Source organism: Streptomyces sp. NPDC056222, from assembly GCF_042264065.1.
GTDB lineage: Bacteria > Actinomycetota > Actinomycetes > Streptomycetales > Streptomycetaceae > Streptomyces.
In genome coordinates this window covers 1-46,086 of record NZ_JBHJTL010000067.1, presented here as the reverse complement: position 1 = coordinate 46,086, position 46,086 = coordinate 1, and the positions used below count along the sequence as shown (strand labels likewise).

Genomic DNA, 46,086 nt, shown 5'->3' with positions numbered 1-46,086 from the left:
ATTGTGGGGCTGGTGGTGGCCGTGCCGGACCCGGATCTGCCCGCGGGTCCCCGGGGGCGTTGGGCCGGGCCGGTGACCCCGCCCGGGGTGGCTGGCTGCGCGCGCAGCCGGCCACCGAGGGCGGTGACGCGTTCGCGCATGCCGAGCAGCCCCAGGCCGGGCTTCGGCACTGTGGCCGGCGTGGCCTTGCCGTCGTCATCGACCTGGATGGCCAGTGAGTCGGCCCGGTAGACGATGCGGACCGACGCGGTCGCCGCGGAGGCGTGACGGGCGATGTTGGTCAGTGATTCCTGAACGATCCGGTAAGCAGTCCGGCCCACCGCCGCCGGCACGTCGGTCCGCTGTCCCTCGATCGTCAGCGTCGCCTCGAGGCCTGCCCTGCTCGCCTGTTCCACCAGCTCCGGAATGTGGTCGAGGCCTCGGGGCGGGGTGATGTCGTCATCGCGCAGCGCCTCTAGGGTCGCGCGCAGCTCCCGGGTCGCCTCACGTCCGGCCTCCTGGATCGCGAGCAGGGCCTCGGGTACCTGTTCACCCCGCCTGCGGGCCACGTGGACGGCGACTTCCGACTGCACCTTGATGATCGAGATCTGGTGGGTGAGCGAATCATGCAGCTCGCGCGCGATGTGCAGCCGCTCCTCATCCGCACGGCGCCGCGCGGTCTCCTCCCGTGTGCGCTCGGCTTCGTCCGCCCGTTGCTCGGCCTGCCGCAGCGCCTCACCCGCGGCGAACGCGGCGATCAGCCAGGCAATCTCGAGGACGTGTCGGGCCTGCGTCAACGCCTCGCCCGCGGGCCCGTCGTGGAAGAACAGGGCAGTGAGGGGAAGAACGATCAGCATGCTCACGGACGCCGCCACCGTGACGGCGCGGTGCCCGGCCCGAACCGCGCCGTACACCGCGACCAGGTACGAGACGGCGAGCACATCGAAACCCGCCGCCTGATACCCCACCGCACACAGTCCGGTGACGGCCAGGACGGTCAGCGGAGTGCGGCGACGCGCGGCCAGTGCGAGGCCACCGGCCGTCAGTAGCGCGTAGCCGAGCACATTGGGGTCCGTGCCGGGGTGGTCGCCGGACAGCCCGGTGCCCAGCAGCAGTGCCGCCACACTGAGTGCGATCGCCCAGTCTCCGACAACGGCCGGGACGCCGAACCGTCCTTTCTCCATGCGTGCACCTTAACCGGGGTGCCGGTGCGGGCACGTCCCGCTCGTGGACGAGCGGCTGTCTACTGCGGCCGCAGTATCCGTGCGGCTTCTGCCGCACCCGCAGCAGGTGTCTGCGGCAGCGGCGGCAGCGCAAAGTGCCTGCGTCTGCGGGACGCCCGGCCGTGCGGTCGGCAGACATGCTGAAGGCAGAGCGAAATCTTGGAAGGCCTGCGAGAAGAAGGTGAGAGGCATGAACGCATCAGACGTTTGGATGGCGGCTGCCGAGGGCGGGGTCATCGGCGACGGGCGGACCGGGGCCAACCTGGCCCTTGGGGTGGGGGCGGTCGGCGTGGCCATCGGCTGGCTGGCGTTGGCCCGCGCCGCCGGCCGTATCCACACCGGCAATGCGCGCACCGGCGCCATTACGTCCATGACGGTGGGGCTGCTCGGCACGCTCCTCGGGGTGCTGCACCTGGCCACGTCCAGCGGGGGTCCCGGAACCGGCAACGGGCTCGTCGGAGCCATCGCGGCCATCCCGTTGGGGGTGGCCGCCATCGTCCTCGGGCGCCGGGCGCTGGTCCGCTCCCGCGACACCGTGCCGGTTGGCTGACCGCAGCAGATTCGTGCACGGACGGGCACGGACAACCGCGGGCCGCGAGACCGCGCCTGGTGGCGGAGGCAACGTGTCGCTTCCACCGTGCCGGCGGATGTTGTGCGGAAGCTGTGTGCTGAGGTACCCGTGCCGACGAATACGACGACGCCGTTCTGCGCGACCGTCGTGGAGTGGTCACCGGTCTACGCGACAGGATTGGGTCCAGATTGGAGTGCTTGGGGCCGTTGGCGAGATCGGCACGGAGTTGGGGAGTCGGGATGCCGTGGATCAGGTCGTGCACGTCGGACGTTTGGACCCCACTCGCCAGGTCATTCGTGAGCCAGTCCTGCCACGGCAGGGGCTGCGTGCGGCGGGGACCGGTAGCGGCCACAACTGAGAACGCGAGGGGCTCCGTCGGCCGGCCGGGTGTGGCCTGGCTTTGTTCACGGGTTGTGAAGTCAGTTGTTCACGGGTTTGAGAGGCGCCCAGATACACCGTCGGGTGGTGTTCACGAGCTTTGAAGTCAGCAGGGTTCGTGCCAGGGCAGCATCGGGATGCTTCTCCTGGTCCGCTGCACCAGAGGGCAGCGGACCAGCCCAAGCTTCATGACCCGGTGCGTTCTCCGAGTGCGAACGACGCTCGTTCTTGCCACTTCACGCCGTCGTGCACGATGAGTTCAACCGACGTGACGTGAGACGTGAACGGGAGCTTGCCTGCAACGTCGGCCTCGATCTCCTCCAGGACGGCGTCGTCCTGGCCTTGAGCGATGGTCAGGTGCGGCACGATATCGGCAAACCGGCCACCATACGGCGGAGCCTCAGGCCAACGATCAGCGATCGCCTCCGTGAGCTTCCGCAACTGCGTGTCAGGCCCGGGGACGAGATACAGCACTTCCGGGAGCCGTCCACACCGCTCGAACCGCAGGTCAAAGGCCTGGTGGCCGCCCAGCACGTCCGCGAGAGCGGAGTGGACGAGCGCATCTATTCGGCTCTCGTCAAGGAACGGGAAGAGCACCGTGACGTGGGCTGGAACCCCGGCACGCGCCGAGGGATCGAGCCGTTCACGCCACCCGCGGACGGCCGGCTCCGCCTCGGGGATCCGGACGATGAGCCCCGTCTGGCCCGCCTGAAACGTACTGGTGCTCTCATCTGCCATGACACCGCATGGTGTCACCTCTGCCGCCGACAGCACGGCTCTTTTTCCCTGAACGATCACGCCGATCTGCAAAGCAGGCCGACGAGCGGGACGACCAAGAAGCTGTCGCCATTCCCGTGACCGTCCAGAGTGTGACCTGCGATTCGACGACGTCTTCGGCAGCCCCGTCCAGGGCACCTTGCCGGCTGCGGCGTAGCCGGCAACCTCCGGCTTTGGAGTGCATGTTGTCCCACCCCTGAAGAGGATGGCGGAGGGCGGGCCGCATTGCGCTTGACCTGGAATGACGTCCAGCAGATGGGGCACTCCCGGAATTCAACCAGCACGTCCGATCACCCTTCGCGGAGGTTGTCGGCGTGGGACTGGTGCGAGCGGAGACGGCAGGACGGTCCGTCGATGCCGACCACGGCAGCACGGTGCAGGAGCCGTTCGATCATCGCAGCGGCAACGGTCGGGGCGCTGAAAGCGCCTGCCCAGGCAGTACCGACATGAGGTCGTGAAGATCGTGCTCGACTTCGGATACCTCTGTTTGATCACCTGGAAGAGGGCTGAAGCGCCCCCGCACGACGACGAGGGCACCCCGCTCGGCCCACTCCCCCGGTGGGGGTGGAGCTAGCTCCACCCCCAAGCCGGAAGCCAGCCCCCTACCGCCCTGACCTGCGCCTTTCTAGCGTTGTCGGCATGACTACGACCACAGTGACGGAGAGCGGTGCCACTCATGCCCTGGATGCCGCCCTCACCCTTGACCAGGTGAGCCGGACGTACGGACGCGGGGCCACTGCGCTGGACGGGGTGACTCTGGTCGTGCCGCGCGGCCGGTTCGTGGCGGTGATGGGGCAGTCGGGTTCTGGCAAGTCCACCCTGCTGCGGTGCGCGGCGGGACTCGAGCGGCCGACGACCGGAACAGTACGGATCGGGGGCACCGACCTCGCCACGCTGAAGGCGGCCGGTCTCACCCGGCTCCGGAGGGACCGGATCGGCTTTGTCTTCCAGTCGCTGAACCTCGTCTCGGCCCTCAACGTGCGGGAGAACGTAACCCTTCCGCTGCTCCTCGCCGGCGCCCGCGAAGGTCGGGATCTCGACGCCCGCGCGCTCGCCGGTCTCGGGGCTGTCGGGCTCGCCGACCGGTCCGAGGACAGGCCGGAGAACCTGTCGGGTGGTCAGCGCCAGCGGGTGGCGATCGCTCGCGCCCTGGTCAACGAACCGGAGGTCGTCTTCGCCGACGAGCCGACCGCCGCGCTCGACCCGGTCACGGCGGCCGGAGTCCTCGCCCTGCTGCGGCGCGCGGTCGACGAGCGGGGGACCACGGTCGTCCTCGTGACCCACGACCCGGTGGCCGCCGCCTGGACGGACGAGGCTGTGTTCCTCGACCGGGGCCGGCTCGTCGGGCGGCTTGACGCTCCGGACGAGTCCGAGATTCGGGAAGTGCTTGGCGGTCACGTCGACGCCGGGCAGCGCCGTGTGGCGGTGGCTCGATGAAGCCGCTGGTGAACCCCGCGGTCCGGTTGCTCTCGGCCCGGTCCCTGCGGACGCACCGGAAGGCGTGGGTGGCGGTGTTCGCCGCCGTCGCCGTCACCTCCGCGCTGCTCGGCGCCCTCGCCCTCGCCCTCGGCTCGGCCGGGCTCGGCCACGCGCGCGTGGAGCGGTACGCGGCGGCGCCCGTCGTCGTCGCCGGCGACCAGGAGGTCCGCTGGACGAAGAAGCCGTGGGGAAGCGAGCCGGAGACGAAGACAGCGGGTCTGACCGAGCGGGTACGGATTCCGAGCGCAGCTGCCGACGTGGTGCGGGCCGTCCCGGGGGTGCGGGCCGCGGTGCCGGACCCCGCCTTCGTCGTACGGGAGCCGGCGGCGGGCGCTGATGCGGGTGCGGAGGCCCAGACCTACATCGGGCGGTCCTGGGAGGCGGCCCAGCTCGCCCCGTACCGGCTGATTGACGGGCGGGAGCCCGTCCAGGCCGGAGAGGTGGTCATGGGGTCCGGTGCCGAGGCGCGGGTCGGGGACACGGTCGCTGGGCGCAAGGTTGTCGGCGTCGCCGACGGGCCCGCCACGCTGTACGTCACGGCGGTGGAGGCACGGAAACTCGCCGGGCATCCGGGTGCCGTCGACGCCATCGGGGTGCTCGCCCAGCCCGGTGTACCCGTGGACACCCTCCACGCACGCGTACAGGCTGCTCTGGACGATGCCGGGCTCAAGGACACCGCATCGGGGCAGCCGCTCCGGGCTCTCACCGGCGACGACCGCGGCGGTGCCGAGCACCTTGCCGCGGCGCCCGCGCGCGCGGAGCTCCTCCAGCTCCTCGCCGCCGTATCCGGGACGGTCGTTCTGGTCGCCGTCCTGGTCCTCGCCTCGCTCGTCGCGCAGGCGCTCCAGCAGCGCGCCGCCGAGCGGGACCTGCTGCTCTCGGTGGGTGCGTCGCCCCGTCAGGTGCGGGGTGCGGCCGGCCGTGAGGTGACCCGGGTGGCGGGTGCGGCGGCGCTGCTCGGCGCGGGCACGGCCGTACCGGCGTTCCCGATGCTGTGGTCGGCGCTGCGGGCCCGTGTCGGAGTCGTCCCTGAGGGTCTCGAACTCCCGGCTCCACCCTGGCTGTTCGCCTCCCTTCTCCTCGTCGCCGCCGTCGTGGTGGGACTGACCCGGCTCGTCGTCCTCTTCGCGACCCGTCGGCCCGGGCGTCGGGGGAAGGGAGGCGCGCGGCGCGTCAGCGGGATCGTGCTGGTCCTGCTGGGTGTCGCGTCGGCCGGTGCGGCCACCTTCCAGGGCGGTGACGCGGCCGCCGCCGCTGCCGGGGCGGCCACGGTGACGCTGGTCGCCGGGTGCGCGGTGCTCGGGCCGTGGATCGCGGGGGCCGCGATGAAGGTCTTCGACCGGCCGTTCCGCCGGTTCGGCGGCGCGCCCGGACGGCTCACGGCCGCCGGTGCGAGCGCGCACTCGCGCCGCCTGGGGGCGGCACTCGTGCCGGTCGTCCTCGTCACCGCCTTCGCGCTCGTGCAGCTCTCTGCGGGCACGACGATGGAGCGGGCCGCCGTCGCGCAGGCGCAGGCCGCGACGACAGCGGATCTCTCGGTATCCGGCATGACGGCGGAGCAGGTACGGAAGCTGCCGGGGGTCGGCACGGCCACGGACGTGCTGCGTTCGACGGTCGTCCTGGCCCGGACGGAGGCCGGTTCACCGCGCCTCGACCGGCTTCCGGTCCTCGGCGTGGACGCTGCGGGCCTGGCGGGCACGCTCGACCCGGGCGTCGTCGCCGGCGACCTGGCCGGACTCACGACGGGCACGGTCGCGGTCGGCGCGGACATGGCCAAGTCCCTGGGCGTGAAGCCCGGTTCCACGGTGGAGCTGCGCCTCGGGGACGGCGTGCAGAAGCGGCTGAGGGTCGTGGCCGTGTACGAACGCTCACTCGCCCTCGGTGAGTTCCTCCTGCCAAAGGCCGAACTGACCCCGCACATGAGCGATCCGTACCCTGTGCGCGTACTCGCCGCCATGGAGGAGGGTCGCTCCGGCCCTCCCGTCGGCAGTCCCGTCGCGCCCGAGCAGGTGACGCCGCCTGGGGCCGAGCTGAACGGGATCGTGTCCGGTGGGATCGTCGCCGCGATCGGGGGGCTCACCCTCCTCTCCGTCCTCAGCACCCTCACCATGATCGGGGCCGGGCGGCGCGGCGAACTCCACCTCCTGGGCCAGGTGGGCGCCTCGGCCGGTCAGCTGCGCCGGATGCTCGGCCTGGAGGCGGGTTTCCTGACCGCCACGGGCCTGATCGTCGGAGTCGTGGTGGCCGCTCTGCCGCTGACCGCCTTCACCTGGTCGCTGACAGGCGGGCTTCCGTACCTGCCGCCCGCGCTGGGCGGGCTGATCGCCGGGGCGGTGGTGGTCACGGTGGTCGCGGGCGTGTTCCTGCCGGCCCCGGGACGGCGGCTGAGGGCCTGAGCCCATCCGAGCGGCGGCTCAGGCCTTGAGGTAGGCGAGGACGGCGAGGACCCGCCGGTGGCCGCCGCTGTCGCTCGGCGGCAGGCCGAGCTTCAGGAAGACATTGCCGATGTGCTTATGAACGGCCCGCTCGGTGATCACCATCGAGCGGGCGATCGTGGCGTTGTCGTGGCCCTGAGCCATGAGTTCAAGGACCTCGCGTTCCCGGGGCGTGAGGGAGTCCAGCGGGTCGTCGCGGCGGCGTGCGAGTAGTTCGGTCACGACCTCCGGGTCCAGGGCCGTACCACCGGAGGCGACCCGCTCCAGGGCGTCCAGGAATTCGTCGACCCGTCCGACCCGGTCCTTCAGGAGATAGCCGACGCCCCGGGCTCCGCCGCCGAGGAGCTCGACGGCGTACGTCTCCTCCACGTACTGGGAGAGGACGAGCACCGGCAGCTCCGGGAGCTGTTCGCGGGCCGCGAGCGCCGCCCGCAGCCCTTCGTCGCGGAAGCCCGGAGGCAGCCGCACGTCGAGCACGGCCACGTCCGGGCGGTGCTCCAGAAGCAGCGGTAGAATCTCAGGGCCGGTGGCCGCGACCCCGGCGACCTCATGGCCGGAGGAGGTCAGCAGCAGCACCAACCCCTCCCGTAGGAGGGCGTTGTCCTCGGCGATCACCACACGCACGGAAGCTCCACTTCGATCACGGTCGGGCCCCCTGCGGGGCTGGTCAGTCGTACGGTTCCGTCGAGCGCGGCAACTCGGCGGCGTATGCCCGCCAGGCCGGAGCCGCTGTTCTCGCCCGCCTCTGCCCCGCCGCGGCCCTCGTCCCGCACGCGCACGCTTAGGGCGCGCGGTTCGCGCGTGAGGGAGACGGAGGCGCGGGCGGCGCCACTGTGCTTGACGGCATTGGTGAGCGCCTCGGCGACCACGAAGTACGCGGCAGCCTCGACGGCGGCAGGGGCGCGGGGGCCTTCCCCTGCGCGGTCCCCCAGACCGGTCACCGACACCGCCACCTCCAGGCCGCTGCTCGCGGCCAGGGCCCGTACGGCTCCGGTCAGGCCGCGGTCGGTGAGGATCGGCGGGTGGATGCCCCTCACCACGTGCCGCAGCTCGGCCAGCGCATCCTCGGCCTGCGTCTGAGCGTCGTCGAGGAGTTTGCGCGCGGTCGCGGGATCGGAGTCGTATGCCCGCCTGGCCAGCCCAATCCGCATGGAGAGCGCCACCAGGTGGGCCTGCGCGCCATCATGGAGGTCGCGCTCGATCCGGCGCAGCTCGGCGCCGTGCGCGGCGATCGCGCCCGCCCGCGTGGCGGTGAGCTGCTCGATGCGGGCGGCGAGGGCCGCGTCCCGGGCCGCCGACGGGGTCGGCGTCAGCAGCGCGCGCGACCAGTCGGCCGCCAGGCCGGTGAGCCGGCCGAACAGCGGCAGGACCACCGGCCGCCGCCCCGCCAGCCCCGTCCACACGCCGTCGACCAGCAGCGCGGGCACCCACAGCACGAGCGAGACGAACCAGAGCAGCAAGCCGTAGAGAAATTGCGCGACGGCCCAGATCAGGTCCCGCAGGGTGCCCGGGTCGGTGACCGCGGTCCGCACACGCGCGGGGAGGGGACCTTCGAGCGGCAGGTACCCCTCGGGAACGGGCGTCCCGGTCCACTCGGCCGTACGGCGCCGCTCCCAGCCGGCGAGACGGCGCAGTAGCAACACGCTCTCGGGAAGCGCACCGGCGCCGACGACCGTGAGGGCCAGGAAGATGCTGAAAGGGGCGACGACGGCCACCATCAGGAGGCAGAGGAGGGAGATCGCGGCCCCGATCGTGAGGTGGAGCCACGCCCGGACTGCTTCCTTGATCGCCTCGCGCATGATGCCAGGGTAGGCGGCGGCCCCGCGGAAGGACGGTGTAGCGGGCTACACCATCGCCTCGGGGGTGGGCCCCGCTGTGCGCATGCCCTGCAGAGTCGAGGATCGAAGAGTCCTCGGGACCACCCGATGACCGCTCGAGAACCCACCCCACGGAGGCATCCCATGCGCGCCCTTCTCTGGCTACTGCTCGCCGCGAGCGTTCTGGCCAACGTCTTCATCAGCACCTTCGCAGGCTGGACCGGCGGCCTCCAGGTCGCCGGGAGCGTCTGTACCGGAGTGCTCCTCTTCGGCTCCGCAGTCGGTCTGTGGCTGACCCGGCCCCGCAACGAGGCTTGAACCACGACGTGCCCCCTGTGGAGGTTGCCCGGGGGCTGCCCCACAGCGGTGAACGTACCTGAGGAAGGGCAGAACGCCCTGGTCGGACGACCCGGGGTCGAGAAGCAGCTCGCCGCCATCCGCGACGCCGACGCGCTCGTGACCGTCCGCTCCGCCGGCGCGCCCGACCTCCAAGGCTTCGACTGGAATGCACCTTCTCGTGGCACACCGCCCACCGTCGTCTGGCCGCGGCCACGAAGCCGGCTCGGCTCACTCGGAAATCGTGATCCGTTGGGCAATTGTCGGCATCATGGTGCGGAGACTCACGCGCACCGGTCCCGCTGCACGGCCAGGCCCCCGGCTGCTCTCCCGGGTCCCAGCGGCGGGACAGACGGCCGGGACCGCACCCCGGTCGCCCGGGGTGCGGAGGCGCCTCAGACGAGACTCGTCAGGAGCTCCGCGAAGACCCGCGGCCGGCTGAAGTAGCCGACGTGCGAGGCCGCGAGGGTGTGCACGTCGAAGGGATGGTGCGGGGTCAGCGCGTCCGCCGTGCGGATCATGTGGTCCTGGACCGCCAGGGGAAGGCTTCGATCGGCGGAAAGCCGGACGTACGTGTGCGGCACCCGCCCCCACGCGTCGGCCCGGACCAACGCACCCGGCTCCATCGCCGAGTAGGTCTCGTCCGGGTCAAGGGAGTCGAGCAGCAGCCGGAACTGGTGGTCCGTCGAGTCGGCCATGACAGCGGCCTTCAACTCGGCGAACACGTCCGGATCGGCGTGGGCGGCCCGCCAGTTCAGCCGAACCACGCCAGGATCGCGTACGCCCGGCACGGCGATCCGGGCCACTGCGGCGTCCAGCAGGTTGTCGTCGACCACGTCCCACGCATCGGTGAGCATGGCCGGATCGCTGACGCAGAGCGCGGAAAGGTAGACCACCCGGTCGAGCAGCTCCGGTGCGGCGTTGGCGACGGCACTGATCGTAAGACCGCCGAGGCTGTTGCCGACCAGGACGATCGGCCCCGACGCGGCGAGCCGCCGCAGAGTGTCCAGCACGTGGCCCACGTTGTCCTTCAACGTGACACCGCGCAGCGCGGAAGGCGCGGCGGCGAGTGCCGTGACGTCCTGGGGCTGCCGGTAGTAGGCGGCAGGGCTATCGGCGAGGTCGCCGTGACCGGGCAGGTCGACGGCGTGCGAACGGTACCCGAGCAAGGCCAGCTCGTTCTGCAACGGGCCCCAGGCCCGGGCGTTGCTGGAGCCGCCGTGAACGAATACGAAAGTGGGGCGCGAGTCTGCGCGCATGGTGAAGATCCTCGTCATCCTGAGGTGAACGGTGGACGTGAGACCTGGTGTCGGCGACGGCCGACACCACGGTCAGCGCGTCGACCGGGTGCGCAGGGCCTGCCAGTTGTGGATGACGGAACACATGCGGACGACCGTAGCAGTCGCCTCCGCACCACGCACGACCGTTTCACGTCTCTCGTCAGCCCGCGGCCCTGACGTTCTTCCGGGGGGTCACCGCCGGCAACCGCGACGACTGCACCCAGGCCGAGACCGTCATCGGTCTCATCCGCGTCGCCGGGCCGGGCTGGGGAAGGTCCCGACCCCGGCCCGAGCACGCGGTCGTGGTCGGGGTCGCGGTCGGGGTCGGGGTCGTGGTCGCGGTCTACTCAGCCCCCACCTTCGTGACCCACACAAAGAACACCATTTGGCCAGTAGGTGTCCGGGCCCCTCCCGCTCCGAAGCAAGGCCCGGCCGACGGATCGCCGGCATCTCATCGTGGGTACGACGCATCGGGCGGGGGTCGCGGTAGCCTCCGCCCGGTCGCTAACCATGCCACTCCGCGTGCCGGTGGCGAGAGTCCGGCCCAACTTGGCGAACAGACTTGATGCCTTCAATTCAACAGGCTTCCGACCTGGGGACGTCTGAAGGCCTCCCCTGTTCCATCCTCGACGACTTCACGATGCGCCAGCTGAATGCCACCCAGGCCGACGACGTCTACGAACTCGTCTACGAGCGGCAGGGACGCTCGCTGATCATCACCAGCAACCGGGCGCCCAGTGATTGGTATCCCCTCTTCCCCAACCCTGTCGTCGCGGAGTCCCTCCTGGACCAGGACATCAACACCAGCCACCAGGTCTTCATGAACGGCCCCAGCTAACGCCCCAACAAGCGACCCAAGAGCCCTGCAGGCACTGCCGGGGCGGTCAAAGCCGGCTGATCTTCGCGGCAGTAGGCTGCGATGGCCATGAGCATGCACACCACCCCTGATCGGAACGATCTGCCGGGCGACACGCCCAACGCCGATCTCCGCGAGGCTTGGAGGACTGGTCGTGTCTTCGGGCCGCCGATCCGGCGGATCTTCCGGGACGTCATTTCCGACCGCTTGAAAGGCCCGCACCCTCCACAAGCAGCGATGCTGTTCGAGCTGACGGCCGACCCGTGGTGGAAGGACGACAAACGCTTCCTCGGCGACTTCTACAACGAGATCCTTCATCAGGACACCTGTCGGCAGGGCACCGCTGACGGCGTCGCCCTGCTCGCGGCCCTGGCTGTCGACGACCGAGTGCCCGCCCGGCAGCGGTTCGACGCGGTGGGCCTCCTGTTCAGCGCCGCCACCGTCGCGGACCGGAAGCTGGCCGGCTGCTGGCCGACAACTCCGCCGCATGCAGATCCAGACAATGAGAACCAGGCTCGAAAGGCCGTGCAGTCCTGCACCCCAGACCTACTGGCACGGTGGTCAGCCGAGTGCCAGGCGGTCCGTCTGGCACTCGCGGGCCTCACCGTGGTGTTCCCTACGGCCCGCACGTTGCCCGCCCTGACGTCACGGCTTCGAAACCTCATCGAGGAGCATCCGCAGGGCACCGACGTCGGCGACTACGTGCGATTCGTGCTGGTTCTGGCAGCCCAGGACGACAACAAAACCCTCCCTGCCGTTGAGGCCTTCACAGATACCCACTGGAAGGGAACCTCCCGCAGAGCACCCACACGCGCGCGAGCCCTGCATCTCCTTGGCCAGATGCTGGACAAGGTGGGAATGAACCTCGCACGGGCACAACCTGGGCAATAACGTGACCGCGGACGCGGGGAACATCGTGACCGTCCACAGCCCCTACGACTGTGGGATCGGCAGGCTCTCGGCCACCTCTCCTACGGCCAGGCGTCAAGGCGCGACGTGGCTACGGCGTCGTCAAACGCCCCTGACATAACGACTCGAAGCGGCCCCGTGCCAGCATGGCCCGGTCTCTGCCGAAGACAGCGAAAGCCTCTGTTGCACGGGTGACGCCAAATCGAGCCGGGCGGGGCCGAACAACATCGCAGCCCATGACGTGTACGCAGGTGAGGGCCAGTTGCGTCTGGGCTGAGTACCTTGTCCCACCGTGATTCGGCGGGGATCATGACCGCGTGCAACACGGTGAGAAAGTCCACGAACTACTCCCATGCGCCGGACTCACGGTCGTCGAGGACATGCGCCCGGGCAGCCTGTTCCCGCCGGAGGTCGGCTGGCGGATCGCGCGGGGCATCACAGCGCCGGACGGCGCGGTCCGGGAAGCGCTCGACGCCGCGTGGTGGCGCCTCCTTGCAGATGACACCGGAGAGTTCCTGGTGGCTGTCCTCGGATATCGGATCGGCGGCAACGACTCCTGGTGGACCCGGGTCCGCTACGCCGGCGACGGTGTGCCGGGGCTGACCGGCGGCCCCGGGTTCGTGGCGCTCTCCCTCGACGGGCAGGTGCTGCTGGCGGAGGTGCCCGGCGCGGACGGGCCTCGGGTGACGGCCCTCGACCGACTGCCGGAGCGGCTGGAGGAGGCCGCCGCGGCCGCCGGGCGCGAGACGGAGGTCGAGCGCGCCGAGGTGTGGGCGTCGGTGCCCGGCCGGCCGGCATGGCCCTTGCACTGGGCGGAGGGGATCGGGTCGAATCCGGCCGCGCCGGACGAGCTGCTGATCCGGCTGCTGGATGTGGAGGTGGACTTCCTGCACGGCTGCGACCGGTCCGCCGTACTCGACGCCGCCGTTGCACACTCCGATCCGCAGGTGCGCTCAAGGCCCGCGGACACCTTCCGGCCCAAGCTCACGTCCGATCAGTGGGTACGCCTGGTCCGCGCCGAACCGTCGCCGAGCCGACGCGTGCTCTGGGCCGAGCATGCCTGCGCCTGGGGCATCGCACTCCCCGGGGACCTGTACGACGACCTCCTCGCCGGCCCGTCCCGCGCTCAGGCCGCCGAACTCCCGGGGCTCCCCGCACACCACCTCCCCAACCTCGTGGCCGATACCGATCCCCGGGTGCGGGCGACTGCCTGCGCCCGGTGGGAAGACCTCGCCGCGCCGCTGCGGGAGCGACTGCTGGCCGACACCGACGACGCAGTGCGTACGGGAGCGCTGCTCGCCCACCACACCGGGGTCCCCATGCCGCAGGAAGTCTTTGCCGCGCTGCCCCAGCCCCGGCGCGCGCTCGAACAGTGCAGTCTCGCGCCCGAGCTGGAGGCGGAGCTGGTCCGGGACGGGGACGCGGAGGTACGTCGAGCGCTGGCCGCCAACCCGCAGCTCAGTGCACGAAGCGTCGCCGTCCTGGCGGAGGACCCATACGCCGAAATCCGCTCGGCGGTGGCGCTGCGGCCCGACCTCAACGAGGAGCAGCGTGCCGCGGTGCGCTACGACTTCGACCCGACGTCGATGTCGCGCACTCTGCCCTGGGTCGAGGGCCTGCACGGCGACGCCGACGCGATGCGCCGCCTCGCCGTATCGTCCCATCCACTCATCCGCCGAAGCGTGGCCCGTGCCCGGCATCTTCCACCGGACGTCGTGGAGCGTCTGGCGCGGGACGAGGACCGGACGGTCCGTCTGTTCCTCGCCGAATCGTGCAATGACGCGCCGGCCGAGATGCTGCTGGAGGTCTGGCGCTGGTGGGACGGCAGCTTCACTCACCCCGACCGCCCGCGCAGCCACCCCAACTTCCCCCGTACGCGCCTACTGCGCTACGCAGGCGACCCCAGTGGGCGGATGCGCCGCCTTGCCCTGGACGATCCGCAGTCCACGCCTGCCGACGTCGCACGTCTCGCCCGCGACCCGGAAGCCGAGGTACGCCGCCGCGCGGCCGAGGACACCCGGCTGTCACCGGCCGACGCGGTGCGGCTGCTCAACGACCCAGCCGCCCACGTCCGCGGGACCGCGATGCGCAATCCACGGCTGCCGGCCCGTGTCCTCGCCGGGCTGCTGCACGACCGCGACACGGCATGCGCGGCGGTCACCAATCCGGCGATCCCGGTCCCCGTCCTGCACCGCATCCTGGCCGCGGCCGCAGCAGCCCGGCGCTGAACACCGGACCTGACGCCCCAGGTCAGCAAAGGATGGGAAGGCTGCGATGCGGGTCGAATACGACGCCTCGGCAGACATGACGTACATCTACCTTGTCGACAGGATTGCCCCAGGAGAGGCGGTCCGGCAGGTACCGGCCGAGGACAACACGGCAGTACTGGACTACGACTTCGATGGACGACTGCCGGGCATCGAAGTGTTCAGCGCCGGACGCCGGTTGCACCCCGATCTGCTGGGTGCTGCCGAAAGGATCGACCGTGTACCGAGTCCGCCGAACGGTGAGTCGCTGGGCGCGTCATGGGGAGCAGAGGTGATCTGGCAGATGCCCAGTGGGAGCGGCTTGAGCCGCCGCTGCCCGTGAGTAATCGCCGTTGTGGCAGGCGGCGCGATCATCAGCAGGTAATCAACGGGGTGTTGTACCGAATCCGGACCGGTGTGCAGTGACGGGATCTTCCGGCCCGGTACGGGCTGTTAGACGACTCTCAGCGTGGTGATGAAGCGGGGTGACGGCGACACTCCCGTTGCACACGGGATGTAGTTGTGTCCGGTGCCGAACTGTCCCTTCGTGTGCGACGACACGGTGAACACGAGCGAGTCGTAGAGGTTGCTCGCTCAGAATGTCTCGACGTGAGGCCGTACCGACGGCAACTGCCACAGTTCCAAGACTCCGCTGATCAGGTCCGCGAGGAACTGAACCGCGCCTCCCGTGTAGTGCCACCAGCCGCCATTGCGTGAAGCCACGGTGACAGTCCACTCGTCGGGACCAGACCCTGTGGTGTTCCAGAGGAAGTAGTCGCCCTGGTTCGACGTGGCCCAGGGCAGCAGGCCTCCAGGGGCAGGAAAGGGGAACAGAGGAATGGACATCTCTGCATCCGCACACCACTCAGCGAGGATCTCAAGGTCTTCGGAGTCCTCTGACCAGGCCCTCTCCTGCCCGGGGTTCGGGAAACCGACGCCGAGGAAATCGCCGAAGGCCAAGGACGGGTAGCTGTTGGCAAGCAGCTTGTAGTCGGAGGGCAGCCTCGTGTTCAGGCATTCCTCGACCAGTGCCCAGTCGATGCCGGCTGGAGCCGTCCGTCGGAGGAGGGCAAGGCCGGGGACCGCCTGCTCCAAAGCTGCGACCGCGGAGGCCGGATCAGTCAGTCGCTGACGAGGTACTTGAGTGCCGATGAGATCGTCCACCGGGACAGCGTGCCAGAGCACGGATCACGAGCGTTCACTGACCTCCTGCGTTCACGACCAGCAACGCCTTGAGCACATGATCCTTTGGCGTTTGGGCAGGCTGGCGGTACTTCGTCGTGCTCGGAGCGGGAGCACATCGTGGTCTGCGGAGGCTGCCGGGTGCTGATCGTCGACAACGACATCCTGCTGGTGGAACGGCAGCTGCGGCAAGGTCGGCTGAGCTGCCCGTCATGCGGGGCGGCCCTGGCGCCGTGGGGCCATGGCCGACCCCGGGAGATCCGGGGTGATCTCGGGGCCCGGTTGTTTCTGCGGCCACGTCGTACTCGTTGCCCGGGCTGCATGGTCACGCACATGCTGCTGGCGGAGGCGTCTTGGCCGTGGCGGGCGGATGCGGCCGAGGTGATCGGGGCCGGGCTGGAGATAGCCGCGTTGGGCATGGGGCACCGCCAGGTCGCCGCCCGTCTGGGCCTGGCCGAGGGCACGGTCCGTGGCTGGCTGCGGGCGTTCGCCGGGCGGGCCGATGACATCCGGCGGTACTTCACCGTCGCCCTGGTCGCGCTCGCCGATGACCCGGTGATGCCGGATGCGACGCCGTCGACGCTCGCCGATGCCGTCTCGGCGGTCGCGGCCGCCCATCGGGCCGCCTCGGCCAGGTGGCCGCAGATGCTCACGGTGTCGCGGTGGGAGTTCGCCGGAAGGGCGATAGGCGGCAGGGTCCTGACCTCGCCTTCTATCGCTATTTGATCAACACGGACCGCCCCTGGGCGGGATCGGGAGGTGTCGGGAGTCTTGATCGTGTCCGCCGGCTGAGCGGCGGGCTCTGTTCGAGACGCGAGGTGGGTTGCCTATGTCAGCGAGTGAGGACGAGGACCGTCGGCGGGCGGAGCGGGCCCGGCAGGTGGGCCTGTTCCGCTACGGCCTGATCCAGGACTTGATCGACACGAAGCTCACGACACGCCAGCGCGGGAAACTCGCCCGCGAACTGGCCGCGAAGGAGCACACCGACCCGTTCGGCCGGCAGGTGAAGGTCGCCCGCGGCACCCTGGACCGCTGGGTTCGCCACTACCGCGCGGGCGGTTTCCCCGCGCTGGTGCCGGCTCAGCGGCAGGTCACCCCGCGGACGCCGGTGGAGGTGCTGGACCTGGCGGCCGCGCTGAAGAAGGAGAACCCCGCCCGCACGGCCGCGCAGATCCAGCGGATCTTGCGGACCACGCAGGGCTGGTCGCCGACCGACCGGACGCTGCAGCGGCACTTCGCTGACGCCGGCTTGACCGGCGCCGGCGGCGAGAAGAGCGTGTTCGGCCGGTTCGAGGCCACCCGGGGCAACGAGCTGTGGACCGGGGACGCCCTCCACGGACCGAGGATCGGCGGGCGCAAGACGTACTTGTTCGCGTTCATCGACGACCACAGCCGGGCGATCGTGGGCCACCGGTTCGGGTTCGCCGAGGACACCGTCCGCCTGGCTGCAGCCCTGCGGCCGGCACTGTCTTCCCGCGGGGTCCCGGAGTCGATCTACGTCGACAACGGGTCAGCGTTCGTGGACACGTGGCTCTTGCGGGCGTGCGCGTCCCTGGCCGTCAGGCTCACGCACTCCAAGCCCGGACGGCCTCAGGGCAGGGGAAAGATCGAACGGTTTTTCCGCACCGTCCGTGACCAGTTCCTGGTCGAACTCGACGACCAACGTGTCGGCCAGATTGAGCATCTCACCGAGTTGAACAGGCTTTTCACCGCGTGGGTGGAGACGGTCTATCACCGCACGGTGCACTCGGAGACGGGGCAGCCTCCGATCGAACGGTGGCTGGGTTCGATTCCCCGGCCGCTGCCGCTGCCCAGCCCCGCTGATCTTCGGGAGGCGTTTCTGTGGTCGGAGTTCCGGACCGTGACGAAGACCGCGACGGTCAGCCTGCACGGCAACACCTACGAGGTCGAACCGATGCTGGTCGGGACGAGGGTCGAGCTGGTCTTCGACCCGTTCGACCTGACCGAAATCGAGGTGAGGGCCTCGGGGAAGACAGCGGGCAAAGCCCTCCCGCACCGGGTGGGCCGTCACACCCATCCGAAGGCGAGGCCGGAGACACCATCGGAGCCGGCCCCGCCGACTGGAATCGACTACCTGAAGATCCTCGACGAGACGCACAGGGCGAACACCGCCAAGGGCATCAACTACTCGTCCCTGATGGACGACGGGCGGGGACCGCGATGATCGACCGCGTTCAGGGGTATTTCGGGTTCACCCGAGCCCCCTTCGGCCGCAACCTGGCCCCCTCGATGCTTCATCAGCACCACTCCCACCGGGAAGCCGCCGCCCGCATCGCGTGGTGCATCAACAACCGGGCGATCGGCGTGGTCACCGGCGAGGTCGGATCCGGGAAAACGGTCGCACTCAAGGGCGCCGTCGCGTCGCTCGACCCGGCCCGGTTCACGGTGATCTACCAGCCCAACCCCGAGGTCGGCATGCGCGGCCTCTATGACCGCATCGTCACCAGCCTGGGCGGGACCCCCAAGTTCCACCTGGCCGCTCTCGCCACCCAGGCATCCGCCGCGCTGGCCGCCGAGGTCGACGAACGGGGAAGGACGCCGGCCGTCGTCATCGATGAGTCGCACCTGCTGGACCACCAAGAGCTCGACGCGATCCGCATGCTCACCAACTACGACATGGACTCCACGACGCCGTTCGCGGTGTTGCTGATCGGACAGCCCACTCTGCGCAAACGGATGAAGCACGGCGTCCTGGCGGCCCTGGACCAGCGGATTTCGATCAGCTATCAGATGCCCACCATGAGCAAGGAGGAGACCGCCAGCTACATCAAGCACCACCTCACGATCGCCGGACGGCAGGACACCCTGTTCTCCGACGACGCCGTCGAACTCATCCACCTCACCAGCCGCGGCCTGCCCCGCTCGGTCAACAACATCGCCTGGCAGTCCCTCATCGCCGCCTTCACCGAGGAGAAGGGCATCGTCGACGAGTCCTCCACCCGGACCGCCATCACCGAGACCCACGCGACAGAGTGAGCACGAAGCCGACACCGTGTTCACGACGACCCCGGCGGCCTGACGGCCGCCGGGGTCGTTTCATCCCATACCGTCGACAACCAGCATGTCGCTTTCATGCTCATCTTCAGCGTCGCTCAACACTCTGCAGGCGGCGGCCCGGCCGGTCAAGCAGGCCACGCCCGCGAAACCTTGCCGGTCCGAGCGACGGAAAGGCCCGTAGACCGTTTACCGCGGCCCGTGTCCCGACAGCAGTTCCCACGGAACACCGGTCCGCATCCGCCACGGATCCCATCGGCCAGCCTCCACCGACCAACTGACAGTCTCACCAGCATCGCGAAACCGGCAGCAACAGCTCCAGCACTGACCACTGTTCGTCAGATTGGCCCCCCTCGGTCCCATAGCGAGATCAGCACGACGCGAAGCCGCCTTGCCTCGCCCACGGCAACGAGGCCCACCCTCACCGCTCCGAAGCCGTGATCCGCGCCGCAATGATCAACCTCATAAACCGCAGGCTGACCCGAGAATCCACCCCGAACTGGAAAGACGCACCGTCGCCCCCGTGAGACCAGCCCCAGCCAGACAGGGAACCCCAGCCAGTGATACGAGAGGATGAATGTCGGAGCAGCACGAGAGAGCGAGGCCGGCAGTGACCGAACCGGACACGGTGGACCTGATCAACCTGCAAGACATGGACGGCAACCGCTGCGTCGTCCGAGTGACCGGCCGCTTCCAGCCGGGGGTGCTCACCGGCCACGACATCCTGCGGGCCGATGTCCTTGCCTCCGCCGACTTCGTCGACGCCCGGCTTGAGCTCTTCCTGTTCCCACAGGACCTCGACACCTGGGAACGCGACCTGACCCGACTCGCACCGGGCAAGGACGCGAGCATCGGGGGAGACCGTGGACTGAGCCTTGTCTTCCACATGCACGAGGACCGCTCTTTGTCCGTGACCGTTGAGGACCCGGACCGCCTCACCGCAATGCTTTGGCTCCAGCCGCAAGGCAACTGGATACACGAGCACCAGCTGCGACTTGAGCACGTTCGAGAAACCTGGCCGAGTGAAGTCGTGGAGACGGCTCCCATGGCTTACGAGTGGAGTCCCAGCCGCAAGCGTTGAGTCGCGACGCCCGCCCACACCCTCACTGCCCAAACACCCCCGACGAGACAGGAAGGCGACTCGGCCCTCCAGACGAGCGGCAAGTTCGACAGCCTGCCCTGAGACGCACCCACATGAGGCGCATCGACCTGAGTCGTGCCTTCGTGCGGCCACGGGCCGGCTAGCCCGTGGCCACTGCCAGGGACCGCACATGTCCGGGGCGGGTGGTCTTATCTGATCATTGGAGAATGAGGTTCGGCGGCGGAGGCAAATGAGGCTGCAGTCCAGTGCGAGCAAGAACTGATGGAGATCGGCGCATCGCTCGCACCGGATACGAAGCCGTTTGAGTTGGTGCAGCCAGGCGACGGAGTGCTCAACCACCCACCGCACCTAGCCCAGTCCGGAACCAAGGGCGACCCCGCGCCGCAGCGTCCGACCAGGTCGGTCACCGTCTGCGGCGACGCCGCGCCGGCGGTCGCCCACCGGCGTTCGACGCGAGGCGTGCAGGCAGCGCAACGCGGTGGAGCGATGCATCAACCGGCTCAAGCAGTGGCGCGTGGCCATGCGAACGGACCAGCTCGCCATCGCCCATCAGACTGCACTCCACCTCGTCGCCCCCTCATCTGGGCCCAGCGACCGCCCGCTCAGCGATCGACCACGCAGCGCCCGTCCGCAGGCCAGGATCCCGTGCTGACGATGTGCTCCACGACCCTGAAAGCCTCGCCGATCGGCACGGCGTCCTCGTCCGGGTACTCGTCGTCCTGCCCGTTGGAGAGGACGAACCCCTCGCTCGATCCGCCCGCTCCTGGATCTACGGCATGCTGCTCGCCGTACTCCCCATCGAACAACACCACCATTGCGCGCTCGGTGTTCGTTACGAAGGCCAGCAATCGTCGGGACGAACTGGTCAGCCACGTCTCAAGCTGCCCGCTGTCGATCCTCGCCCGAAGGGTCTCCGGCACCACTTCGGACGACACAGGGGCAGTCCTGTCGTCATCGATCACCCAGGACTCGATCATGACCACCACGATCTCACGGACAGATCCAAGAGACAGTCCCTATAGCTCGGCTCCGGTCAGCGGACGGATGGGTGAATCCGCGAGCAATAGTCAAGAGTTGTGGGTGAGGCCCTCCGACTCGACGGCGGTGATCTCGGCTGCTGCGAGCTGAGCCTCCTCGCGCACCTCTGAGTCGAGGTGATGGAGGAAGGACTCGATCAGCGGCCGGGCCTGCGGGGCGTGGGTGGCCCCGAGGATGTAGAGCGTGTGGACGAGGAGTTCGCGTTCCATCGTCGGCATGGCTGCCACCAGCGGTTCGACGAGGGGCAGAGGCAAGTCGTAGTGGTTGAACGCCTCGCTGATCGAGTTCAGAGCGGACTCGCGCACCTTGGTTACCGGTTCGTTGACGGCCACGCTGACCAAACGTCCGACGACCAGGCGAGCGGAGTCAGCATCGAGTGCGGCACCGCGCAGGAGGTCCCCGAGGACGGCAGCGGCGACGTCCCGACGGTCCGGATCGCGGTCGGTCAGTGCTTCAAGTGCCTTGAACATGGTGTTCATGCTGCCACCTCGGACCGCTCGACGAGGACGCCGTTTTTCGAAGTGCGCGCCGACACGGACCAGCGGCACCAGGTGGGCGCCGGTGATCGCGCACCGGGCCTGGGCGGATTTTGACGAGCTTGAACACCATCGTCAGGGCCGCAGCCGGACTCCCTGCGCCTCGTGTGACCTTGGTGCAGAGTTGACCGTGGAGAAGGTCGACTCGATGCGGATCGGCCGCGTGGTACGCCCGGCCGTCCGGCGTCGTCCCTCGCACCCGCTCGTGGACCCACGGACGCGCTCCACCGCGCACCGCGCGTCATCGGCCGTACCGAACGTCGTGACCCACACTGCTCCGACCGGGCCGGTCTCGTTGGTGCTTCTCAACGCACCGAGCACAACAGGAGCAGGCGGGCGCACTCGCACATGTCATGACGCCTGGCCACGGGACCCAGTTCCTCATCGGAATTCAGTCCTCGGGCGTGGAAGGGGTCATGTCGTACTCATCGACGTCAAGAAACGCATCGGTGGCGGCAAGAAAGGCGATTGCTTCACGGTCCAGACACCAGCCAAAGAGGTTGGGCTCCTCCCTCTCCTCCGACTGCCTGGCCTCGGCTTGCTGCTCGTCGTCGTTGAAGTAGCGCACGACCTCCAGCACGGCTTGGAGACCCTGCTCTTCTTCGTCCTCTCCTTTGTTGAAGCGCTTCATGAGCTCGGCTATACGATCGGTTCGTGGCCGGAGGCGGTCCAAACCGTGGGTGATCTGTTCGTCCACCCGAAGGCCCGGTTCCCTGCACACGACTTTCCAGCTTTGGAAGAACGGTCTCGCCGGGTCTACGGGCAAGCGGCGCGGGTTGTGCACTCGCGTCTCATCAGGCTCGATACCCAGCGCCTCAGTTATCTCCTGCGGGGTGATGCATCGGCTCCTCAGAGCGAAGTAGACGTACTGGTTGAGAGGTATCCCCGAACAGTACGCGTGCAGCTTAGTGACTGAGCACGACAGGTGGCACCTGAGCATGTACGGCAATCAGCGCCTGTTCCGCTCCGCCGGTCGCGTCGACGCCTTGATGCGCAAGGCGGGCCGAGAGCGCGGCTACGTCATGGATCTGGCCACCGTGTGGCGCTTCGTCGGCAACTGAAACACCGGACGCGTGCACCGGAGCCACACCCGCCGCGATCTGGCCGCCACCTACTTCGCCGACGCCGGCCTGCTCGCCTCCTTCTGGGGGCTGCCCCACCGAGATCTCCATCCGCTTGCCACCCCCTGAGAGGGGAGCGATTGGGCAAGACACGGTCCGCGTCGTGCATGGCCAACCATCAGTCCGCAAAGTGGCGCAACCCGGCGGACCTTCCCGGTCGCAGCACCAGGGCGTCTCGCCGGTCACGCCAGCCGGAAGACCGGCCCCCTGGGCGTGAAGGGCAGGGACGCGCCCTGGGGGATCAGGAAGGCGTGTTCGCGGCGGATGCGCAGGGCGTCGCACCAGCCGTCGGTGATCACCAGCAGCGGCGCCGCGGGCGGGAAGTCCTCGGCCCGCTGAAGCAGGTCGATGCCCGGCTGGAGCACGGTGCCGCCCCGGCCGTGTACCCGTACCCGGCCCGCGATCTCCGTCGGCGGGACATAGCCCGCGTCGTACGGCGCCGCGTCGCAGAACACGACCCGCGCCGCCGGTACGTCGCGGGCCTCGGCGTACGAGGCGATCGCGCCCAGCGCCTTGCCGAGCAGGGCGGCGTTCATCGACCCGGAGGTGTCGAGGACCACGCCGAAGGTGCAGCGGGCGGTCTCCTCGGGCGGGAAGTAGCGGCCCGCGCGCGGGATGTCCGGGGTGGAGGCCTGGCGGCGGGCCGGGCGGGCGTAGGACCGTACGGCCTCCGGCCTCGGCACGTACTCGTCGAACCAGCAGGCGAGCCGGGCGTCCCAGGGCACCGGCGGGTGGGCGAGGGCCCGAATCTCCTGGACGAGCCCGGCGGGCAGCAGGCCGCGCCCGCCGCGGACGTGCAGATCGAAGCCCTGGACGAGGCCGCGCCGGTAGAACTCGTCGAGGTCCGCATACGAACGCCCCGCACCGTGCGCGAGGGGCTCGCCCAGGATGTCCCCGGCTCCCTTGCCGCGCAGGGTGGCGAGGCGCCGCATCCGGCGCAGGTCGGTGGCGATCCGGTCATACACCTCCTCGACGGAGAGCCCCCGCAGCGCCGGGTCGTGCAGCAACCCCTCGGGCATGGTGCCGATCCGCATCTCCACCAGCCAGTCGTTGACCACGTAGTCGGCGGCGACGTTGTGCAGGTACGGGTCGCGGCCGCCGCGGCGCTCGCCGTGGCGCAGGGCGGCGTGCAGCATCTCGTGGGCCAGGATGAACCGCCACTCGTCGTCCTCGAAGGTCCGCAGCGGGTTGATGTAGATCTCCCCGGCGGTGGCGCTGACGGCGGCGATGGAGATGTCCTGGGCGCGGGCCAGCTCGGCGTCGGCGACGACGGTCAGGCCGGCGGCGAGCCCGCCGAGCAGCGGGTACGAGGACACGAACCAGTTCAAGGCCTGGTCCCAGGGGCGCTGTGCCACGCGTTCGCCGGTGGTCCGGTCACGGCGGCCGCCGGCCACGTCCATGGCGGCGGAGACGCTGCGGGTCAGGGCGGCGGCGAAGGCGGTCTGCCAGTCGGGGACGGTTGTGTTCCAGGTCCGCCACGTGGTCAGGATCTGGTCGGGGGCGCGCCCGGCGGTGCCGCAGTGCTCGTAGGTGGCCGGGATGCCGTCGCGGCGCCAGCGGGCGGCGAGCTCGTCCTCGTCGCCGCCGGGGTACTCGGCGGGCAGGTGCTCGGGGGCGCGGCCGACCGGGAAGGTCAGCAGGAATCGGTTGACGACCGTGCAGCGGGCGGCGAGGTCGAAGGGGTCCGGCTGGGACCGGTTCTCGTCCTTGGCTGCCGGGACGTGGCCGAAGCCGAGGTGGAGCAGGGCGTGGGCGATCGTCCAGGCCCACTCGCGGGGTTCGGCCCGCCGGGTGGGGTGGACGTGGACGACGCCGTTGGAGGTGACGGTGGCCAGCCCCTCGGCCGGGGACTGCGGGCATCCGGCATCGCGGCAGATCTTGCCGTCGAGGGCGCCGAGGGCCGGGTTCTGCTTGACCAGGGCCAGGCCTTCGGCGAAGGCCTGGGTGGCCGGGTCGGGCTTGGCGGCGGCCTTCGCCCGGGCCTTTCCGCTCCGGCTCACCGGCGGGCCTCGACCAGCCGGGGCATGTCGCGGGCGGCCTCGATCAGGAACCATCCGGGCAGCACGGGCTGGCCGTCGGCGTCGTCGGCGATGACGGTCTGGGCCACCTCGACGGAGATCTCGGCGAGTTGGACGAGGAGCGACTTGAAGCGGTACGTGTGCTGCCGCAGCGCGGGCGAGACGTGTTCCTTCTGCGCCGGGAGATCCTTGAGCAGGCGGCCGCGGAAGGCCTCCGCGAGGTAGTAGAGCAGGTCGCGGTCCTGGAGCCGGGCGGGCCAGGAGGCGTCGCCCTTGAGGATGGCCTCGATGCCGAAGGTGTGACGGACGATCTTGGCGTAGCCGCAGAAGGAGACGGCGTGCGCGGGGGTGAGCGTGCCGTGGGCGACCACCTTGAGGGTCTGCTCGTCCAGCTCCGCGCCGAAGGAGTGCAGGGCGTCGGAGAGCATGTGCCAGGAGCGCGGGGTGGAGAACGGCTCCTCGGTCTTGGGCGGCTGCGACCAGAGGTGGTCGGGTCGGTCGGTGAGGTAGTCGGTGACCCAGGAGTGGATGCCGTGCTCGCCGGCCCACACCAGCCAGTCCTGTGCGGACGCCTGGAGGTGGACGTGGGTGAGGCGGTTGACAAGGGCGGAGGCGATGGGCCGGGCCAGCGCGTTGTCCGTGGCGCGGTTGCCGGCTCCGATGACGATGGAGCCCGCGGGCAGTTCGTAGGAGCCGATCCGGCGGTCGAGGATCAGCGAGTAGAAGGCCTTCTGGACGTCCGGGCTCGCGGCGTTGAGCTCGTCGAGGAAGAGGCAGTACGGCTCGTCGCGGGCGATGGCCTCGGGCGGGCAGAAGACGGAGCGGCCGTCGCGGATCTGCGGTACGCCGATCAGGTCCTCGGGGGCGAGCTGCGTGCCGAGGAGGCTGACGCACTCCAGGCCCAGTGAGTCTGCGAACTTCCGCACGAGCGAGGACTTCCCGATGCCGGGCGCCCCCCAGAGGAACACGGGCCGCACGGTGGCGAGGCCGAGCAGCAGTTCGGGGATCTGGGCGGGGGTGACGGTGACTGCAGCCTGCACGGGCGGGGTTGTCCTTCGAGGGTGGGACGGTGTGTGGTGCGGCCAGTCTGGTCGCACCACACACCGTCCGGCATCCGGTTTTAGGGGCCTCGAAGGTGCCCCGGACGTCGCCCCGGGCCGGGCCGTCGATGACGTGCGGGTGCCGGCCCCTGGGCGGGCACGACTCAGTGACCTCCAAGGACCCCAAGTGGCTCTACGTACTGCCTCCGTGGCGGCCGGCCACGGAGTCTCCGTAAAGAATCTGCTTGGCGGACCACGGCGGCACTTGCTACGTTTCCGGAGGCCGTGCGAGAGAACGAGGAGGTGGTACCCGTGAACGCAGTATCGACATGGGTGCTCCCCTCCGGGGTCACGGTCGGACGATAGGGCAAGTCGTCCGGGAGCGCCGTTCACGAGCACTCCCGAAAGGCACGACCATGCACTTCACTTCCGAGCAGCGCCTCGACGACGGTGTCCTCGAACGCGAATTCACCCTCGACGAGATCCCCGGCACCCTGTGGACGCCTGAATCCGCCGCACCGGTCCCGCTGATCCTGATGGCCCACAACAACGGCCTGCCCAAGGGGGCAGCCCGGCTGGTGGCCCGGGCGCGGCACTCTGCGGCGTACGGCTACGCGGTGGCCACCATCGACGCCTCCGGGTGCGGCGACCGGCCCCGTTCCGCCGCCGACGAGCGGGCTCGTGCCGAGCTCCGCCGGGCGATGCAGGCCGGCGAACCGGTCGACGAGATCTTCGAGTCCTTCATCGGCCCGCTGGTCGAAAAGGCGGTCCCGGAATGGCGGACTACCCTGGACGCCCTCCTTTCGCTGCCCGAGATCAGTGGCCCGGTCGGGTACTCGGGGTGGACCGCCGTCGGCATCCGCCTCGCGGCGGTCGAGCCGCGCATCGCGGCCGCCGGATTCTTCGCTGGGGGCTACGTGCCCCGCGCCCAGCGCGAGGAGGCTCGACAGGTCACCATTCCGCTGCTGTTCCTGCTGCAGTGGGACGACGAAGGGAACCCCCGGCAGCGCGCCTTGGACCTGTTCGACGCTTTCGGCACCACGGAGAAGACCCTGCACGCCAATCTGGGCGGACACACCGGTACCCCGTGGTTCGAGGTCGAGGACGGCAACCGGTTCTTCGGCCGACACCTGAAGTGAGGCCGGCCCGTCAGGCGGACAGCAGACGGTAAGCAGGCCCGGCCAGGACCGCCGTCTCGTGCCCCGAGACCCCGTCATTCCGGCCCCAGCAGCGGCCAATGCACGTGGGACTACGGGAACAGCGTGTGCTCAGGGCTGCGTTTCGCAATGCGGGCGAGGTGGCGCACGATGCGCGCGACGAGCTTGTCGCCTTCGGGCAGTGCTTGTAGGTGGCGAGGACCCCGCGCAGGGCCGACCTCAGCCAGCCGGGGCCAGCCGTACGCCCACCTACACCCCTTCGAGCCGTGCCAGAAGCAAGGCCAGTGGAAGTGTGATGAAGGCGAGCACGAGACCCGCTGCGGCCAGCCCGCTGCGAATCTCCCGCTTGCCACGAATCCCCAGGTACGCGGCGACCAACGGAAGCACGCAGCCCAGAAGCAGGCTGAAGCGCCAGCCCTCCTCCCTGAGGAAGAAGACCATCGCGCCCACACAGGCCGGGACAGACACAACCGTCAACACTCGGCTGCGCGAAAGGAAGAGTTCGAGGTCCTCGACTCCACTGAAGAAACTCAAGTCCGGTCCCTGTCCTCTTCGCCGTCTGTCGTCAGGTGATCGTAGCGGCCGGTCCCACCCGGAACGTTCCGTCCACCGGCGAGTACCACTCGGCGCTCTGCAGCCTCCCGAGGTGCCGAGGCGTCGGGCAGGCCGAGCGGGAGGAGCAGTCATGCGCTCCTGCGTATCACTCAAGCCTGGCTCTGACGCTGCACCAACTTGCGAGGCCGGCTCGGGACTATGGCGTCGACCACGGGCACCCAACGCGGTCCTGGATCTGCGACGCAGTGACCCGGCTTGCGGGAATATCCGGTGGCGACGAGGACCTCCACGATGCCAAGCTCACCTCACCGAAGGGGCGTAGCTCAGCTGGCCAGAGCAGCGGACTCCAAACCCGTACGCCGCAGGTTCAAATCCTGCCGCCCCTGCCAAATCGCCGAGGACGCCCGCTCACCGCGCAGTTGAGCAGCGCCTGAGCGAGACTCCGCTCACCGACGGCTCGGCGCGACCGGCCCTCTGCCGCTACCGCCGCCGACATCACGGCTGCCCAGGCACACGGAGATGCAAGTGGCGCACCAACACCGCCTCCGTATGATCCCCGCATGTCCTGGATACGCCGCCGCCCACGCGCCACCGAGCCACCCAAAAGCCGATTGCCCGATCTCGAGTTCCTCTCCCTGGTCCGCGACGCCCTGGAGGAGGTCGCCCCCGGCTGCACGGCGAGGGCCGAACTCAAGGGCAACTCACTGCTCAGCCCGCAGGGTTGGGCCGTCGGTGTCGGGCCGGCGGGGCACGAAGACGACCGGCACTACGACCTGATCGCCTTCCCGAACGTGAGCATCCAGCCCGACGTGCCCTGCTTCGTGGACTGCGTCGTGGTGGTCACCACACCACGCGATGCGGCCGGCCTCTGGGCCCGTTCCGCCGGTGCCTGCATGCTCGAACTGCTCGACGGGCACGAGCAGCTCGCCCAGCACTGGGGCCCCGACGAGGGGCGCGGCGTACCGGGGTGGCGATCCATCACCTCGGGCGTGCTGGCGTACGGAATCTCCGACCGGGAGAACCTCCGTCTCCAGAACGCACTACTGGAGACGGACGTGCTCCACGAGATCGCGCACACCTTCACTGCCGACCTGGAGTCGCCCTGGTTCAACGGTGTCCGGGTCTTCTACGGCGGTGCCCCAGGCGCAGTGGAGGCCGAGGTGCGGGTCAACGGTGAGCGGCACGAGGCCGCATCCGCCGCGCTGGCCGCGCTCGGCCTGCCCGAGCCGACGGTCTTCACCGTCGCCCGGTCCTTCACTCTGGTGCTGCCCGTCGACTCCGGCCAGGAGCGGCACGAACACGCGGCCGGCGGGTGCGGGTGCGACTGCGGCGGCACCTTGGACCCGGAGCACCCCGGCTTCGCCCACACTCTCCCCCACCTGATCGCCGAACTCTCCCCGGCCGAGCGGGCGGAGCGGGTCGCCACCGATACCGGCGCGGTGATGGTCGCCCGAGGTGTCGGCAACTTCCTCAAGGTCCGGCTGCCGATCCGCCTCGACGACGGCCGCACTGTGGTCCACCTGGCCTGGGTGTGCCTGCCCGCCGAGGTGATCGAGGACTACACCCGCCGGGTGCACGACGGCACCCTGGAGGGTCACCGTTTCGAGGGCCTGTTCTGCAACGCCATCGAGCCGTGGGGTGAGGAGCTGCTCAAGGCGCATGTCCTACTCGGCGGGCAGCGGGTCGAGGCGGACGGCTCCATCCGATTCAGCGAGGTTCTCGACTCCGAGCACCCGCTGCTGGCCCGGATCCTGCGCGAGAGCTGGCCGGCCGCGTTCGTGCTCGGCGCCCCCGACGCCGCCCCCGGGCCGTACCACTCCTGACCATTCGCCATGTGCGTGACGTGGACCGGGCTGAGGTCGATGCGGGTGCTGGTTCGACGACTCTTCGAGCCGGGTGGGCGGCCGGGGTACGGAGGGCTGGTCTCGGTGCAGGGCAGGACAGCCGGTCTTCACGCGCAGTCTCCGGGCAGCGGCGATTCTGTTCGGTTCCGCCGACTGATCCCACGGTCGGAGCTGTCACACACCAGGGCCGTCGCCGGCCACCTGGGCGGTCGGGCTGGGCAGGCACAGCCCGACCGCGATCCAGGCGCGCGCCTGAGAGAGACGGGCGACCTAACGGTGCCCGCCTCCGGGCGAAGGTTCAGCCGGTCGGCAGGCCCAGCCCGTAGTAGGTGACGTGGTAGCCCTCGACGTAGCCAGCCTCGCCGCCGACGATCAGATCGGTGGGGTCGTTCGCCCCGGCCGCCCTGGCCGTCGCCACGAGCATCTCCGCGAGTACCCGGCCCTTCGGCTCGCCGGGGCCACCCGCGTCCACGCGCCATACGGGATCGCCGTCGCCGAAGACCGACGCCGTGTGCGGGTGCTCGGCGACGGTGCCCCAGCCGAGAGCGGCCAGATCGACGTCGTCCGGGGCGAAGCAGCCGATCGAGAGCCGGTCGCCGCACGCCACATCGAAAAGGAGGGGCGCGCTGTGGCCGTTGCGCCCGTAGAACGGCATCCCGATCCGGATGCCCAGGGCTGTGGTCTCGGCGGGCAGCGCGCCCAGGAAGTCGCCCAGCGACCGAGTGACCGTCTCCCAGCTACGGGCAGTCCAACCGCCCGGGAAGCCGAGCCCGACGTTGGCCTGGTCACGGTTGCTGCCGAAGAAGCCGCTGATCGAGTGCTCCTCGCCGACACCTTGACGCCAGAACCAGTTCTCCGCCGGGTCAGTGGGCTGCAGGACCAGCTCGGGCCCCGCCTTCCCAGCGCGCAGTTCAAGAGTGTCCGGCATGCCACGCCAGCGTAGAAAGGGTGCGCCCCAGTGCGGTTCGCTGTCGTAGAAAGGGCCCATGTCGCCGTGCGAGCCCATGATGGACGGCTTACCCAGAGCCGAGGTCACTTCCTCTTTCGCGGCGCGGAAGGCAACTGCCTGTGCTGCGGCGTCCGGCGCGGGAGCCGACACCGGGACCGCGATCTCCACGTACGACTCGCCGTTGGCATAGCGCTTCTCGTATTCGCCGACTGGGCGCAGGCGAGCATCGCCCGAGGACCGACCGGTGATCAACACAGGAGCGTCCGACGTGCCGCCCCAAGCCCAGCCGAGCTCGGCCGCCACAGCCCTCACCCCCTCCGGCGTCCAGCCGTCGGTGTCTACCGCGACGAGTCGCCGGGCGAGCTCTCCGATGGATTCCTCTGCTGTGCTTCCCCGTTGTGCGTTCATCCGGCCATCGTGCCGCATTGCATGCCGGACACCTTCCAGGGGGTTCACAGTGGCAGTCGGCGGACGATCTCGCCCGACGGCAACGTTGTGCGGCCCGGCCACCGAGGCACGGAGAAGCCAGCGGCGATGGCGGTGCAGCACTCGTGGGGTGCCGCAGTAAGGCCGCGTCAGCAGGACGCCGACCAAAGCGTGTTACAGAAGGTGCGCCCAGCACGCGCTCGGGTCATCTGCCCGTACCCCCGGGCCTGTTCAGCGGCCGGCCGTCGGCGGGGGTCGCTGTCGGCCCGGCGTCGCAGGCACTCAACTTCTCGGTTCCAGGCGGCCACCCCACGACGGCAAGGGAAGAAGTCCGACAGAGGGCTCCCACTGGAAGCTGGTCAGAACCAGACGCCGACGTGGGTGACTGCGGGTGATCGGCTCACCGCAGCGGCACGAGCACGTGTCCTGTCCGGAATCGCGTGTCTGATAATTGATCACGTGGCGGTGCTGGGAAGCACGGCTGTGCGACAACCGGTAAGGGGCTGGTTCGCTGCCATGTCGAGGCGTAGGGGATTGCATGGGATTGCTGGTTGCGTCGGAGGCTGTCAGAGCGCGCGCGGACAGGTTCGACTGGTTCTGCGAGACAGTGTCCACCGATGTCATGCCCGTCATGCTCAGCACCCGGCATACGGCCGACTTCCGGGCAGGCATCACGGACCTGGACCTCGGCGTGGTGCGGCTGTCCGCCTTGGCTTGCTCACCAGTACTCTCCCGCCGCACCTTGGCTCATGTCCGGCGTGGCGATCCCGAGCATCTGCAGCTGGCGCTCGTCACACAAGGTGCTGTCAGAATCTCCCAGAGGGGCAACGATTCGGTGGTCGCGGGGGGACTCGTGCTCACGGACACGTCGCGGCCGAGTGAGGGAGCATGCATCGGCGGACAGGTCGAGTCGGTGGTCCTGCAAATTCCCCGTACGGCCCTGGCGCTGAGCTCAGACCGGGTGGACCGCCTTCTCGCACGGGGCATGGCCGCAGACGTGGGGTCCGGAGCGGTCTTCGCCGACTTCCTGAAGTCGCTGCTCACGCGCGGCCCGCGCTGTCGCCCCGAGGAGCTGCGCGGGCTCGGGTCAGTCGCCCTCGACCTGGCCATCGCGTTTCTCGCGCGGCACATCGGTGACCCTGGGGAGGCACCCGCGGAGGCCCGTGCGCAGGAGACATTGCAGCGGATCCACCGTTTCATCGAGAACAACCTTGGCGACCCTGGCCTGACTCCCCAGGTCGTCGCCGATCGGCACAACATGTCCCTACGCCGGCTCTACACGCTCTTCGGCGACCAACCCCTGACCATCTCGGCATGTATCCGCCAGAGCCGCCTGGAGCGCGCGCACGCCGACCTCGCGTGCGGGGAACTGAGCGGTCAGCCCGTTCAAGTGATCGCGACTCGCTGGGGTTTCTCCAGCGCCACGGCGTTCAGTCGGGCATTCCGCGAAGCCTACGGGATGACCCCTACCGAACACCGTTCGTTGTCCCTGAGCTCCCCACGGCACGCAGAGCACAGAAACCCTGCACGTCACGCACACCACCGCGCGTCGCTCGGGCCTAGATTCACCGTTGCTGGGAACACCGCCTCAACGTGAGCGCAGCCGCGGTGGCGTGTTTCCAGCCTGATGACGTGTGTCGTGGACCGGTTGTTGCCGGCTGTATGAAGGGGGGCTTCCTCGTGGCACTAAGTATTGCCAAGCTTGGGGGCCGTGCTGTTGGGGTGGTTACGGCGAGTGTGCTTGTGTCGCCCCGCCTTCCGGCGCCGCCCGCTGCTGCGATGCCCTGGGAGCTCTCGGCGAACGCCCATAGCGGCAAGTGTCTTGAGGTTGCGGACTGGCGCAACGACAACGGCACGCCGGCCCGGCAGTGGGACTGCCAATTGGCGGGGACGACATGTAATGGACCTCCTCTCACGTCAGCGAGGTGGGCTAGGCCATCTACAACGAAATCAGTGGTAGGTGCCTAGTGGTTGCGGGACTGGAGTACGGACAACGGTGCTCCAGTCCGGCCGTGGGCTGCACCGGAGGGACTCATCAGCGGTTGGGCATCCAATCCGGCGGATCCGGCGACTCGATGGCCCTGATCAGCGTGCCCAGCGGCCAGTGCCTTGAGATCGCGGACTGGCGCTCGAAGCCGTCGCCCCTGCCCCGCTCCTCGCGGCGGGTGATGCCCTGCAGCACCGGTGCCTTGGTGAACTCCCCCGTGGAGAAAGTGTCCTGGGGTGTGGGAGACAGCAGGGTGCCGCCGTAGACGGGCCCGTATTCGGGTCCCGTTCCGAAGTCGGCCCAACAGAGCCGCCTGTGCTCTCGGCTTCGGCAGCGAGTACAGCCTACGCAGTTCGTGCGCAGCCGAGTGCGTAGCAGTGACCTCGTATCCCATCGTGATCAGGCGTCTGATGCCGCCGCTGGACCGCGGGACGGTGAGGTAGCCGACCGAATCGGCTTCGCTCATCGGCTCGAAGCGGCAGCCGCTGGTGTCGCGGATGAGGAGAGTCAGGGCCGCAGTTGGCGACTTCCGCCGACTGTGGCACTCGTCGTTCGGCTCGAAAGCGTCGATGCCGTCGCCGTCGTTCTCTCAGATTCTCGCATCGAGCCACATGGGCGGAACCGGGCGCGGAAGGTCAGCGGATCACTTCTGCCGGTGGTGCGGCTCTGTGCTCACTCGCGCCACGCACCGACAGACGCTTTCACGTAGTCGGTGAAGTCACGCGGTTGTCGGCCGAGAGCGCGCGCTACTCCGTCGGACAAGTGGCTGTCCATTCCGCGTCGGATCGGGCTCACCGCCTCCGCATAGTCCTCCGCCTCGGCGGCCGCCCATCCCCGCCCGGTGAGTTCCGCGACGAAATCTTCGGGGGACAGCGGGACGTACCGGATGTCCCGGCCAGTGGCCCCGGAGATCTCAGCGACGGCTTGCGCAATGGTCAGGGCCTGGGTCCCGGAGAGTTCGTAGGTCTGCCCGTCGTGTCCTTCCTCGGTGAGCGCCGCGACCGCGACCCTGGCGATGTCGCCGGCATCGACGAAGGAGACCGCACCGTCCCCAGCCGGCAGCCTCAACTCACCGGCGAGGATCGCGTCCAGGAAGATGCCCTCGCTGAAGTTCTGTGCGAACCAGGCAGGTCGCAGGATCGTCCACGCGACGCCGCTGTCGCGCACCGCGCTCTCCCCGTCAATGTGTGTGGCACCGGCGATGCTGGCTTCGCCGGAGTATCCCGGCACTTCCACGCCGCGCCCCGACAACAGCACGATGCGTTCGATGCCGAGCTCGACGGCACGCTCGACGAAGGGGCGTGTGAGGAGTTCCCCGTCGACCGGCACGAGGTACACGGCCTTCACGCCGTCCAGCGCGGAATCCCAGGTGGCACGGTCCAGCCAGTCGAATCGCGGTTCGCCGGCGCGCGATGCCACCCGGACAGGAGCCCCCTGCGTTCGCAGCAGGGTCAGGACCCGGCTCCCGGTCTTTCCCGTGGCGCCGGTCACCAGAATTGGTTGCTTGGTCATGAGGTCATTGAAGTCATCTCCCGCGAGATGATCCATGGCTCGGAAACTCACTTCGATGTCTGTGCGTCTCGCTAGCGCCGTGGATGTGCTCTCCGAACTGCTCGACGGAGTGAGGGCCCGCGGCGCCCTGTTCCGTCGGACCGTCATGGACCAGCCATGGTCCCTGTGTTTCGCCAGCGGATCACCGCTGACGCTGGCCACGATGCTGCGCGGCCAGGCATGGATCGTGCCTGCCGATGTCGAACCGGTGTCGGTCGGGGCCGGGGACATCACGGTCATCCGCGGCCGGGCGCGCCCTATACGGTCACGGACGACCCGGCCACCCCACCACAGATCGTGGTCGAGAGCGCCGACTACTGTCTTCGCGGCCCCGACGCCGGTGAGGCCGACGACGGCCGGGAGGGCTCAGCCCTCCTTCTCAGCGGCGCCTACACCGGCCAGGGTGAGATCAGCGAGCGGCTGCTGCACGCGCTACCCGAAGTCCTGGTGGTCCGCAGCACCGACGTTCACCCGCCACTGCTGGAACTGATGGTCGAGGAGATCATCAGGGACGGCCCCGGCCAGCAGGTGATGCGTGACCGGCTGCTCGACCTGATGCTCCTTTCCACATTGCGGACCTGGTTCGATCAGTCCGAGGCGCATGCGCCCGCGTGGTACCGGGCGATGGATGACCCGGCGGTGGGCCATGCTGTGCGACTGCTCCACTCCGATCCGGCCCACCCATGGACGGTGGCCAACCTGGCGGCCGAATCGGGACTGTCTCGCGCCGCGTTCGCCCGCCGGTTCACCGCACAGGTCGGCGAGCCACCGATGACCTACCTCACCTCTTGGCGCATCGACTTGGCCGCCGAACTGCTACGCGGGACCGACGCCACGGTCGGCTCGATCGCACGGAAGGTGGGCTATGCCAACACCTTCGCGCTTAGCGTCGCCTTCAAACGCCTTCGCGGCATATCTCCTACCGAGCACCGTGCCGCGGCGGCGGCGCCAGTCTTGAGGCTCGGTTGAGCGCTCAGGGTCGACAACTCGATCAGTCGCCCAACTCAAGCAGTCACCCCGCCAAGTGGGGCACTCAGTCACACGCGGTGCGGACCTGACCCGTGCCCAAGAGGCTCCGCCCCTGTCCCCAATCCGGATCCTTTGACGAAGGCAGTACCGCGGCAGGCCCACCGGACCTGGGCGACTCGCACCGGTCACCGGCTGATCGAGGGCCCCGGGTCGGGGCGCCGGAGGCGCCCACGCGCTGGGGCAGCTCTTCCTGGAGGGTGGTCCCTTCCGCGGGCGGACCCGGGTGTTGCTGGTGGCCGTCGCACCCCGCTCGGCCCGTCCCGGGCCGAGGTCCCCCGCTGGGTGCGGTTGTTCGTCGAGCGCTGGGCAGCGTCCGGCGCGACCGACACAGGTGTCCACGGTGCGAGGCGGGGCCGCCCTGGACGAAGCGCTACAGGGCGAGGGCCGGCAAGCAAATGCGACAGCCAGTGACGGCGCTGGCGACGTCACCGGCTGTGTGGCGCCGAGGGGCCTCGAGGCGCTCGGCGGGCCGGGAAGGGTGGATCAGTAGGCGGAGTCGACGTTGTCGATGGAGCCGTACTTGTCGGCCGCGTAGTTGGCGGCCGCAGTGATGTTGGCGACCGGGTCGGTCAGGTCATGCGGGGTTCCGGGGACGTGGTAGGCGTCGAACGTCGGCTGGATGACCTGGAGCAGGCCCTTCGACGGCGTGCCGTTCTGCGCGTTCACGTCCCAGTTGTTCTGGGCGTTCGGGTTGCCGGAGGACTCACGCATGATGTTGCGGTGCAGGCCCTCGTAGCTGCCGGGGATGTCCTCGGCCTTCATGATGTCCAGGGCTTCCTTGATCCAGCCGTCGAGGTTGTCGGCGTACTGCTTCTTCGCCTTCTTCGCCGCCGGAGCAGCCACCGCCGACACCTGGGACGCCGAGACATTCGCCGATACCGGGGCTGCCTGAGCGGGCGACGGGGCCAGCGTGAGCGCCGCCGCTGCGGCACCTGCGGTGACTATGCCTGCGACGGACAGCTTGCGGAATCGGGCGATGCGGCTGGTGGTGTTCTGCGTGGTGGCGGTCATACGCGAGTAACTCTCCATCTGAAGACGACGTGGGGATGCCGACCGAATGCGGTGCGGCGGAAGCGGAGCAGCTCTCCGCGAGGCGGCGGGGCGGTCGAGCGATGCTCTGCTGTCCGGCCCGCACCGGGATCCCCGGAACGACAGCCATGGTTAGGGGCGCTCCGAGCCCAGCGCAAGGATGTGACGTACTACCCCACCGCATAGCAAATGTCCGAAATGATCTGCCGCGAGCCACCCGGGCGCGGGATCACGGGACCCCCGCGTACTACCTCCCTTAGGACGTGACGTAGGTCCTGTGCGGGGCATCACAGCTACGGCGACTGTCCAGGCAGCCTCATTACTCACCGGCCTGGGCCGCTCACGCTCCGTGTATCGCCAGAGCGTCGGCTTCACGCAGGGTCCCTTCGGGGCCAGTGTCCCGACCTACCCGACCTACCTGCTTCGCGAACCGTTCCCCCTGCCACCGGCCTCCAGCCAGACCTCGCCATGGGACTCGCTGGGCCACAACGCCGAGCTCACGGTCTTCGTACGGAGCACCAGCGTGAGCCGGAGGCTTGAACCTCACACGCGGCTCCTGCCGATAGCCCTGAAATCCGCATCGCCGTGCCCTGCGGGGCCGTGCCTGAGATCCGTACGACGGCGACCTGCGGCGGGCGGGCACTGCCAGCCCTGGACCGCTCTTTGCAGGCTGGGACCCGAGGGCCTGTGCCGGTGGGTCTGAGCCGGTGAGTCTGAGATCGGGCTCCCCTCATTCGGGGGCGGCTGCCGTGCGAATGTGACCGATTGGCAACAGGATGACCGGATGAGCAACTTTCCGACCACCTCGATTCTCTAGGTGCTCGACATGGTCAGACGCGGGTAAGAGGCCGAACGATGAATGCAGTACCGGTGAACGGGACGTCCCCCAGCGGGTCGGAGAGCGGGCAGACGCCGGGCGGCGAGGACGTTGCGCCGGTGGAGAGTACGGGCGCCGTCGAGGGCGGACGGGCGCGTTCCGCCGTCCTGGAGGAACCGACGCCTGAAGCGGAGGTGGATACCGGTCCCGGCACGGCGCCGGAGGCCGAGCCGGAACAGGCACCGGAGCACGCGTCGCAGCCCGGCCTCGCGGTCGACCGCGTGGCCGACGCGGGCCCGGGCGACACCGCGGACCAGTACGAAGCCGCCCCCGAGCCCAAGCCGCAGCCGCAGCCGCAGCACGAATCGACACAACCACTCACGCCCCCTACTGCACCCGTACCCGACCTCGCCTTCTCACAAGACGCCCTCCGTCGCGGTCCGGAACCGAGGCAGGAGGCCCCGCTGACCGCGCTCGATCTGCTGGCGCAGCTCACCGATACTCCCCCGCCGCCCACGGCTCCGAAGCGGACCCTCATCCGGCGGATCAGACTCTGGACTCCGTTGGTCCTGCTGCCGGCCGTGGTCTTCATGGTCGTGCAGGCGCTACGGCCGCTGCCGGAACCCACACTCGGCGGAGCCGAGGCCTCGTACGCGCTGCCGGGCCGGTTCGAGATCCCGTGGCCCGACCACGGGCAGGGAGCGGTCCGAATTCCCGGGACCGGCGAGGTCGCCGTGTTCGGTGCGCAGAATCCGGTGCCGACGGCCAGCGTCGCGAAGATCATGACGGCGTACGTCATCCTCAAGGGGCATCCGCTGCAGCGGGGCGAGGAGGGGCCGCAGATCACGGTGGACGCCAAGGCCGTCGCGGACGGGACGGCCAAGCACGAGTCCAGGATCCAGGGCCTGAGGGTGGGGGCCACCTTCAGCCAGCAGGACATGCTGAAGATGCTGATGATCCCGTCAGGCAACAACGTCGCTCGGCTGCTGGCCCGGTGGGACGGCGGGAGCGACTCCACCGAGGCCTTCGTGGCGAAGATGAACGCGGCGGCCAAGGACCTCGGGATGCACGACACCACCTACACCGACCCCAGCGGGCTGGACCGCAAGACCGTGAGCACGGCCGTCGACCAGCTGAAGCTGGCAGAGGCGGTCATGAAGTTCGACGTCTTCCGGGCGATCGTCGCCATGCCGACCGCCACGATCAAGGGGCTGCCCGAACCCTTGCACAACAACAACGGCAGCCTGCTGATCGCCGGGCTGAGCATCAGGGGCATCAAGACCGGATCCAGCACGCCGGCGGGCGGAACGCTGGTGTGGGCCGCGTACAAGACGGTCGGCTCGCGAACGCCGCTGATCCTCGGCTCGATGATGGGCCAGCGGGTCGAGGGGGCCGACCCGGATGCCATCAGGAGCCTGGCCCTGGTGAAGTCCAACAGTGAGAAGGTCGTCGCGGCCGTCCGCGCGGGTCTCACGTCCGTGACCGTCATCTCGAAGGGGCAGGTCGTCGGGCACGTGGAGGACGGTCTGGGCCGGCGCACACCTGTGGTCGCTGCGAAAGACCTGCAGGTCGTCGGCGTACCCGGCCAGAAGCTGGACGCCGTCCTGAGCGGCAACGGCAATGCGCTCCCCCGCTCGGCCGCGGCGGGCACCGAGGTCGCCACGCTGACCGTGGGCAGCGGGCCGGGTGCCCCATCGGTCCCGGTGACAGTGCAGACGGATCTGACGGAGCCTGCCTTCACCGACAAACTCACCCGCCTCGGCTGACGGGCACAGCCGCCACGACTGGTCCACCCGCGGGCCATGCGCAGGTACCTCGGCGATGTAGCGGTGCTGAGCACCGCTACATCGCCGTGTGGAGAGTGCCCGTCGCCGCTGTGGCGACCGTGCCCCGGCGCGCGAACGACGCGGCCGGCAGCCCCGCCGCCTCACGCTCCACGCCACGGCTCGGGGGCCTGCGCGGCGCCGCGGCCCTGGTGTCGGCAGCAGAGTGCCGGGCCGGACGGGAGACGGGGCGCAGTCTGGGCCAAGGCGACGGGCACGGGGAACTCCACGCCCGCCACCCCATCGGGTGGCGGGCCTTGTCGTGTCAGTGGGTGCTCACGGGCGTGGGTTGTGTGGCTTCGACTGCGGCGTCGATGATCTGCTCGTACTCGTCCTCCGTGAGGAGGGACTCGAGTGCGATGTTGAGTGCCCAGCCGACGTCTGCTGTGAGTGACTGCTCGCCGAAGCGGGGTCGCAACAGCATCGAGAGGTGGTCTCGTCGAAAGAGCAGCCGCAGGGTCTGTCGGTCGCGTTGACGGTGGACAGCTTCTTGGGCGAGGGCGACGAAGGGTGCGTAGTCGTCGCCCATGAGCTTGTGCATGGTTTCGAGCTGGGCGTACGCGGCTTGGAGTTTGAGGGTCCAATCGCCGGCCTGGCCGAATCGGGCTTCGACTGATTGGCGGAGTGCGGCCCGGCGCTCTGGTTCGTCGTGAAAGTCGGTCATGGCTACGAGGTAGCGCCTCAAGGTGTTGTGCCTGGCGAGGCGCGCCTGAGGTGGTCCCCCATCTGGGCGTGACCTTCTGGCTGTGGCTTGGTTGCCTTGTCGTGGAGCTCGCGGAGTTCGTGGAGCCCGTAATTGGCGCCTACACGGAGGACCCGCGCGTACCGCTCGTGCCCCCTGCTGAAGCCCGAGAAGTTGGGGGGCTACCTCCGACTGCTCGAGTCGTCCCGGCGCGGATCGAGTCGCTACTCCCGGACCGGACTCCGACGGCGGCAGGTGGTGGCGGGACCACGGTGAGGTGATCGAAGCAATTGCCTGGAAGTTCCAAGCCGGGTCGCCGTGGGTGCACCTGCCTGAGCAGTACGGCAACTGGCGGGGTGTCCACAACCGACGGCGGCTGTTGGTCGTTGGCCCTTGTGTTCACCGCCGGACAGGCTGGTGACGCACCCGCTTTCGCGGACATGATGGCCCGCCTGCGCGTCCCACGCCGACGCGGCAGACCTCGCACCAGGTCGGATGGGGTCCTGACCGACAAGGCGTACTCCTCGCGCGCCTTTCGCGACCGCCTGCGCAAGCGTGGCATCCGAACGATGACCCCGTCCCGGCAGAGCAGCGGGGGCCACCGCCTGCGTCGAGGCGGGATCCCAGGTCGCCCGACGCGGCGTCGCCCACGGCTCCGGACTGGGCAAGGTGCGCCGGGTGGTCGAGCGCGCCTTCGCCTGGCTGCACCCAGTTCAACGGCTCCGCACCCGCTATGAACGACGCGCCGACCTCCACCAGGGCCTGCTTGAACTGGCCTGCAACCTGATCCGCATCCGGCGACTGTCCGGCCGCCTTGAGTGAGCAACTGGGACCTGTCCGGCCGATCATTCGGAAATCGCCGACGCGTTCACGGGCAGTCGTTGATGCCGTGGGCGGCTGGAGTCAGGGCGCACGGAGACGCCGAACGGCAGGGCCGTATCCTGAGGCAGGCGACGAAGGCACTGCCGATGCGTCGCAACCGGCCGTAGCCGCCGGGCGCCGCCTACGCCGGGTACCAGGTACCCGGCAAACGATCGGGAGTTGACAGTGATCAGTCTGGCCGCAGTGGGGGGAGTGGCCCTGGTCGAATTGGGCATGGCCCTGACTCCTGGACCGAACATGATCCACCTCGCCTCCCGAGCGATTACCCAAGGCCGCAGGGCGGGCCTGGTCAGTCTGAGTGGCACCGCCGTGGGATTCCTGTGCTATCTGCTGGCCGCGGCCGCCGGCCTGTCCGCGTTGTTCGCCGCCGTGCCGTTGGCGTTCACGGTGGTCAAGCTCGCCGGGGCCGCCTACCTGGCCTACCTGGCCTGGGACATGCTCAAGCCCGGTGGCCGCTCACCCTTCGCTCCTGCCCAGGACCTGCCTCCCGTCTCCGACGCCCGCCTGTTCTCGATGGGGCTCCTGACGAACCTGCTCAACCCCAAGATCGCTCTCATGTACGCCGCTCTTCTGCCCCAGTTCATGGATCCGCAGGCGGGTCCGGCCTGGGCGCAACTGCTGCAGCTCGGTGGTGTGCAGATCATCGTGGGGATCTCCGTGAACGCTCTGATCATGCTGGGCGCAGCACGGGTGTCGGGGTTTCTGGCTGCCCGGCCCCGCGTGATGACCGCTCAGCGGTTCGCGGCAGGCGGCTTGCTCAGTGTCTTCGCGCTGCGCACAGCCCTGTCCCGTACGCCTGTTTCTGCCTGAGCCATGCATGTGCACTTGAGTGCAGCGTGCCCGCACTACGAAAATCAAGCGTTGCCGCCCGGCGCATCATCGAGGATGCCCCTATGAACGAAGATCTCGTGAGCTTCCTCAAGACGCGGCTGGACGAGGAGGCCGACTTGGCCCGGCGCTGCGACGGCGACGGATGCGGGGAGTGGTCCGCTCACGGACACACGGTCGACTTCCGTCAGGCCGATCTCGCAGGCTTCCACCCCACGATTGCCCAGCATGTGGCCCTGCACGATCCGGCCCGCGTCCTGCGTGAGATCGAGGCCAAGCGACGCATCCTGGCCCGTCACGCCCGCAGTCCGGCAGTGGGCGACCCGGAACTACCGTGGGACGACCGCAACGACTGCCAGTTCGACGGCGACTCCTGGCCATGCGACGACCTGCTTGACCTCGCCTCACCCTACGCCGGCCACCCTGACTTCCCCTCGCGACTCTGAAGCGTCACAACCACGAGAGAGCGCACGACGGGCCAGGAGATCTTTCGGTGTGAAAACCGCTGGAAACAGCCTGCGTACAAGGCTCACAGGACGGAGTCGAACGCCGCGCGGACGCGCGCACCCTGATGTGGGCTACCGCTTGTAGATTGATCACATGAGCGATCAACGCGGTTCAGGTCTGCGGTGGATCGGCGAGCATGCCTACCAGGAGGCGAACGGCCGCATGCCAGGAATGCTCCGCGGCATTTCCCTGACCGCGGCCCGTGGCGTGGACACGGAGGAGTTCCTCGTCCGGCTGGGCGCGGATCCTGAGCAGCTCGAATGCGGGGACCTGTACAAGGAACGCCACGAGCTCGCCATACCTCCAGACATGGGAGACGTCAGCCGCGCCATGTACGGCACGTGCGGCGCCTGGCTGTACGTCCTGGAGGACACATGGGCTGCCACTTGGTCCCTCGGCTACCGCGAGGTACCGGAGATGGAGCCCCTCGTCGGCGAGGAGATCATCTGTCTCACCCTGAATCTCGGACCGGGCCCCTCGCGGATCCTGCACGCCCCGGGCGACGACGCCCGTACCTGGCAGGCCGAGTTCGCCGAGAGCACCGGCCGGAACTCGAACCTCGACGCCGCCCTGCATGCTGCCGGGGCCGTCTTCCCCACCGCCTACGACGGCGTGCACAGCCAGGAGGAGGCGTCGCGGTACTTCGAAGAGCACCACCACGATCTTCCAGCCCGCGTGTTCGCCGGAATAGGCGACTACTGCGGCCTCGCGATCGACCGGGCCACGGTGGAAGCCGGCACGCTTCCACTCGTCCTGCTGCCGGTCCCACAGCTCTGAGACGTACGATCCTCTCCCGAGCGTCGACTTCGCCCTGCGCGGCGGCTGCCCCGGCACCGACGCTTGCGGCCAGGCCGCCTGACCCTGCGCGACCTCCGCCATACGATGCCCAGGTGCCCGCTCATGGCCGCATCGCGACCCGGCTGCGGACGAGTATCGCGTCAACGAGGCGTGAGCCCCGATGGGGTGAGGTGTTCAGCCGCCGCGCTAATGGTCGGCGATGGCGACAAAAGCGGCCTTGGGCTCCCAGGGCAGGTCGGGGTAAGTGTCGCCGTGGCATTTCGAGGAAATTGACGAAGCCGAGTCTCGCGAGGACAAGGTCATTCGCGGGGATCGCCGTAAGGGCGGTGCCGCAGGTTGAAGAGCGTGAAGCGGAACACGAAGGCACTGTCGACGCCTTCCCTCTCGAAAGAACTCCAGCAGCTCACTCAGGTATGCCGCACGGCCGGCTTCGTCGCGCTCGATTGCCCCGGTCAGCCGGAGCGGCGCGCCCGCAGGGGTCAGGACCCGGGCAGGTTGATGCAGTATTCGTTGCGGGAGTTCCCTCGCATCGAGCTCGCCAGTTGGGAGACGTGGTGGGCCTGGGCGGCGGACAGGCGGCGCGCCTCCCACACGAGCGCCGCGGCGTCCACGGCCTCCGGAGTCGGAGGCCGTGGCACCTCAGGCAGAGTGACGCCCGTCAGCGCGGCGAGTTCGCGGGCGTCGATGCCCAGTAGGGCCGCGAAGTCCGTCACCAATCGAGGTGTCAGGTCCTTGTAACCTTCGCCGATCACGCGATAGGTCACCGTCGACAGGTACGTGGGTGTCACGACACCCAGGATGTGCGCCATGCCCGACCAGCTCAGGTTGCGGTAATGGAGCATGGAGACCATCCACCCGCCCGGACCGTCGGCGAGATACTCAGACCACTTCGGGGCGAAGCGGGAAGATCGTTCCTCTTGCGGCAGTGAGCGGATGAGCTGAAGGAGTTCCTGCCGTCCCGCCACTGGGAGGTGCACCGCGTCCATCACGAAGTCCCGCACCGACCGCTCGGCAGTGGCGTCCACCGGCGCCATATCGTCCGGGACCGCCAGCCCCGCGAGGATGAAGAGATCGAGGGCGTGGAAACCCACCGCAGGCGCGAGCCGCCGGAGCAGCCCCTCGCTCGGGGTGTCCCCCGCCAGCACCGCTCGGATTTCGTCCGCAGGCAACCCGGCGCGGTCGGCCAGCGCCTCTACGCCGAGCTCTCTGTGGTTCAGTAACCACGTCAACATCGCGCCGAATTCGGGGTTCTCCGTCATGCCCGAATCCTAAAGCTTGCCCCACTCCCGCTTGCTCGGCGTCCGCGCCAATGCGTGCCAGTCCGTGCATAGTTGAGCAGCTCCGCCATGACCCGGCTGCGTCCGAAGGTGGAGAGCGTCAGCTCGATGAGCCAGTGGCAGACGCCGGAGGTCGTAGACAGTCGCAGGCGTCAACGGGGCGAAGAACTCCTCGGGCAGGCTGACGCGTCCGAAGAGCGGCTTGTGCACTGCAGGAGCCGGGCGTCGGGTGCACCGATCTGCCGGCAATGGCCCCGCTTTCGAGGCCCATCAGCCGAGCCCCTCGGCTGCTGACTACAGGACGGCGGCTGCGTCCCCCTCCTGCAGGTCCGTACAGGAGGCGGGTGCGAAAGTCCGGTCCACAGCTGCCGGGCACATGCCTTCCAAGAGGCCGATCTACCGTTCGGCCCGGGCCGCCAACCGCTCGACGGCGGCGGAATCGGTCCGGCCGCCGCCACTGGCGCGTCCAGTGCGGTGTACCAGCGCCGTACGACGGTCCAAGGCGATCCCGCCCGTGGAGTCCGCGTAGTGATCGTTGAGGTGGATGCCGAGCAGGCGTTCCGGTCCGGGTGAAAGGGACCGGCAACGGCAAGGTTGGGAATGCCTGTCACCAGCTCCCGTCAAAACTGCCCTGTGCGGACCGCCTGGGCATCGGCGACCAGCTGGCAATTCGTCCCGGTCAGGCCCATGAGGGTGCGGTCGGGGGTGAAGCTGAGATCGGCGCCGCTCCGGCCTTTTCCAGGCCGCGAAGCTGCGCCTTGGTGAAGGCGGTCTCCAGGGTGACGCGTATGGGGCCTCATGCGGCGGCACAAGGTGCGCCGGGGAGCGGGAATGACCCTCGGGGCGTGCGATCACGGCGGGGCCTGCATAGCCTGAGGTCAGACCCAGGGAGTTCCTGGAGGACGTGATGCCCGCTCGAAGTCTATGGTCCGGGGCGCCTTCGTTCGGGCTCGTGGCATTGCCGTGCAGCCCCGAACCAGCTACGGAGAGTAACGGCGTTGTGTTCCTGCAGATCCACCTGCCTTCCGGCGCCGGGAGTCCGCCTGAACGGCGAGGAGAAGAATCATGACAGCGAAGCAGACCGTCTACCACGTCACACAATCCGGCGAGCGGGCGGCGGCCGCGGGCGTGAAGTGGCAGGTCGAGGGCAGGGAAGGCCGTCGCATGCTGCACGAGCCGCACCGTACACAGAAGGACGCGATCGACGCCGCACGCGACCGGGCCAAGGAGCACACCCCCGCGCAGGTCGTCGTCCACGCCCGCGACGGACACATCCGCACCGCGTACACGTACGGCGACACCCCGGCTACGCCGCCCGATGAGCGTGGACGCAGGGCAGGGCAACGCGGGGGCGTCTTCTAGGGTGCGTCCGGTGGGGCCCTGCTCCCATCGGTGTCGAGGCCCGGACCAGCACGCCCAGAGATCGCCTGACGCTCTACCGGCTGCTGTTTCCCCAGGTCGGAAGCTCAACTGGTGAGGTGCCGTCGGACGAAAGGCGCCGTTCCCAGGACGAATGCAGTGAAGACGACCAGTCGTTGGAGGCCGGGCTGAGCGGCGAGGCTGCTGTGTTGGATGCCGTGAATGGCGTACCAGTTGGCAGCGAGGTCGGTCGCCATGATGACGCAGGCGAGGTCTGTCCCTCGTCGCATACCGCTGATCAGAAGCGCAGCTGCGAGCAGGTCGAGGAGCGCCAGCGAGGACCAGTAGATGTTGAGCCACTTCGGAGCCCATTCGTACGCTTGAAGGCCGTGGCGAAGAAGGTCGGTGACATGTACGACGGCGCCGAAGAGGAACAGGCCGGCTGTGACAACGCACACCACGACCACTCGGAGTGGGGTGCGGTGCATCCAAGTGATCACGTCACGGATCGTCCCAGCCGCCGGCGTGTCCCGTCAGGCAGTTGGCGCAGGATGATGCCCCCTTCGTGCAACGTGTTTTGTCCGGCTGTAGCCGTTGTTGGCGACGAACAAGAAGCCGGATGGCCGCCGAAGTGGACCCAGCGGCAGCTGATCAACCGCATCCGGTGGCGGACACGGACTCCCCACAGTTCGAGCCCGCACTGAAGCAGATCCAGGTACATCGCCTGGGACCGGGCAGGCCGCGCACCCGCCCCGACCGAGTGCGGGCCGACAAGAGGTACGCCCCCCTCGGAAGAACCACACCCACCTGCGCAGACGCGGGATTCGCTGCCCATTTCGGACAGGGCCGACGACGCCCGCAACCGCAAGAAGCTCCGCGCCCGTGGGGGCCGCAGCCGACGGTGGCCACCCGCTACGAGAAACTCGCCCTTCGCTACTAAGAGGAGCTAACACAATGCTCGGACGCGTCTGTAGGTGATCACGCAGCAGGCCAGCTTGAGGAACGCCTCATGGATGTCATCCCGGATGTCCCATCGGATCCGAAGCCGTCGGAATCCGTGGATCCAGGCGTTCGTGCGCTCCACCACCCACCGCACCGGGCCCAGACCGGAGCCGTGTGGCACACCCCGGCGGGCGATCACGGGTTTGATGCCGCGCTTCCACAGCAGTCGGCGGTACTTGTCGTAGTCGTAGCCGCGGTCGGCGTACAACTGCCTGGGTCGGTGGCGCGGGCGGCCGGTCGCCCCTC

General features: G+C 69.1%; 44 protein-coding genes, 1 tRNA gene and 5 pseudogenes. 28 read left to right on the top strand and 22 right to left on the bottom strand.

All coding sequences use genetic code 11. From position 1 onward, the window contains the following. The coding region (locus ACFC0D_RS26890) for a sensor histidine kinase (RefSeq protein WP_376440921.1) at positions 1–1,163 on the bottom strand (1,163 nt) is incomplete at its 3' end. Positions 1,164–1,392: 229 nt separating this feature from the next. Between ACFC0D_RS26890 and ACFC0D_RS26885 the strand changes: the two genes are divergently transcribed. Further along, on the top strand, positions 1,393–1,752 hold the full coding sequence (locus ACFC0D_RS26885) for a DUF6223 family protein (protein ID WP_376440919.1): 360 nt from the start codon (positions 1,393–1,395) through the stop codon (positions 1,750–1,752). Between the two features lie 585 nt (positions 1,753–2,337). Here ACFC0D_RS26885 and ACFC0D_RS26880 read toward each other — a convergent pair. Together ACFC0D_RS26880 and ACFC0D_RS26875 are read right to left on the bottom strand one after the other, a co-directional pair. Further along, positions 2,338–2,889: a 2'-5' RNA ligase family protein gene (locus ACFC0D_RS26880; protein WP_376440916.1), complete on the bottom strand. Its 552-nt coding sequence runs from the start codon at positions 2,887–2,889 to the stop codon at positions 2,338–2,340. 329 nt (positions 2,890–3,218) lie between these two features. Further along, the gene (locus ACFC0D_RS26875) at positions 3,219–3,323 is read right to left on the bottom strand and encodes a hypothetical protein (protein WP_376440914.1); all 105 of its coding nucleotides are present in this window, start codon (positions 3,321–3,323) and stop codon (positions 3,219–3,221) included. A 244-nt stretch (positions 3,324–3,567) separates the two neighbouring features. Between ACFC0D_RS26875 and ACFC0D_RS26870 the strand changes: the two genes are divergently transcribed. Both ACFC0D_RS26870 and ACFC0D_RS26865 read left to right on the top strand, forming a co-directional pair. Continuing rightward, the gene (locus ACFC0D_RS26870; RefSeq protein ID WP_376440912.1) at positions 3,568–4,365 is read left to right on the top strand and encodes an ABC transporter ATP-binding protein; all 798 of its coding nucleotides are present in this window, start codon (positions 3,568–3,570) and stop codon (positions 4,363–4,365) included. Continuing rightward, complete coding sequence (locus tag ACFC0D_RS26865; protein WP_376440909.1) at positions 4,362–6,803, top strand: FtsX-like permease family protein; 2,442 nt, start codon at positions 4,362–4,364, stop codon at positions 6,801–6,803. The genes ACFC0D_RS26870 and ACFC0D_RS26865 overlap by 4 nt, the downstream gene beginning before the upstream one ends. A gap of 18 nt (positions 6,804–6,821) precedes the next feature. Here the strand turns inward: ACFC0D_RS26865 and ACFC0D_RS26860 are convergent, their stop codons facing one another. Further along, positions 6,822–7,466 carry a LuxR C-terminal-related transcriptional regulator gene (locus ACFC0D_RS26860; RefSeq protein ID WP_376440907.1) on the bottom strand — a complete coding sequence of 215 codons (645 nt, stop codon included), beginning with the start codon at positions 7,464–7,466 and terminating at the stop codon, positions 6,822–6,824. Continuing rightward, complete coding sequence (locus ACFC0D_RS26855) at positions 7,454–8,641, bottom strand: sensor histidine kinase (protein ID WP_376440904.1); 1,188 nt, start codon at positions 8,639–8,641, stop codon at positions 7,454–7,456. The genes ACFC0D_RS26860 and ACFC0D_RS26855 overlap by 13 nt, the downstream gene beginning before the upstream one ends. Before the next feature lie 162 nt (positions 8,642–8,803). On the opposite strand from ACFC0D_RS26855, the gene ACFC0D_RS26850 reads away from it, so the two are divergent. Next, positions 8,804–8,977 (top strand): hypothetical protein, encoded by a 174-nt coding sequence (locus ACFC0D_RS26850; protein ID WP_376440902.1) that lies wholly within the window; start codon positions 8,804–8,806, stop codon positions 8,975–8,977. A gap of 413 nt (positions 8,978–9,390) precedes the next feature. Here ACFC0D_RS26850 and ACFC0D_RS26845 read toward each other — a convergent pair whose 3' ends face one another. Then, the gene (locus tag ACFC0D_RS26845) at positions 9,391–10,254 is read right to left on the bottom strand and encodes an alpha/beta hydrolase (RefSeq protein ID WP_376440900.1); all 864 of its coding nucleotides are present in this window, start codon (positions 10,252–10,254) and stop codon (positions 9,391–9,393) included. 586 nt (positions 10,255–10,840) lie between these two features. On the opposite strand from ACFC0D_RS26845, the gene ACFC0D_RS26840 reads away from it, so the two are divergent. The 5 genes from ACFC0D_RS26840 (at position 10,841) to ACFC0D_RS26820 (ending at position 14,712) form a co-directional block, all read left to right on the top strand. Beyond that, entirely contained in the window at positions 10,841–11,113 is a 273-nt protein-coding gene (locus ACFC0D_RS26840; protein WP_376440897.1) for an ATP-binding protein, read from the top strand. Positions 11,114–11,200: 87 nt separating this feature from the next. Then, entirely contained in the window at positions 11,201–12,022 is an 822-nt protein-coding gene (locus ACFC0D_RS26835; RefSeq protein WP_376440895.1) for a hypothetical protein, read from the top strand. A gap of 335 nt (positions 12,023–12,357) precedes the next feature. Beyond that, positions 12,358–14,268, top strand: a complete 1,911-nt coding sequence (locus ACFC0D_RS26830) for a hypothetical protein (protein ID WP_376440892.1) — start codon at positions 12,358–12,360, stop codon at positions 14,266–14,268. Between the two features lie 46 nt (positions 14,269–14,314). Then, positions 14,315–14,629 carry a DUF2283 domain-containing protein gene (locus ACFC0D_RS26825; protein ID WP_376440890.1) on the top strand — a complete coding sequence of 105 codons (315 nt, stop codon included), beginning with the start codon at positions 14,315–14,317 and terminating at the stop codon, positions 14,627–14,629. Further along, positions 14,566–14,712 (top strand): transposase, encoded by a 147-nt coding sequence (locus ACFC0D_RS26820; protein WP_376440887.1) that lies wholly within the window; start codon positions 14,566–14,568, stop codon positions 14,710–14,712. Before ACFC0D_RS26825 ends, ACFC0D_RS26820 begins: the two co-directional genes overlap by 64 nt. Before the next feature lie 168 nt (positions 14,713–14,880). Here the strand turns inward: ACFC0D_RS26820 and ACFC0D_RS26815 are convergent, their stop codons facing one another. Beyond that, entirely contained in the window at positions 14,881–15,450 is a 570-nt protein-coding gene (locus ACFC0D_RS26815; RefSeq protein ID WP_376440884.1) for an SMI1/KNR4 family protein, read from the bottom strand. Positions 15,451–15,609: 159 nt separating this feature from the next. Between ACFC0D_RS26815 and ACFC0D_RS26810 the strand changes: the two genes are divergently transcribed. The 6 genes and pseudogenes from ACFC0D_RS26810 to ACFC0D_RS26785 all read left to right on the top strand — a co-directional run. Next, positions 15,610–16,194: a hypothetical protein gene (locus tag ACFC0D_RS26810; protein ID WP_376440881.1), complete on the top strand. Its 585-nt coding sequence runs from the start codon at positions 15,610–15,612 to the stop codon at positions 16,192–16,194. A gap of 103 nt (positions 16,195–16,297) precedes the next feature. After that, a complete protein-coding gene (locus tag ACFC0D_RS26805; protein ID WP_376440879.1) occupies positions 16,298–17,653 on the top strand; it encodes a DDE-type integrase/transposase/recombinase in 1,356 nt (451 codons plus the stop codon). Beyond that, complete coding sequence (locus tag ACFC0D_RS26800) at positions 17,650–18,465, top strand: ExeA family protein (protein ID WP_376440877.1); 816 nt, start codon at positions 17,650–17,652, stop codon at positions 18,463–18,465. Before ACFC0D_RS26805 ends, ACFC0D_RS26800 begins: the two co-directional genes overlap by 4 nt. Before the next feature lie 413 nt (positions 18,466–18,878). Then, a pseudogene (locus tag ACFC0D_RS26795) lies at positions 18,879–19,010 on the top strand (IS5/IS1182 family transposase); the annotation flags it as partial. Positions 19,011–19,093: 83 nt separating this feature from the next. Next, positions 19,094–19,564, top strand: a complete 471-nt coding sequence (locus tag ACFC0D_RS26790) for a DUF5959 family protein (RefSeq protein ID WP_376440874.1) — start codon at positions 19,094–19,096, stop codon at positions 19,562–19,564. A 410-nt stretch (positions 19,565–19,974) separates the two neighbouring features. Then, positions 19,975–20,227: pseudogene (locus tag ACFC0D_RS26785) on the top strand (IS5/IS1182 family transposase); the annotation flags it as partial. On the opposite strand, the gene ACFC0D_RS26780 reads toward ACFC0D_RS26785, so the two are convergent. The 3 genes from ACFC0D_RS26780 to ACFC0D_RS26770 form a co-directional block, all read right to left on the bottom strand. Next, a complete protein-coding gene (locus ACFC0D_RS26780) occupies positions 20,188–20,562 on the bottom strand; it encodes a hypothetical protein (protein WP_376440871.1) in 375 nt (124 codons plus the stop codon). The pseudogene ACFC0D_RS26785 and the gene ACFC0D_RS26780 sit on opposite strands and share 40 nt — an antisense overlap. A 90-nt stretch (positions 20,563–20,652) precedes the next feature. After that, complete coding sequence (locus ACFC0D_RS26775; protein WP_376440868.1) at positions 20,653–21,102, bottom strand: hypothetical protein; 450 nt, start codon at positions 21,100–21,102, stop codon at positions 20,653–20,655. Between the two features lie 448 nt (positions 21,103–21,550). After that, positions 21,551–22,099 carry a DUF4279 domain-containing protein gene (locus ACFC0D_RS26770; RefSeq protein WP_376440866.1) on the bottom strand — a complete coding sequence of 183 codons (549 nt, stop codon included), beginning with the start codon at positions 22,097–22,099 and terminating at the stop codon, positions 21,551–21,553. Between ACFC0D_RS26770 and ACFC0D_RS26765 the strand changes: the two genes are divergently transcribed. After that, the gene (locus ACFC0D_RS26765) at positions 22,098–22,220 is read left to right on the top strand and encodes a hypothetical protein (RefSeq protein WP_376440864.1); all 123 of its coding nucleotides are present in this window, start codon (positions 22,098–22,100) and stop codon (positions 22,218–22,220) included. The genes ACFC0D_RS26770 and ACFC0D_RS26765 overlap by 2 nt on opposite strands. 242 nt (positions 22,221–22,462) lie before the next feature. Here ACFC0D_RS26765 and ACFC0D_RS26760 read toward each other — a convergent pair whose 3' ends face one another. Both ACFC0D_RS26760 and ACFC0D_RS26755 read right to left on the bottom strand, forming a co-directional pair. Further along, positions 22,463–24,334 (bottom strand): hypothetical protein, encoded by a 1,872-nt coding sequence (locus tag ACFC0D_RS26760; RefSeq protein ID WP_376440861.1) that lies wholly within the window; start codon positions 24,332–24,334, stop codon positions 22,463–22,465. Next, the gene (locus tag ACFC0D_RS26755; protein WP_376440859.1) at positions 24,277–25,338 is read right to left on the bottom strand and encodes an ATP-binding protein; all 1,062 of its coding nucleotides are present in this window, start codon (positions 25,336–25,338) and stop codon (positions 24,277–24,279) included. Before ACFC0D_RS26755 ends, ACFC0D_RS26760 begins: the two co-directional genes overlap by 58 nt. A gap of 416 nt (positions 25,339–25,754) precedes the next feature. On the opposite strand from ACFC0D_RS26755, the gene ACFC0D_RS26750 reads away from it, so the two are divergent. Further along, positions 25,755–26,477, top strand: a complete 723-nt coding sequence (locus ACFC0D_RS26750; RefSeq protein WP_376440856.1) for a dienelactone hydrolase family protein — start codon at positions 25,755–25,757, stop codon at positions 26,475–26,477. A 267-nt stretch (positions 26,478–26,744) separates the two neighbouring features. Here the strand turns inward: ACFC0D_RS26750 and ACFC0D_RS26745 are convergent, their stop codons facing one another. Then, on the bottom strand, positions 26,745–27,029 hold the full coding sequence (locus tag ACFC0D_RS26745) for a hypothetical protein (RefSeq protein WP_376440854.1): 285 nt from the start codon (positions 27,027–27,029) through the stop codon (positions 26,745–26,747). A 333-nt stretch (positions 27,030–27,362) separates the two neighbouring features. Here ACFC0D_RS26745 and ACFC0D_RS26740 point away from each other — a divergent pair. Next, positions 27,363–27,439: transfer RNA gene (locus ACFC0D_RS26740), tRNA-Trp, on the top strand. A gap of 171 nt (positions 27,440–27,610) precedes the next feature. Then, on the top strand, positions 27,611–28,873 hold the full coding sequence (locus tag ACFC0D_RS26735; RefSeq protein WP_376440851.1) for a DUF6348 family protein: 1,263 nt from the start codon (positions 27,611–27,613) through the stop codon (positions 28,871–28,873). Between the two features lie 319 nt (positions 28,874–29,192). Here ACFC0D_RS26735 and ACFC0D_RS26730 read toward each other — a convergent pair whose 3' ends face one another. After that, positions 29,193–30,251, bottom strand: a complete 1,059-nt coding sequence (locus ACFC0D_RS26730) for a hypothetical protein (RefSeq protein WP_376440849.1) — start codon at positions 30,249–30,251, stop codon at positions 29,193–29,195. Between the two features lie 556 nt (positions 30,252–30,807). Between ACFC0D_RS26730 and ACFC0D_RS26725 the strand changes: the two genes are divergently transcribed. After that, positions 30,808–31,866, top strand: coding sequence for a helix-turn-helix domain-containing protein (locus tag ACFC0D_RS26725; RefSeq protein WP_376440846.1), 1,059 nt, complete (start codon positions 30,808–30,810; stop codon positions 31,864–31,866). A gap of 438 nt (positions 31,867–32,304) precedes the next feature. Here the strand turns inward: ACFC0D_RS26725 and ACFC0D_RS26720 are convergent, their stop codons facing one another. Both ACFC0D_RS26720 and ACFC0D_RS26715 read right to left on the bottom strand, forming a co-directional pair. Continuing rightward, complete coding sequence (locus tag ACFC0D_RS26720) at positions 32,305–32,451, bottom strand: hypothetical protein (protein WP_376440844.1); 147 nt, start codon at positions 32,449–32,451, stop codon at positions 32,305–32,307. Positions 32,452–32,928: 477 nt separating this feature from the next. Beyond that, a complete protein-coding gene (locus tag ACFC0D_RS26715; RefSeq protein WP_376440842.1) occupies positions 32,929–33,804 on the bottom strand; it encodes an NAD(P)H-binding protein in 876 nt (291 codons plus the stop codon). On the opposite strand from ACFC0D_RS26715, the pseudogene ACFC0D_RS26710 reads away from it, so the two are divergent. Further along, positions 33,803–34,024 (top strand): annotated as a pseudogene (locus ACFC0D_RS26710) (cupin domain-containing protein); the annotation flags it as partial. The gene ACFC0D_RS26715 and the pseudogene ACFC0D_RS26710 sit on opposite strands and share 2 nt — an antisense overlap. An 80-nt stretch (positions 34,025–34,104) precedes the next feature. Then, the gene (locus ACFC0D_RS26705) at positions 34,105–34,776 is read left to right on the top strand and encodes an AraC family transcriptional regulator (RefSeq protein WP_376440839.1); all 672 of its coding nucleotides are present in this window, start codon (positions 34,105–34,107) and stop codon (positions 34,774–34,776) included. A 543-nt stretch (positions 34,777–35,319) separates the two neighbouring features. Here ACFC0D_RS26705 and ACFC0D_RS26700 read toward each other — a convergent pair. After that, positions 35,320–35,847, bottom strand: a complete 528-nt coding sequence (locus ACFC0D_RS26700) for a transglycosylase SLT domain-containing protein (protein ID WP_376440836.1) — start codon at positions 35,845–35,847, stop codon at positions 35,320–35,322. 954 nt (positions 35,848–36,801) lie between these two features. On the opposite strand from ACFC0D_RS26700, the gene ACFC0D_RS26695 reads away from it, so the two are divergent. After that, positions 36,802–38,448: a serine hydrolase gene (locus ACFC0D_RS26695; protein WP_376440833.1), complete on the top strand. Its 1,647-nt coding sequence runs from the start codon at positions 36,802–36,804 to the stop codon at positions 38,446–38,448. A 322-nt stretch (positions 38,449–38,770) separates the two neighbouring features. On the opposite strand, the gene ACFC0D_RS26690 is transcribed toward ACFC0D_RS26695, so the two are convergent. Further along, positions 38,771–39,169, bottom strand: coding sequence for a hypothetical protein (locus ACFC0D_RS26690; protein ID WP_376440831.1), 399 nt, complete (start codon positions 39,167–39,169; stop codon positions 38,771–38,773). Positions 39,170–39,401: 232 nt separating this feature from the next. On the opposite strand from ACFC0D_RS26690, the pseudogene ACFC0D_RS26685 reads away from it, so the two are divergent. The 4 genes and pseudogenes from ACFC0D_RS26685 to ACFC0D_RS26670 form a co-directional block, all read left to right on the top strand. Beyond that, positions 39,402–40,009 (top strand): annotated as a pseudogene (locus ACFC0D_RS26685) (transposase); the annotation flags it as partial. Positions 40,010–40,234: 225 nt separating this feature from the next. Then, on the top strand, positions 40,235–40,879 hold the full coding sequence (locus ACFC0D_RS26680) for a LysE family translocator (protein WP_376440828.1): 645 nt from the start codon (positions 40,235–40,237) through the stop codon (positions 40,877–40,879). 83 nt (positions 40,880–40,962) lie between these two features. Further along, entirely contained in the window at positions 40,963–41,343 is a 381-nt protein-coding gene (locus ACFC0D_RS26675) for a DUF6221 family protein (protein ID WP_376440825.1), read from the top strand. A 154-nt stretch (positions 41,344–41,497) separates the two neighbouring features. Next, positions 41,498–42,181, top strand: coding sequence for a hypothetical protein (locus tag ACFC0D_RS26670; protein ID WP_376440823.1), 684 nt, complete (start codon positions 41,498–41,500; stop codon positions 42,179–42,181). Positions 42,182–42,388: 207 nt separating this feature from the next. Here the strand turns inward: ACFC0D_RS26670 and ACFC0D_RS26665 are convergent. Both ACFC0D_RS26665 and ACFC0D_RS26660 read right to left on the bottom strand, forming a co-directional pair. After that, a pseudogene (locus tag ACFC0D_RS26665) lies at positions 42,389–42,670 on the bottom strand (hypothetical protein); the annotation flags it as partial. Positions 42,671–42,681: 11 nt separating this feature from the next. Then, positions 42,682–43,461: a hypothetical protein gene (locus ACFC0D_RS26660; RefSeq protein ID WP_376440820.1), complete on the bottom strand. Its 780-nt coding sequence runs from the start codon at positions 43,459–43,461 to the stop codon at positions 42,682–42,684. 1,083 nt (positions 43,462–44,544) lie between these two features. Between ACFC0D_RS26660 and ACFC0D_RS26655 the strand changes: the two genes are divergently transcribed. Further along, a complete protein-coding gene (locus ACFC0D_RS26655; RefSeq protein WP_376440817.1) occupies positions 44,545–44,841 on the top strand; it encodes a DUF2188 domain-containing protein in 297 nt (98 codons plus the stop codon). 104 nt (positions 44,842–44,945) lie between these two features. Here ACFC0D_RS26655 and ACFC0D_RS26650 read toward each other — a convergent pair whose 3' ends face one another. Together ACFC0D_RS26650 and ACFC0D_RS26645 are read right to left on the bottom strand one after the other, a co-directional pair. Then, positions 44,946–45,338, bottom strand: coding sequence for a hypothetical protein (locus tag ACFC0D_RS26650; protein ID WP_376440815.1), 393 nt, complete (start codon positions 45,336–45,338; stop codon positions 44,946–44,948). A 446-nt stretch (positions 45,339–45,784) separates the two neighbouring features. Next, positions 45,785–46,086: transposase (locus ACFC0D_RS26645; protein ID WP_376440812.1), on the bottom strand; the 302-nt coding region annotated here is incomplete at its 5' end.

Coding starts and splice junctions, on each gene's coding strand:
- ACFC0D_RS26885 (WP_376440919.1), top strand. CDS start 1,393: ATGAACGCATCAGACGTTTGGATGGCGGCTGCCGAGGGCGGGGTCATC.
- ACFC0D_RS26880 (WP_376440916.1), bottom strand. CDS start 2,889: ATGGCAGATGAGAGCACCAGTACGTTTCAGGCGGGCCAGACGGGGCTC.
- ACFC0D_RS26875 (WP_376440914.1), bottom strand. CDS start 3,323: ATGATCGAACGGCTCCTGCACCGTGCTGCCGTGGTCGGCATCGACGGA.
- ACFC0D_RS26870 (WP_376440912.1), top strand. CDS start 3,568: ATGACTACGACCACAGTGACGGAGAGCGGTGCCACTCATGCCCTGGAT.
- ACFC0D_RS26865 (WP_376440909.1), top strand. CDS start 4,362: ATGAAGCCGCTGGTGAACCCCGCGGTCCGGTTGCTCTCGGCCCGGTCC.
- ACFC0D_RS26855 (WP_376440904.1), bottom strand. CDS start 8,641: ATGCGCGAGGCGATCAAGGAAGCAGTCCGGGCGTGGCTCCACCTCACG.
- ACFC0D_RS26850 (WP_376440902.1), top strand. CDS start 8,804: ATGCGCGCCCTTCTCTGGCTACTGCTCGCCGCGAGCGTTCTGGCCAAC.
- ACFC0D_RS26845 (WP_376440900.1), bottom strand. CDS start 10,254: ATGCGCGCAGACTCGCGCCCCACTTTCGTATTCGTTCACGGCGGCTCC.
- ACFC0D_RS26840 (WP_376440897.1), top strand. CDS start 10,841: ATGCCTTCAATTCAACAGGCTTCCGACCTGGGGACGTCTGAAGGCCTC.
- ACFC0D_RS26835 (WP_376440895.1), top strand. CDS start 11,201: ATGAGCATGCACACCACCCCTGATCGGAACGATCTGCCGGGCGACACG.
- ACFC0D_RS26825 (WP_376440890.1), top strand. CDS start 14,315: ATGCGGGTCGAATACGACGCCTCGGCAGACATGACGTACATCTACCTT.
- ACFC0D_RS26820 (WP_376440887.1), top strand. CDS start 14,566: ATGGGGAGCAGAGGTGATCTGGCAGATGCCCAGTGGGAGCGGCTTGAG.
- ACFC0D_RS26805 (WP_376440879.1), top strand. CDS start 16,298: ATGTCAGCGAGTGAGGACGAGGACCGTCGGCGGGCGGAGCGGGCCCGG.
- ACFC0D_RS26800 (WP_376440877.1), top strand. CDS start 17,650: ATGATCGACCGCGTTCAGGGGTATTTCGGGTTCACCCGAGCCCCCTTC.
- ACFC0D_RS26780 (WP_376440871.1), bottom strand. CDS start 20,562: ATGATCGAGTCCTGGGTGATCGATGACGACAGGACTGCCCCTGTGTCG.
- ACFC0D_RS26775 (WP_376440868.1), bottom strand. CDS start 21,102: ATGAACACCATGTTCAAGGCACTTGAAGCACTGACCGACCGCGATCCG.
- ACFC0D_RS26765 (WP_376440864.1), top strand. CDS start 22,098: ATGTACGGCAATCAGCGCCTGTTCCGCTCCGCCGGTCGCGTCGACGCC.
- ACFC0D_RS26770 (WP_376440866.1), bottom strand. CDS start 22,099: ATGCTCAGGTGCCACCTGTCGTGCTCAGTCACTAAGCTGCACGCGTAC.
- ACFC0D_RS26760 (WP_376440861.1), bottom strand. CDS start 24,334: ATGGTTCCTGATCGAGGCCGCCCGCGACATGCCCCGGCTGGTCGAGGC.
- ACFC0D_RS26750 (WP_376440856.1), top strand. CDS start 25,755: ATGCACTTCACTTCCGAGCAGCGCCTCGACGACGGTGTCCTCGAACGC.
- ACFC0D_RS26735 (WP_376440851.1), top strand. CDS start 27,611: ATGTCCTGGATACGCCGCCGCCCACGCGCCACCGAGCCACCCAAAAGC.
- ACFC0D_RS26730 (WP_376440849.1), bottom strand. CDS start 30,251: ATGAACGCACAACGGGGAAGCACAGCAGAGGAATCCATCGGAGAGCTC.
- ACFC0D_RS26725 (WP_376440846.1), top strand. CDS start 30,808: ATGGGATTGCTGGTTGCGTCGGAGGCTGTCAGAGCGCGCGCGGACAGG.
- ACFC0D_RS26715 (WP_376440842.1), bottom strand. CDS start 33,804: ATGGATCATCTCGCGGGAGATGACTTCAATGACCTCATGACCAAGCAA.
- ACFC0D_RS26700 (WP_376440836.1), bottom strand. CDS start 35,847: ATGACCGCCACCACGCAGAACACCACCAGCCGCATCGCCCGATTCCGC.
- ACFC0D_RS26690 (WP_376440831.1), bottom strand. CDS start 39,169: ATGACCGACTTTCACGACGAACCAGAGCGCCGGGCCGCACTCCGCCAA.
- ACFC0D_RS26675 (WP_376440825.1), top strand. CDS start 40,963: ATGAACGAAGATCTCGTGAGCTTCCTCAAGACGCGGCTGGACGAGGAG.
- ACFC0D_RS26670 (WP_376440823.1), top strand. CDS start 41,498: ATGAGCGATCAACGCGGTTCAGGTCTGCGGTGGATCGGCGAGCATGCC.
- ACFC0D_RS26660 (WP_376440820.1), bottom strand. CDS start 43,461: ATGACGGAGAACCCCGAATTCGGCGCGATGTTGACGTGGTTACTGAAC.
- ACFC0D_RS26655 (WP_376440817.1), top strand. CDS start 44,545: ATGACAGCGAAGCAGACCGTCTACCACGTCACACAATCCGGCGAGCGG.